This is a genomic window from Mesorhizobium kamtschaticum, assembly GCF_056174585.1.
This window is the reverse complement of the sequence record NZ_CM149691.1, coordinates 2021900-2078150: the sequence shown is the minus strand read 5'-3', so window position 1 is coordinate 2078150 and position 56251 is coordinate 2021900. Positions and strand designations below refer to the sequence as shown.

Here is a 56251-nt window from a genome sequence, read left to right as displayed (position 1 = left end):
TGGACCGGGGCCTCGTTGCGCTGCTGGCCACCTTGATCGGAGGATGACGCAAAGTCGCGCTGGCCGTTCTGGCCGTAGCCGCCATTGGGGCGACGATCACGATGGCGCCCGCCATTGTTGTCGCGGCCGTTGTTGCGCCCACCATTGTCGCGCCCACTATTGTCGCGCCCACTATTGTCACGCCCACTATTGTCACGACTGTCGCGACCGCCTTCCCGGTTCAGGGCGACCTCGGCAGGCATGCCTTCAATGACCGGCTGCGGACCGGCGCCATGGTTGGCCACCGGGGCCTGGGCATCGGAAATAGTGTTGCTGTTGTTGCCGGAATTGTCGAAGTCGTCACGATCCTCGTCGCCGTCATCGTCGAAATCATCGCGATTCTGTTGCGCATTCTGGATCGGCATCTGCGCCTGCGCGGCGGCAATGATGCGATTGTAGTGTTCGGCGTGCTGGAGGTAGTTCTCCGCCATGACCCGATCGCCGGAGCTGTGCGCGTCACGGGCCAGGGTGGCGTATTTTTCGGCGATCTGCTGAGCCGATCCACGGATCTTCACGTCCGGGCCGTTGCTCTCGTAGTTGCGCGTCAGGGGATTCGGTCCCTTGCGGTTGTTGTTGTTATTATTGTTGTTGCCACCGCCGCCGCCACCATTGTTGTTGCGACCGCGCATGCGCCTGTTCTGCTGTTGTGGCCTCATTCGACTCTCTTCATTTTGAAATTTTTGAAAACTCGTCACGAACGGTGGCGCTCATGCAGCCAGCCGTTTGGTTTCTTCACCGGCGTTCGCCCGCATCAATTGCGTTGGCGCCACGTGCCATCCTGTTCCGGTTACATCACTTGCCGGACGATTCCCGCACGAAGCTTGGGCGTCGTTTGCGCAAGAAGGCAGCTATTTCCAAGGAGGACCGAATCGCTAAGAGCACTGCCTGCTTCGTCTCATCCGGTTGCGGCGACCCTAGCCGCATTCCCTGGTATTGCCAAGCGGTTTTTTCGCAGTGCGTCAAGGCTTATCCCCATTGAAAGACAAGAACCCTGTCGTTTCCGCCGAGATCGCGGAAAGCAGCGGCTGATGCATAACCTGCCGCCTTGAATATATCCGTAACCTCGTTGCGTTGCGTGTGGCCGATCTCGACCGCAATCCTGCTTTCGGCTTCAAGAAACCGTGCCGCCTCGGCGGCAATGATCCTGTAGGGGTTCAGCCCATCCACACCGCCATCCAAGGCCAGGCGTGGGTCGAAATCGCGGACCTCGTCCTGCAGATTTCCAATGTCTTGCGATGTTATATAGGGAGGGTTTGCGGCAATTACATGGTATCGGCCGGAAACTTTTTCGAACCAGTCCGACTGCAGTGCCGTGAACCGGTCGCCAAGCCCGAGCTGTCCGGCATTGCGGGCTGCCGTTGCCAGCGCGCCGGCGGAAATGTCGACACCGGTGGCGGTCGCAGCCGGTACCGCACTCAGCAGCGCCAGCGCGATGGCGCCCGTCCCGGTGCCGAGATCGAGGATGCGGCAGGCGCCTTCCCGCGCGGCCATTGCCTTGACGAAAGGCAGCACCGCCTCGACCAGCGTCTCGGTATCCGGCCGCGGCTCCAGCGTTTCCGGCGACAACGACAGACGCAAACCGTAGAATTCGCGGTAGCCGAGGATGCGATGCACCGGTTCGCCGCCGGCTCGCCGTCTCAGGGCGGCGTCGATCGCGGCGATGGCCTTCCTGTCGACCGTGAGTTCAGGGTCGGCAATGGCCTGCGTACGCGTCGTACCGGAAAAATGTTCGACGATCAGCCGCGCGTCGAGCGCCGGATCGTCGACCGCGGCCGCCGCAAGCCTGGCCCGCGCTTCCCGCAGCAGCGGCGCCAGCGCCTCGGGCAGCGGGTCAGCCATCAAGGCCGATATCGGCCAGCAGCTTCGACTGGTGATCGGCGATTAGCGCGTCGATGACTTCGTCGAGCTCGCCCATCATCACCCGGTCGAGCTTGTAGAGCGTCAGGTTGATGCGATGGTCGGTGACGCGGCCTTGCGGAAAATTGTAGGTGCGGATGCGCTCCGAGCGGTCGCCGGAACCGACCTGGGACTTGCGCGATTCCGAGCGCTCCTCGTCCGCCTTGCTGCGCTCGAGATCATAGAGACGGGCGCGCAGGATCTGCATGGCCTTCGCCCGGTTCTGGTGCTGCGACTTTTCCGCCTGCACCACCATGATGCCGGTCGGCAAATGGGTGATGCGCACTGCCGAATCGGTGGTGTTGACGTGCTGACCGCCGGAGCCCGAGGCGCGCATCGTGTCGATGCGGATGTCTTCGGCGCGGATCTCGATGTCGACCTCTTCGGCTTCCGGCAGGACGGCGACGGTCGCGGCGGAGGTGTGGATGCGTCCGCTGGCCTCGGTCGCCGGCACGCGCTGCACGCGGTGCACGCCGGATTCGAATTTCAGATGGGCAAACACCCCCCTGCCGGAAATGGTGGCGATGATTTCCTTGAAACCGCCGGCGTCGCCGTCACTGGCCGATACGGTCTCGAACCGCCAGCCGCGCTCGGCGGCATAGCGCTCATACATGCGAAACAGGTCGCCGGCGAAAAGAGCGGCTTCATCGCCGCCAGTGCCAGCACGGATTTCGAGGATGGCGTTCTTGTCGTCGGCGGCATCCCTGGGCAGCAGAAGGACCTGAATGTCCTTCTGCAGCGCCTCGATGCGCTCCTCCACCGCGGGCAGATCCGCCTCGGCGAGCGCCCGCATCTCGGCGTCGGTGCCCTTGTCGGCGAGCATCGCTTCGAGGTCGGCCTGCTCATGCTCGGCCGAGCGCAGTTCCCTGACCTTGGCCACCATGTCCTGCAGTTCGGCATATTCCGACGCCATTTTCACATAGGCATCCGGCGCCGGTCCGGCCGACATCTGCGCTTCGAGCATCTCGAAACGCTTGACGACTTGATCCATCCGATCGCGGGGCAAATTGACCATGATGAAGTGCCCTACAACGGGATCGAACGATCGTCTGCGAAGGCTTGCAGCAGCGCCCGCATCGGCAACCCTTGCGCCGGCGCCATCAGATTGTCGTCGAAGAACGCCGTCAGCTCATCCAGCGGCAGTTCCGTCAGCATCGCCTTGACCGGGCCGATCGAGGCCGGCGACATCGAGATCGAACGGAAGCCGAGACCGATCAGCGCCATGGCCGAGATCGGCTTGCCGGCCAGTTCGCCGCACAGCGTCACCGGCGTGTGGTTGCGGATGCCGGCATCGGCGATCTGCTTGAGCACACGCAGGAACGGCGCCGACAGCGTGTCGAAGCGGTTGGCCAATTGCGTGTTGCCGCGATCGACCGCCATGACGAACTGGAACAGATCGTTCGAACCGACCGAGACGAAATCGACGGCTTTCATCAATTCGTCGAGCTGGAACAGCAGCGACGGCACTTCCAGCATGGCGCCCAGCTTGAGGCTGGTCGGCAAATGATGGGCAAAGCGCGAGAGATGCCGCACCTCGCGATCGATGATCTCGCGCGCCTGGGCGATCTCGCCAAGCTCGGTCACCATAGGCAGCATCAGCTTGAGCTCACGCCCGCCGCTGGCCTTCAGCAAGGCGCGGATCTGGGTGCGCAGCAAACCGGGCCGGTCAAGTGTCAAGCGGATCGCCCGCCAGCCAAGCGCCGGGTTCTCTTCCTGGATGGCACCCTTGAAATAGGGCAGCACCTTGTCGCCGCCAATATCGATGGTGCGGAAGGTGACCGGCTTGCCGCGCGCCGCCTCGAGCACGTCGCGGTAGAGCTTTTCCTGGGCCTCGGCGCGCGGAAAGGTCGAGGCGACCATGAACTGCAATTCGGTGCGGAACAGGCCGATGCCCGCGGCGCCCGCCTCGGCAAGCTGCGGCAGGTCGACGGCAAGCCCGGCATTCATCAAGAGATCGACCTGCACGCCGTCCCGGGTCGTCGACGGCTTCTTGCGCAGCTCGCGATAGACCTCTTGCCGGCGCGCGCGGAACCGCACCTTCTCGGCATAGGCGGCTTCGAGATCGGACTGAGGCCGCAGATGGATCACGCCCTCTTCGCCATCGACGATGATGGCGTCACCGTTTTCCGCCATGGAAACGGCGCCCTTCATCTGGCCGGCAACGGGAATTCCCATGGCCCGCGCGACGATGACGACGTGGCTGGTGGCTGCGCCATCCTCGAGCACCAGCCCGCGCAATTTGTCGCGGGGATAGTCGAGCAGCTCGGCAGCGCCCATCGAACGGGCCACGATGATGGCGTCCTTCGGCAGCGAGTTGGCGACATCCTCCGGCCCGCGCCCCATCAGCTGGCGCAGCAGCCGGTTGGCGAGGTCGTCGAAATCGCTCATCCGCTCGCGCAGATAGGGGTCTGTCATGTGCAGCATGCGGGCGCGCATGTCGCTCTGCACCTTTTCCACGGCCGCTTCGGCCGTCAGGCCGTTGCGGATCGCCTCTTCCAGGCGCCGCACCCAGCCGCGGTCATTGGCGAACATGCGGTAGGCTTCGAGCACCTGGCGATGTTCGCCCTCGAAGGCGACGTCGCGGCGCTCCAGCATGTCATCGATGGAGAGCCGCAGCGAGCCCAGCGAAGTCTCGAGCCGTCGGACCTCTTCCTCGCTGTCCTCGTTGAAGAGATTGGTGACGACGATGCGCGGCTCGTGCAGCACGACATGGCCAAGCCCGACGCCATCATTGAAGGACAGGCCGGTGAAGCTGACAGGCCGGCGCAGGTCGAGTTCGAGGCCAGGCCGGGTCAGCCGTGCCAGATCGCCGGTGGCGATCATCTCCGCGATGACCATGGCGGTGGTTTCCAGCGCCTCGACCTCGTCATCGCGGTAATGGCGCATGGTCTTGTTCTGCACGACCAGCACGCCCAGCGTGCGCCCTGCCCTGAGCACCGGCACACCAAGGAAGGAATTGTAGATCTCTTCCCCGGTCTCCGGCAGATAGGCGAAGGCCGGATGCTCCTGCGCGTTGGACAGGTTGAGCGGCCGCGCGCTGGCGGCGATCGTGCCGACAAGGCCTTGCCCGAGACGCAGCTGCGCCAGGTGGACGGCGTTCGGGTTCAGACCCTCGGTGGCGTAGAGCTCGAGCACCGAATCGGCGCGCAGCACGTAGAGCGAGCAGACTTCGGCGACCATGTTGGAGGCGATATCGCGCACGATCCGGTCAAGCCGCTCCTGCGGCTCCAGCGGCTCCTGCATGAGCTCGCGGAGCCGTTTCAGCAAAACGCGCGGGCCACTGGCCTGGTCACGCATCGCGGCTTCTTCTCCAATGGGCATATTGCCCGCCGCAGTTTCCACTGCGACCGGCGCACACGCAACAACTCAAATCGTTCTCGCTACTGCTTATCCAGACCGTAGACGGAATGCAAAGTGCGAACCGCAAGTTCAGTGTACGGACCGTCGATCAGTATCGAAATCTTGATCTCGGAGGTGGTGATGGCGCGGATATTGATCGCCTTGTCGGCTAGCGCCTTGAATGCGGTGGCGGCGACGCCGGCATGGCTCCTCATGCCGATGCCGATGACCGAAACCTTCGACATGCCGGCTTCCGACTGCACGACATCGTAGCCGATCTCGGCTTTCAAGCGCTCCAGCACGACAAGTGCCTTGTCGACATCTCCGGAAGGCACCGTGAAGGTCATGTCGGTGAACTTGCCGTCCTCGGAGATGTTCTGGACGATCATGTCGACATTGATGTTGGCCTCGGCCAGCGGCCCGAAAATGCCGGCGGCGACGCCTGGACGGTCGCCGACGCGGCGCAGCGAAATCTGGGCCTCGTCCTTGGCGTAGGCAATTCCGGTGACGACCTGCTGTTCCACGATCTCTTCCTCGTCGCAAATGAGCGTTCCCGGTGGATTGAGCAAATCCCCCATTCCGGGCGCGTCGGGATCGTCGAAGGACGACCGCACGAAGGTACGCACCCTGTGCACCATGGCAAGCTCGACCGAACGCACCTGCAGAACCTTGGCGCCGAGCGAGGCCATTTCAAGCATTTCCTCGAACGAGATCTTGGCCAGCCGCCGCGCCTTGGGCTCGATGCGCGGATCGGTGGTGTAGACCCCGTCGACGTCGGTGTAGATGTCGCAGCGGTCGGCCTTGACCGCCGCGGCGATGGCGACCGCGCTGGTGTCGGAACCGCCACGGCCAAGCGTGGCGATGCGATTGTCCGGTCCGATGCCCTGGAAGCCGGCGATGACGGCCACCTGCCCCTCGCCGAAGCGCTTGATCAGGAAGGCGCCATCTATGTCGAGGATGCGCGCCGCGCCATGCGCGTTGTCGGTCTTGATCGGGATCTGCCAGCCCTGCCAGGAACGCGCATGCACGCCCATGTTCTGCAAGGTTATGGCAAGCAAGCCCGCCGTGACCTGTTCGCCGGAGGCGACGACCGCGTCATATTCGCGTGCGTCGTGCATCGGCGAGGCCTCGCGCGTCCAGCCGACCAGTTCGTTGGTCTTGCCGGCCATCGCCGAGACCACCACCGCCACCTCATGGCCGGCGTCGACCTCGCGTTTGACGTGACGCGCCACATTGCGGATGCGGGCGATGTCGGCGACGGAGGTTCCGCCGAATTTCATCACGATACGCGCCATGGAAGCGAAATGCCTTTGACTGAAGCCGGCCTGGAGCCGAAAACGAAAGAAAGCGCCCGGCTGGCGCCGGCCGCTGAATGCGCGGCCTCCTTAGCCAAATGCTTTCGGTTTCGCAAGGCTGGCGGCGGAATGCCGGCTCAAGAAGACGGCATATTGCCTTCCGGGGCCGTGCCGCTTACCAAATGCTGCCCGCGGGGAATTCCTTTTGGTTCAGCATAACAGATGATTGCTCGTCTTCGACGCGCCATGCGATTGCAATCGCTCCCGCTTGCCGTCGGCTTCGCCGTGCTGGCGCTGATCGTCGGCACCCGCGCTCTGCTGGTTGAAGGCCAGAGGGCCAACCGTGCCGCCGCGCGCGAGACAATCGAATACCAGGAACAGCTTTCAGGGCTGCTTTCATTGGCGCAGGATGCCGAGGCCGGCCAGCGCGGCTACCTGCTGACCGGCGAGAAATCCTACCTCGAACCGTACCAGAAGGCTGTCGATGCGATCCCGGGGCAACTTGCCCGCATCGATGCCATGACCTCATCCAACGATCAGCTTGCCCCGCAGGTCAGCCACATCAAGGACGCGCTAGCGCAAAAGCAGGCTGAACTGGCGGAAACGATCGCTCTCTACGACAAGGGCGACGCGACGGGGGCCTTGCAACTGGTCCGCAGTGGCCAGGGCAAGGCCGCGATGGATGAAATCCGCGCCAGCATGGATACGATCCGGCGCATCGGCGCCGCCGACATCGCCGCGCGCGACCAGCACACCGACCAGGTCGAGGCCTGGCTGCGGATCGGTTCGCTGGCGGCCCTCATCGCGATCTTCCTGCTCGGCGCCTACACGATCCGCCAATCCCGCCGCCGCTTCCGCGAGGTCGTCACCGCCCAGGAAGAGCTGATGCGCAAGAACATCGAGCTCGGCAGCGAGATCCAGACACGTGAAAAGGCCGAATCCCAGATACGCCAGATGCAGAAGATGGAGGCCGTCGGCCAATTGACCGGCGGCATCGCCCACGATTTCAACAACATGCTGGCGGTGATCCTGAGCGCCATGAACCTTGCCCAGCGCAAGCTGAAGCGCGGCGAGAACGATATCGAGAAATTCATCGAGGCCGCGACGGACGCCGCGACCCGCGCGGCCAATCTGACCGGCCGGCTGCTTGCCTTCTCCCGTCAGCAACCGCTGGCGCCGCAGGTGGTCGACACCAACCGTCTGGTGACCGGCATGTCCGACCTTCTGCACCGTGCGCTCGGCGAAGGTGTCCGCATCGAAACGGTGCTGGCGGGCGGCCTGTGGAAAACCCACGCCGACCCCACCCAGATCGAGAACGCAATCCTCAACCTGGCGGTCAACGCGCGTGACGCGATGGGCGAAGAGGGTAAGCTGACCATCGAGACCGCCAACAGCCATCTCGACGACAGCTACGCCGCCACCCATGCCGAGGTGATCGCCGGCCAGTATGTGATGATCGCGGTCAGCGATACCGGTGAGGGCATGTCGGCGGACGTAATGGCCAAGGCTTTCGAGCCTTTTTTCACCACCAAGCCGGTCAACAAGGGCACGGGACTTGGTCTGAGCCAGGTGTTCGGCTTCGTCAAGCAGTCGGGCGGCCACGTCAAGATCTACTCCGAGCCCGGCGAAGGCACGACGATCAGGATCTATCTGCCGCGGTTTTTCGGAGCTGAGGAGCCGGCAGCGCCCGCCGGGCTCGGCAAGAACCCCGCCAAGGTCACCGAAACGATCCTCGTCGTCGAGGACGATGTCCGCGTGCGGGCCGCCACGACAGACGCCATGCGCGAACTCGGCTATACGGTCATCCACGTTGGCAGCGGCCAGGAGGCCCTTCAGAAGCTGGCGGAGACCCCTGGCATCGCCCTGCTTTTCACCGACATCGTCATGCCGGTGATGAACGGCCGCAAGCTCGCCGAGGAAGCGGTCGCGCGCCAACCCGGCCTGAAAGTCGTCTTCACCACCGGTTTCACCAGAAATGCCGTCGTCCACAACGGCGTGCTCGACCATGACGTGCACTTCCTGGCCAAGCCGTTCACCATCGAGCAGCTCGAGGCCAAGCTGCGCGACGTGCTGGACGCGAAACGATAGCTGGCGCCCTCTGGCGGATGTTGCCGTCAGGCAGCCATGACGCCATGCGTGCCATCGATCCCGCCAGCGTCGACATGGGACATGCCGAGCTCCTTGTGTCGAGTTAACCCACGCTTTGGTTGGCAGTGGGGAGGTCCCATTGGGGATCGGCCCTGCCCAATCCGGCAACGACACGGTCGCGACCGTCCGCTTTTGCCTGGTAGAGCGAACGATCCGCGGCGTTGACGATTTCGGCCCATGACGCGCCGAGTTCCGGGAAGGCGGACACGCCGAATGAGGCCGTGATGGTTCCAAGCGTGCGGCCACGATGCGCCAGATGCAGTTGCTTGATCGCCTTGCGCAGCGCCTCTGCGCGCTCGGCGGCATCGGCGAGCGACGTCCCCGGCATCATCAGGGCGAATTCCTCGCCGCCGTAGCGTGACACCACGTCACTTTCCCTGGCGTGGTCGAGCAGCGTGCCGGCGACCTGCTTGAGGACGAGATCGCCGGCTTCATGGCCGAACGTGTCGTTGAACTGCTTGAAATGATCGACATCGAGCATGATCATCGCCAGGGGCTGTTCGGAACGCTCCATGCGTCTCAGTTCGCGACTGCTTGTTTCCTCGAGATAGCGGCGGTTGTAGAGCCCGGTGTTCGGATCACGGATCGATTGTTGCCGCAATGTTTCGCGCAGGCGCAGATTGGCCAGCGCCAAGGCCAGTGTGTCGACGACACCGCGCAGGATCTGTTGCCGCTTGGTCAGCCAGTCCGGCTTGTCAGTGGCGTCTGGTTCGCACAGATGCACGATGCCAAGCGTCTCCCCCTGCGCCGCCAGAGGCATGCAGACATAACCGCGGCCGCCATTCTCGGTGATGTGGTTGCAGCGCGGCGTCAGCATGCCGGGGCCGGCAACATGCTCCTGGCCGCGCCGCAGCGCCCAGCAATCTTCCGGCGCAAACTGGCCAACGCTCGAACGCACAGTGCCCCAATGCGCCATTTCCTCGACCAGATTGCGCGAGGCGCTGGTCAGATGCACGGTTCCGCTCAATCCGCCGAAGAAATCGGGCATGGCCGAGCCGACCACGGAAAATGCCTCCTGGAAGGTGACGCACGCCAGAAGCAGCTCGCCGAGCTTGACCAGCCGGGTCGTTGCCTGGGACGTCTCCTTCAGTTCGCGGTTCAGCGTCGCCAGTTCCTCGGCGCGATCGCTGACCGCCCGCTCGGCGCTGCGCAACTCGCTGATGTCGCTCAGCGTCAGCACGATGCCGCCGTCGGAGCGATTGAGCGGATTGCAGCTCGCAATCACCGGCAGGTACGATCCGTCCGGCTTTGCCAGGCGCACCTCGGCCTGATGCCCCCGGCCCGTGGTCAGCGCCAGTTCGATCGGGGATGTTGCCTGCGACAGCCGGTCTCCCGACAGTCCGCGCATGTCGAGGATCGACGGCCAATCCTGCCCCTCGATCCTGTCGTTGCGCCGTCCGACGATCTCGGCGGCTGCCGGATTGACCGAGACGATGCGGCCACCGCCGTCGATGACGACAATGCCCTCGGCGACGGTGCGGACAATATCCTCGATATAGGCCTTCTGTTCGACGAGTTGCCCGCGCGAGGATTCGAGCTCGGCTGCCATGCTGTCGAAGCCTCGCGCCAACTGGCCGAACTCGTCATTGGAGGTCAAGCCGACACGTGCCCCGGCGTCGCCGCGCGCCAGCGATTCGATACCGCGGTTGAGGCCGGAAAGACCGGCGCCAAAGCCGCGCAGCAACAGGAAAGCCGAGAGCGCGGAAATGAGCACGGCGGCCGCGGTGCACAGACCGACAAGCCAGAGCATGCTGTTGGTGCGCTGTTGGGCGGCGTGCAGCAGCGGCGTGTACTCGAACAGCACCGCGCCGACCGTCTTGCCAGGAGCATCCTTGATCGGCACCGCAACCAGGTTGATCGGCTCAGCTACATCGCCGCTGTCTTCGATGAAGTCGCGTGGCGCGCCATCCTCGATCGTCCGACCGACTTCATTGCCGGGATCGTGGCGGTACGGTGTGCTGATATTTTTTTCTTCGCCTGGGACATCGGCAAGGATGACCTTGTCGTGATTGACGACAACGAGATCGCGTTTCGAGTCGCTGTGCTGCGATTTCACGAATTCGCGCAGCGCGTCTGCCCTTTCGAATAAGGAATGCGGCGCATCGGAAGCCTTGAAGGCAATCGCGTCGGCCAATTGCCGCCCAACGCTTGTCGCCTCGGCCACTGCGGCGGATCTGGTCAGTGACATCTGGGAGACTATGGCAATGCCACCCACCAGGCCGATCAAAGCCGCGGCGCTCAACAAGGTGGCAACAATCTGGGTCTTGATCCGCACCAAGCCATCCCAATCAATGGGAGGGCAATGTATATGCCGAATCCCGATCGTGCTTCAGGAAACCGCCAACCTCGTAAATTTGACGTTAAGGAAACCTGATCAGCCGCCATCTCCAGGAAGACCCTCGGCGCGAGGAATTCAGCACGGCGCTCGTGCCCTGACAGAACGGACCGCCCTGTCAGCACAGGAAAATTGTTGCCTTGACTTTCCGGCTCCCACGCCCGACTTCCTAGCGCTCTGAAGCAATTCCAGGAAAAGTGTGAAACGGTTTTCCGTCCGGAATTGCGACAAATCAAAGAGCTCTAGGAGACCAACCTATGCCTGAGCCCCGACGATCGACGATCGATGCCGGAGAAGTAGAACGCTTTTCCGCCCTTGCCGCCGAATGGTGGAACCCGAACGGCAAGTTTCGTCCGCTGCACAAATTCAATCCGGTCCGGCTTTCCTATATCCGCGACCAGATAGCGGCGCGCTTCGGCCGTGATCCGCGCGCCGCGCGGCCTTTCGAGGGCCTGCGCATCCTCGATATCGGCTGCGGCGGCGGCCTGTTGTGCGAGCCAATGGCGCGGCTTGGCGCAGAGGTGGTCGGAGCGGATGCCTCCGAAACAAACATCGAAGTCGCGAAACTGCATGCGGCCGAAGGCAATGTCAGCGTCGACTACCGCGCCACGACGGCCGAGGACCTTGCCGACGCCGGCGAGACATTCGACGTCATCCTCAACATGGAAGTGGTCGAGCATGTCGCCGATATCGACCTGTTCGTCGCCAAATGCGGGCAGATGGTCCGCCCCGGCGGCATCATGTTCGTGGCCACCATCAACCGCACGCTGAAGGCGCTGGGCCTGGCCATCATCGGTGCTGAATATGTGCTGCGCTGGCTGCCGCGCGGCACCCACCAGTTCGGCAAGCTGGTGCGCCCGGAAGAACTGGAAAAGGCGCTGGGCGGCGCCGGCCTGACGATCATCGACCGCACCGGCGTCACCTACAATCCGCTTGCCGACCGCTGGGCGCGGTCGAAAGACATGGACGTCAACTACATGGTGCTGGCGGAAAAAGGCTCGGTCTGACCGACCGCACTTTCCCTGAATTTGCTCCAGGATGTGCTGAGATCCTGGTCATGCCGAATCGAGCGGCCGGTAGCCGCCGCGCCAGTAGACAAGCGCCTGGCCGGCATCGTGGGTGCGCACCGCTTCGACCGAACCGATGACGATGGAATGCGTGCCGCGATCGATCATCTCGTCGAGGCTGCAGTCGAAGGCGGCCACCGCGTCCGAAAGCAGCGCGGCTCCGGTCTTCAGCGTCACCCATTCGGCGCCCTCATAGCGGTCCTTACCCTTGATGCCGCCAAAGCCGGAGAACCGCTCCGCCACGTGCTGGTGCTGGGGCCCGAGCGAATTGACGCCGAAATGCCGGTAGCGTTCGATCACCGGCCAGGTCGATGACGATCGGTTGACACAAGCGATCACCTTGGGCGGCTCGGCCGACAGCGAGACCACGGAAATGACGACGAGGCCGGAACGGTCGTCACCGACACCGGCGGTGATGACGCTGACATTGCCGACGATGAGCCGCATGGCGGCGCGGAAGTCGGCGACACTGACCGGACCTTCTGTCATGGACCGCCTCTTGCCTTCTTTGCTATGCCGCCGACCGCATCGCGGCCGGCGCGATGCGGATGCCTCTCTGTTCGAGAATGGGTAGCACGGTGTCGCGGAAATAGGGGAATTCCTCGACATAATCGACAAAGGACAGCGTCGAGCCGCGAAAGCCTGCCGCATGCAAGGCGGTGATCCCGTCGGCGACCTGCTCGGGGGTGCCGGTGAGCGGGAAGCCGCCATGGCCCGCCGCCATGCGGTCGCGAATGAGCGCCAGGAGATCATGCGGAAACGACTGCGCATGGGCGAACTGCAGCCGCACCAGATTGTCGACCGCCGCCCAGTCGGCATTGGCGCGGCCGAAATGCTCAAGATAGTCCGTGGCTTCCTTTTCGGTCGGCCGGCAGACGACATGGGCGAAGGTCAGCACGTCGACATCGCTGCCGGCGGCCCTCGCCTGCTCCTTCAGCGCAATGATCTCATCCTTGGAGCGCGCCAGGTCGATTGCCGGCGTGAACAGGAAATCGGCGTTGCGGATCGCGAATTTGCGGCCCTCTTCCGATCCGGCGGCGTTGAGGATCGGCAGCCGCGAGGACGGGCGCGGGTCGCCTAGAACATTCTTCAGCTTGAACCAGGTGCCGTCCCAGTCGAAGGCCTCCGAGCGCTCCCACAACGCCCGGACGATATCGAACCATTCCTGCGCATAACTGTAGCGCGTGACATGGTCATCGGGCAGCGTCAGCCCAAGCGCTTCATATTCCGGCTTGTTCCAGCCGGCGACGATGTTGAGGCCGATGCGGCCGCGGCTGATCTGGTCGATGGTCGCCAGTTGCTTGGCGACGACGACGGGATGGTTGGCCGCGGTATGGGTGGTGGCGAAAACCGTGATGTTGCGGGTGAGCGCCAGAAGCCCGGCCGCCCAGGTGATCGTCTCCAGTACATTGCCGTGGAAATTGGTCTCGCCGCCATAGCCGATCCAGCGCGCGATCGGCAGCATGAAGTCGATGCCGGCCTCGTCGAGCAGATGCGCCAGCCGCACATTGTTGTCCCAGGAACTGACCCAGCGCTCGGGCACTTTGGTGACGGTCATGCCGCCGGAGCAATTGGACGCGAAGGTGCCGAGAAAGAAGGGCTGCACATGAGGCGCAGTCTTGTCGAGCATGCTCATGGGTGACGTTCTCCTCATTTTTGCTTATAATTTATGATAGAAAGTCTATCATAAAACCATGTAGACGCAATCACCGGGATCGGCGCATGCTGATGGCGGGGGACAGGCAGATGAACGATCGGCGCAAATCTCTGGAAACACAGGCCGAGCTGCTGGATCGCGGCTGGCATCTGGCGCGCACGCCGCTGGAAATCGACGTCACCGAAGTCGAGTACGCGCTGATGCGTTCCTACGAGGCGTTCGGCCATTGGCAGGCCGAGTGCCTCGCCACGGTGATCGAGTTTTCCGCCAGCGGACCCGAGAACGCGCTGCTCCACATCATCCGGATGAACGATCGCCCGAAAAGCGTGCGCGATCTTGCCCAGATGACCAACCGTGACGACATTCCCAACATCCAGTACAGCCTGCGCAAACTGCTCAAGGGCGGTTTGATCACCCGCACCGGCAGCGGCAGGGCCGGTGTCACCTATGAAGTGACGCCGCTCGGCCATCGCGTGACCGAGCGCTATGCCGACATCCGCTCCGTCCTGCTCATCGATGCGGTGACGCGCATTCCCGAAATGGCCGACAAGCTGGAGGATGTCGCGCGCACGCTCGAACTGATGACCGGCATCTACGAACAGGCGGCGCGCGCCGCCGCCACGCACCGCCGCCGGCATCCAAGGCCGGAGCCCGGCGGCGACGACGGCGCGGACTGAACCCTGGCGTCCTCAGGCTTTCTGGTTTTGCGCCTTGGTGGTGATGAAGACGCCGACGGTGATGATGACGGCGCCGACCCAGGTCAGCAGCTGATAGTGCTCGCCAAGGAAGATCGTGCCGGCAAACAGCCCGACGGCGGCCGCCACATAGCCGATCTGGCTGAGATAGACCGGGCCGCCGACCGCCTGCAGCCGGAAGAAGAAGGCGAACATCGCCGACGCCGATGCGACCTGCGCGACGACGACCAGCGGCACGCCGCCGAGCGGAACGAAGGCCTTGATGCCAAACAAAGCGAGGATGCCGGCCAGCAGCAGCGTCGCCGACGCCAGATGGCTGCCGACGGCAAGCTCGATCGGGCCGGTGCCTTCCGGCCAGTCGACGGTGCGGTAGATGTTGCCGGCAGCAAGGCTGACCGGGATCAGCAGTCCCATCACCACCCAGAACAGGTCCGCCGGCTGGCCGGCCTCGCCGCGCGTCACCGCCACCATGACGGCGCCGACGAAGCCGACAGCGATGCCGACAATGCCCAGCATGTTGGGACGCCGGACACGCAGCAGGATCGAGAACACCAGCGTGATGACAGGCGAAAGCGTGAACATGATGCCGGTATAGCCGGCGCCAAGGTGCGGAATGGCCGAGAACATCAAGAGATTGGGGGCGGCATAGGACACGGCGGCCGTGACGAAGAAATAGCGCAATTTGTGCGGGGTGAGCCGGATGCGCTCGCCGCGTGCCAAGAGCACGCACAAAAGCACGCCGCCGGCGCCGAGCGAGATGACGAAGGCCCAGACCATGGGCGGCACACCGGCGGCCGTGGCAAGCTTGCCGAAGGGCAGCGTCAGGCCAAGCAGGCCGCCGGTGACGATCAGCAGGCCGAGCGCCGATTCCCAGAGAAATTTCATCGGATTGTCCCGTCACTCACTTGCGAAATGTGGCACTTGCGGCTTGGCCGGTTCTGCGTCTTGAGGTAAGATAACGCAAAGATTCTTAACGTCAAGATATTTAATGGTGAGACAGTGGACAGGGCAGCGCGAGCGATCGAGCAGTGGAAACGGGAGCGGCCGGATCTTGATGTCTCGCCGATGGGCGTGCTCGGGCGACTGAACGAGGCGTCTTCGCTGATTGCTCGCGACCGCCTCGCCCCGCTGTTTGCCCGCTACGGGCTGCAGGCCGGCGAGTTCGACGTGCTGGCGACGCTGCGCCGCTCCGGAGCCCCTTACGCGCTGACACCGACCGCTCTCTACGAGGCGACGATGGTGACATCGGGCGCCATGACCAACCGACTCGACCGACTGGAAAAGGCCGGATTGACCCTGCGCGGCCCACACCCCAACGACCGGCGTGGCATTGTCGTGCAGCTTACCGAGAAAGGTCTGGCACTGATCGACGAGGCCCTGACCGCCCACGTCGCCAACGAGCACGAAATCCTCGCCGGCCTGAGCGACACCGAACGGGAGGCGCTTTCACGTCTGCTTGAGAAACTGATCGGCAGCGTGAGCTGACAGCTCAGTTGCGGTCGTCCGGAAACACCGGGATCGGCATGAACTCGACACCATCCTCAGCGAGGCTCTTGGCCTCGTCGAGTGTCGCCTCGCCATAGATGCCGCGTGCGTCGCTCTCACCGAAATGGATCTTGCGCGCTTCCTCGGCGAATTTGTCGCCGACATAGTCGGCATTCTCGCGCACCTTCTCGGCCATGGCCTTGAGCTGCGCCAACGCCTGCTTCTGCGCCTCGCCCATGGCCAGCGCTATGGTTTCCTGCTTGCGCGCCGTGGAGACAGCGGGCGCCATCAGGGCCTTCTGCACCTTGTGCGAGCCACAGCTCGGACAATCGACGAAGCCACGCTTCTTCTGGGTGTCGAAATCGTCATTGCTGCGAAACCAGCCCTCGAACTCGTGCTCGTGCTCGCAGATCAGGGCAAAGCGGATCAAGAGGCAGCACCCCGGAGACGCGGCGCCTCCACTGCACCGGCATTGATGGTGAAATCCCGGGCATTCTTCAAATTGGGGATCTTCTTGCGCGCCGCGAGCGACTGCGCCGGGTCGATCTCGGCCACGATCACCGCGGGCTCGTCATGCGCGGCTTCGGCGATGATGCGGCCCCAGGGATCGACGATCAGCGAATGGCCAAAAGTCTCGCGGCCGTCCTCGTGCAGGCCGCCTTGCGCGGCGGCGACGACAAAGGCGCCGTTCTCGATGGCACGCGCTCTCAGCAGCACATGCCAGTGCGCCTCGCCGGTCTGGCGGGTGAAGGCGGCGGGCACGGTCAAAACATCGGCGCCGGCCAGCGCCTCGGCGCGGAACAGTTGCGGGAAACGCAGATCATAGCAGACCGCAAAGCCCAGCCTGGCGCCGGCGACCTCGGTTACGACGGCCTCCGTGCCTGGTTCGTAGGCGGCGGATTCGCGCCAGGACTCGCCATTGTCGAGATCGACGTCGAACATGTGGATCTTGTCGTAGGTGGCGAGCACAGCACCATCCGGACCAAACAGCAGCGCCCGGTTGGCGAGCTTGCCGTCGGCGCGCAGGATGGCGGTCGAGCCGATATGCAGGAAGACGCCGAGTTCGCGCGCCAATCTGCGTGCGGTCGCGACGATGATGTCCTTGTCTTCGGAGGTGAACGAGGCTGCACGCGCTTCCTTGTCGCGGATCAGCGCCCCGGTCATTTCCGGCGTCTGGATGTAGTTCGCGCCCTGGGCCGCCGCTTCACGCACCAGCCGTTCGAGATCGACCGCATTGCGCTCCGGGCTCTCGCCTGAACGCATCTGGATTGCAGCCGCCTTGAAAACACCCATCATCATACCCTCAAATCGTCGCGCCGTTGGCGAGCAGTCTGTCCAGCCGGCCTCCGGCCTCCAGCTCGTGGAGGTCGTCGCAGCCGCCGACATGCGTGTCGCCGATGAAAATCTGCGGAAAGGTCGTACGCCCGTGCGCCTTGGAAATCATCTCCTGGCGCAGTTCCGGCGAAAACGAAGCGTCATGCTCGGTGTAAGTGACGCCCTTGCGCTCCAGCAACCGCTTGGCCGCCGTGCAGTAGCCGCACATCATGCGCGTATAGATCGTGACATCGACCATGACGAATTTCCGCTTTCGTTGCCGACTTATATAGTCGCGGACTCGTCCGCCCGGAAGTCCCCCGGCAACACACGCGCAAAGGTCAGCACGTCGACGGCGGCCGCACCTCCCCTTTTCAGCGCCTTGGTGGCCGCGCGCACGGTGGCGCCCGTGGTGTAGACGTCGTCGATCAGAAGCACCCTGCGGCCGGCGATCTCGATTTCCGCCTCGGCCGGCACACGAAAGGCGGCGCGCACATTCTCCTCGCGCTCCTGCCGCTCCAGCCCGACCTGCTGGCGGGTGAGTTTGACACGCCGCATGGCGGAAGGCGCGAAAGACAGCCCGCTGAGCTCGCAAACCCCGCACGCCAATTCCGCCGACTGGTTGAACCGCCGCCGGAAAAACCGCCGCCAGTGCAGCGGCACCGGCACCACCACATCGGCCTCGGCGATGAGATCGGCGCCGGCGCGCACCATCCAGCGTGCCATCCAAGGGGCGAGATCGGTGCGATCCTGGTATTTCAGCCCTTGCACCATCTGGCGGGCAACGCCGGAATAGGCGACGGCTGCCCGCGCCCGCTCGAAGGGCGGCGGATCGGCGATCGCCTCCGCCGACAGAAAGCCCTCGCCCATATGATGGGTGAAGGGCGTGCCCATCACCGGGCACCAGGGACGCTCCAGCAGCCGCAGCTTCGGCCAGCAGGCGCCGCACAGCACGCCGGGCTGCGAGACATGCCGGCGGCAACCGGCACAGACCGGCGGAAACAGGATGCGCGCCGGCCAGCCGAGAGCCGAGCGGGTGAGGTTCCTGATCCCGATGGACTTGATCTCTCGCATCGGATCGGCCACGTGGTTGGTTCTCCGCGCTAGCATACCAACTATATCAGGGCGGGGACAAACAAGGATGCGCCCGTTGCAGCCGATAATGGATACCGATCTCTGGCTGGCGCACAAGCGGCGTGCGCTCACGCATCCGGTCGACGGTGCCGATTTCCTCATGAACCGCGCCGCCGAGGACCTTGCCGACCGGCTGGGCGCCGTCGAGCGCCGGTTCGGCAAAGCGGCGGTGCTGTTTTGCCAGACGCCGGCCGCGGCCGATGTGCTCGCCGCGAGCGGCAAGGTGACGGAGATCGCCCGCGTCGAGACGGACGCGGTTTTCCTCAATGGTGCCGACGGCCTGGTCGCACCGCTGGAAACCGTGCCGTTCGAGCCGCAAAGCCTCGATCTGGCGGTGTCGCTTCTGTCATTACAGGCGATGAACGACATTCCCGGCATGCTGATCCAAATCCGCCGCGCGCTGCGGCCGGATGGGCTCTTCCTCGGCGCCTTTGCCGGCGCCGGCACGCTCACTGAATTGCGCGAGTGCCTGCTTGCGGCCGAGACCGAACTCTATGGCGGCGTCAGCCCGCGCGTCATCCCCTTCACCGACGTGCGCGATGCCGGTGCGCTGCTGCAACGCGCCGGTCTCGCTCTGCCGGTCGCCGACGTCGAGACCGTGACGGTGCGCTATGCCAATCTGTTTGCCCTGATGGCCGACCTGCGCGCCATGGGCGAAACCAGTGCGCTCGCCGATCGCAGCCGGCGGCCGGGCACACGCGGACTGTTTGCCCGTGCCGCGGAAATCTATGCCGAGCGGTTTTCCGACCCCGATGGTCGGATCCGGGCAAGTTTCTCGATGGTCTGGATGTCTGGCTGGGCCCCCGATGCGTCGCAGCAGAAACCGCTGAAGCCGGGTTCAGCCAAGGTCTCGCTAAAGGCTATACTGGAGGGTTCCGACGAACACTGATGCATGTCGCCCAAAAGTGACCTCGGTTTTGGGAAGACGACATGCACAGCGACGCGCTTCAGGCGCCCGTCGCGATTGCGGTCAAGGCGAGGCGAAGGCGTTCGAAAGCCTGCTGGTGTTGTCGCTGAACAGCCATGTGATCGAGTTGAAGACCTGGCCGATGCCGCCGATGATCGTCAGCGACAGCACACAGACGATCAAGGCGTATTCGACGGCCGTGGCGCCGGTCTCGTCCGTCAGAAAACGCAGCAGCATTGTTTTCATAACCTCGATCCCCCTTGCCAGGACCTTACCGCCGATCTGTTAAGAAAGGTTAATGGCAAAGCCTTAACAGGCGGTGAAACCGCCCCCTTCTCGAAAATATCTTAACCATGTCAGCAGTCGCCGCTGGTCCTGCCATCGGAGCCGATGATGCAGACTGAATCGGGCTCCGGCTGCAGTACGCTGCGGCGCACCGTATAGGTGTTGCGATGGCTGATCGAGCCGGTGGCCGTCATGTCGAGACCGCCGGGAAAATCATCGCGCGCCGATTGCGAGCGCGTCTGGCTGTCGAGGAAAGGGGTCGCGATCAGCGCCAGCGCCACCGCGGCCGACCCGAACAGCAGCGTGATGCGCAGGATGCCCATGCCCGCATCGGCGGCACGGAAGCTGCGGTCGGGCCGGATCGAATCCCAATCCCTGTCCAGGCTCATACTATCGCTCCCCAGCGAATTGGCGACGCGGCCGCAAGGACACGGCCATGCATCAATTTTTCATGATCAGATAAATCTTCCATTAACGCTGGCTGATACGGATCGTGGTCCCGATCCCGTCGCCGCCCCTCAGAGCAGGTCGATGAGGAACGGTATCAGCGGCGCGTCGGCCGGCGGCATCGGATACTCGCGCATCTCTCTTGGCCGCACCCATTTCAGCGCTTGGCCTTCCCGGGGTTGGGCGATGCCGCGGAAACGGCGGCAGACAAACAGCGGCATCAACAGATGGAAGTCGTCATAGGAGTGGCTGGCGAAGGTAAGCGGCGCTAGGCACGGTATATCGGTCTCGATGCCGATCTCCTCATGCAATTCGCGGATGATGCATTGTTCAGGCGTCTCGCCGGGCTCGACCTTGCCGCCGGGAAATTCCCACAGGCCTGCGAGTTGCTTGCCCTCGGGCCGCTGCGCCAGGAGCACGCGGCCGTCGGTGTCGACCAGCGCGCAGGCAGCGACCAGCAGCAGCCGCTTGCCGGTATTTGCCAGGTCATTCATCCCCAGCTTCACTCATGACCAGCGGCTGGCGATAGTGGTAGCGATAGACTTCCTCGAAGCCGAGCGAACGATAGAGCGCCAGTGCCGGCACATTGCCGGCCTCGACCTGCAGCCAGGCTTCGCGCGCGCCGCGCAGCCTTGCCCATTTCAGCGCCGACAGGATCAGGTTGCGGCCATGGCCCTTGTTGCGCGCCGCCTTGTCGGTGGCGACCTCGAACAGGCCGGCGAGATCGCCGTCATGCACGCAGATCAGCGTCGCCAGCGCCTCGGCTTCATCCTCGAGCGCGAACAGCCCGGCCTCGGGCTGGATGGCGCCGATGATCTCCGACAGGCCGGGCCGCAGCGAAATGTCCGAGCCGCTGACCTTGAGCAAAGCACCGATGAAGCGGCTGATGTCCTTGAGCGGGATCTGGTCCATAGCGGCATCGAGCTGCGCATCGGCCAGCGGCAGCCGCATGACCAGCGACTCGCCGAACCGGCTCCAGCCCTCCTTGTCGAGATGACCGGCCAGATCGGGACCCGACAGCGGCGACATGCGGAACGTCAGCGGCCTGCCATAGGCATCGAAACGGCGGCTGGCCCGGCCGATGCGGTCGGCGATGTGCTGGATGTCGCCGGGATCGAGCGGATTGACCGAATTCAGCCGCTTGGCCGGATGGCCGGCGGTCAGCCGCACCACCCAGGTCCCGTCATAATGGACGGCGGCTGCGGGCCAGGCGCGAAAGCCCGCCGCCTCGTAGCGGCGCACGATCGCGAGCATGCTTGCCGGATGCCTGGAAGCCAAAACCGTCAGCTCCGATAATCGCCATTGATGGCGACATATTCCTTGGTGAGATCGCACGTCCACACCGTCGCCTTGCCACGGCCGATGCCGATATCGGCGCGGATGCGGATATCGTCGCGCTTCATGTAGGCCGAGGTCTTTTCTTCCGAATAGGCCGGATCGCGCTCGCCCTCATGCGCCAGCCTGTTGTCGCCGAACCAGATCGACAGCCGGTCGCGATCGGCGGGCTCGCCGGCCTTGCCGACCGCCATGACCACGCGGCCCCAATTGGCGTCCTCGCCGGCGACCGCTGTCTTGACCAGCGGCGAATTGGCGATCGACAGCGCGATGCGCTTGGCCGAGCGAGCCGATTTGGCGCCGGTGACGGTGACTTCGACCTGCTTGCGGGCACCCTCGCCGTCACGCACCACCTGCAGTGCCAGCGACTTCAGCACCTTGCCGAGCGCCCGGCGGAACTGGCCAAGGCGGGCATCTTTGGGATCGGTAATTTCGGGAGCACCACGTTTGGCGGCCTTGCCGGTGGCAAAGATCAGCAACGTGTCACTGGTCGAGGTGTCGCTGTCGACAGTCACCGCGTTGAAGGTCTTGGCCGTGCCGCGCGACAGCAGGTCCTGCAGCACCGGGGCTGCGATCGGCGCATCGGTGGCGATGAAGGACAGCATCGTCGCCATATCAGGGGCGATCATGCCGGCTCCCTTGGAAATGCCGTTGATGGTGACATCGGTGTCACCAAGCTTGACGGTCGCCGTCGCCACTTTCGGATAGGTGTCCGTGGTCATGATGGCCTTCGCCGCCTCGGTCCACAGGTCGGGCTTGCCGTCGCTGACCAGTCCGGCGAGCAGATGGCTGAACTTGGTTGTGTCGAGCGGCTCGCCGATGACACCGGTCGAGGCCAGGAAGACCTCACTTGCCGTGCAGCCCGCGGCCTTGGCCGCGGCCTCGCCGGTCAGCGCGGTGGACGCGCGCCCCTTCTGGCCGGTGAAGGCATTGGCGTTGCCGGAATTGACGACCAGCACCCGGGCCTTGCCGGCGCCGAGGTTCTGCCGGCAGAAATCGACCGGCGCCGAGGGGCATTTCGACTTGGTGAACACGCCGGCGACCGTGGTGCCGGCGTCGAAGACCATGGCCAGGAGGTCGGTGCGGTTCTTGTACTTTATCCCCGCTTCGGCGGTGGCGATGCGCACCCCTTCAATGACAGGCATCTTGGGGTATTTCTTCGGCGCGAGCGGCGAAATCGTCGTGGACATGGGGACCTCGGGCGGGAAATTCGCAAGGGAAGGCCGGTTTGCCCGATACGCCGCGCCGGCGCAAGGGCGTTTTCGTCGCGCTTGCCCGCGGCCGTAACCCACCTGGAATTAAGCTTGCATTTCAAATCTGTTGGCATCGCCGGGGCCTGTGGCGCTATGATTGCGTCCCATGGGCAGGCTTGCGATCCTCGCATGGGCATTTCTGGGACTATTGCTGCTGAGCGCCGACGCTGAGCCGGCGCGGCGCGTGGCGCTCGTCATCGGCAATGGCAGCTATGCCGAGGCCGGGACGCTGGCCAATCCGGTCAACGACGCCCTCGACATCGCCGACAAGCTGCGCTCCATCGGTTTCGAGGTCATCGAAGGCAATGATCTCGGCAAGCGCGAGCTCGAACGCAGCATCGGCGAATTCTCCGACGCGCTCGAAGGCGCGGGCGCCGGGCTTTTCTACTATGCCGGCCACGGCCTGCAGGTCGACGGGCGCAACTACATCGTGCCGGTCGACGCCAGGCTCGATATGCCGGTGAAGCTGCAGCTTGAAGCCGTGCCGATCGACGAAGTCCTCGACATCATGGAACAGCAGACCAAGGTCAGCCTGGTGTTTCTCGACGCCTGCCGCAACAACCCGTTTGCCCGCAGTCTGAGCCGCACCGCCACCACGCGCTCGGCGACGGCGCTGGCCGGCCTGGCGCAGTTCGATTCGACGCGCGGCTCCTTCATCGCCTTCTCGACGGCGCCGGGTGCGGTCGCCATGGACGGCAGCGGGCGCAACTCGCCCTTTGCATCAGCTCTTTTGCGGCACATCGCCGAGCCCGGCCAGAGCATCAACGACATGATGATCGCGGTGCGCCGCGACGTGGTTTCGCAAACCCGCGAAGGCCAGCGCCCCTGGGAGCAGGGCTCGCTGCTGGAACGCTTCGAATTCGTCCCGGGTGAAGGGCCTGCCCCCGAGCCCAAACCGGCGGCTGAGCCCGCGCCGGCCTCGCAGGTCGCGGCGCTGGAGCGCTCCGTCGGCGACGACAAAACTTCGATCGAGAAATTCCTGCGCCGGGACTATCTGGCGCCGGACACCAGAACGATGAGCGAAACGGTCAAGCGGATCTACGGCTCGTCGGCGACCATTTTCGGCACACACTACGACGCCGATGCCATCGTCAAGGTGAAGACCGACTGGTTCGCGCAATGGGCCTCGTGGTCGCTTGGGCTGGAGCCTGGCAGCCTGGAGATCACGCCGCATGGCGAGGATCGCACTGAGGCCGCCTTTGCCATGCGCTACGACTATGTGCCGAAGGACAAGTCGGCGGCACGGCTGACCGGCAAGGCGCGCGTCACGCTCGGGCTGGTCAAGGCCGAAGATGGGTGGCGCATCGAGTCCGAGACATCGCAAGCGATGCAATGATGACCCTATCCGGGTGCGAATTCACGCGCTTTCGCGCGACGTGAATTCGGTCACGAAACAGAGCAGTGCCGCAACCGGCAGCGCCAGGCCGATCCAGGACACCAGCGGCCAGCCGCCTTGCGCATAGGCCCAACCGCCGACGCCTGAGCCGATTGCGCCGGCGATGAAGAACGTCGCCATGTAAAGTCCGTTCAGGCGGCTGCGATGTGCGGCGCCGAGTGCGAACAGGTCCCGGTAGCCGAGGACAAGGTTGGTCTGCACACCGAAGTCGAGCACGATGGCGGCGGCGACCAGCAGCGCCAACGAAAGCGTCGAGCCGCTGCGCGCGATGTGGGTGATGAGAAACGCGACAGCGACGCACAGCATGGCAAAGACGGTCGCCGGCCGGCTCCAGCCGCGGTCGGCAACCCTTCCGGCGAGCGGCGCAGCGATTGCGCCGGCGACGCCGGCCAATGCGAACAGGCCGATGCCGCGCTGCGTCAAGCCAAAATCGGGCCCGGCCAGCAGCAGCGGCGTCGTCGTCCAGAACAGGCTGAAAGCCGCGAACAGGAACGCCTGGTAGAGAGCCCGCCGGCGCAGGATCGGCGTCGTGCGCATAATATGCACCATGGACGCCAAAAGCGCGCCGTAGCTCAGACGCGCCGTCGGCACGCGCCTGGGCAGCGCAAACCGCAGCACCACGGTCAGCACGATCATGACAATGCAAGAGGGTGAAGTAGACCACATGCCAGGACGACAGCGCGGTGATGAAGCTGGAAAACGGCCGTGACAGCATTATGCCGAGCAACAATCCCACCGAGACATTGCCGACCACGCGGCCACGCCTGGCTTCCGGCGCCAGGTGCGCCGCATAGGGGATAAGCGTCTGCACCGCGACCGAGCCAAGGCCGACAAACAGCATCGCGGCCAGAAAAGCCGCTGGCTGCGTTGAAATCGCCGCAGCCAGCAAGGCAAGCGTTGCAACGGCGAGAATGCCGAGCACGAGCCTGCGGTTCTCCATGAGGTCACCAAGCGGTACGATAAACAGCAGGCCCACCCCGTAGCCAATCTGGGCCATCGTAACGATCAGGCCCGCCGCATGTGGCGGCAAGCCAAGTTCGGCGCCGATCGGGCCGATCAGTGGTTGTGCATAGTAGATATTGGCAACAATCAGCCCGCAGGCGGCAGCCAGTAAGAAGGTCATCCAACTCGAAATTGTCGTCTCGGCGGGTGCGGAGCCGGATGCGATAATGGTCGTCATGGGGATGTCCATCGGAACGAAACGTTTCGTTGAATAGAACGAACCGTTCCGTTTCGTCAAGCTATGATGTATGAACATCTCGATGTGTGAGCATCTCGATGTGTCAGCATCTCTTGGCATCAGCGCATTTTGCAGCCAAATGGCAATTTGGCGCCCGCACGAACGCTGCAAGGAAAACGAGCGCTTTGCTCGCGGATGGTTCGCATCCGGCCGGCAAAAATGCGGGGCGCGGCAAACAATTGCCAGCGGGTTGTCGTTTCAGCCGAGACGAGAAACCGCTTTGGGAGGAACGGCTAAATGAGCGAAACAGCCGATCCGGCACGCAAATCGATTGGCGCCAGGCGCAATCCCGACAGCGCCGAAGCGATTTTGGAGGCTGCCGAAGCCGTGCTGATCGAGGCCGGCTATGCCGGTTTCTCGATCGAGGCGGTTGCGCGGCGTGCGCGCGCCGGCAAGCCGACCATCTATCGCTGGTGGCCGAGCAAGGCGGCCCTGCTGCTCGAAGTCTACCAGCGCCAGAAACGCGTCGACATTCCCGATACCGGAAATCTGGAGGAGGATCTCGTCGGCTTCCTGATCAATCTGTTCACGCACTGGCGCGAGACATCATCGGGCAGCGTGTTCAGGTCGCTGATCGCCGAGGCGCAGTCGGATGAAACCGCGGCCGCCGCCCTTGCCGGTTATGCCGGAGGGCGCCGCAACCACACCGGCCAGATCATCGAGCGCGCGAAGGCAAGGGGCGAGATCGCTGGCGATGTCGACCCGGGTGTGGTCGCCGACCTCGTCGCTTCCTATGCCTGGCGGCATCTCTTGATCAACCGGCTCGACGAGCCTGAAGCGACGATACGCAAGATGGTCCGCTATCTCCTGCACGGCATAGCGGCATCAGGCAGATAACGGCACGGGCGACACCGGCCAATAAAAAAGGGCGCGGCAACCCTTGGCTGCCGCGCCCTTTGAAAGCGTCGTTCAGGCTTACTTGCCGGCTTCCATCGTGTCGACGGCCTGCTTCAGCTTGGCGTCCGGGATCTCGACCTTGGCGCCGGCGCGCAGCGACTTGACCAGCGCGAAATACTTGTCGCGGATGACCGCCTGCTTGGCCTGGTCCTTGACGTCGTCGAAGGCCGGCGGCTGCTTGGCGCGCTTGTCCTCGAGCTTGATGACATGCCAGCCGAACTGCGACTGCACCGGCTGCTCGGTGTATTTGCCGACTTCCAGCGCGAAGGCCGCCTTGTCGAACTCCGGCACCATCTGGCCAGGTCCGAACCAGCCGAGGTCGCCGCCATTGGACTTGCCCGAGGGATCGCTGGTGTGCTCGTTGGCGAGTTTCTGGAAATCGGCACCGCCGTCGAGCTGCTTGATGATCGCCTCGGCCTCTTCCTTTGTCTTCACGAGGATGTGACGGGCATGCACCTCGTTGACCGGCGGGGTGTTGGCGATTTCCTGGTCGTAGCGGGCGCGAATCTCGGCGTCGGTGACCTTGTCGACGACGCCCTTCTCGACCATCTCGCCATGCAGCGCGCGCTGCTGCAGGAAGGCCATGCGGCGCTGGAAGTCGGGATCCTTGTCGAGGCCGTCGGTAACGGCCTTGGCGGCCATGACGCGGATTTCGATGGCGGCCGAAAGGGCCGCGGCGCGGCGCTGTTCGGGCGGCAGCTGCGCGAATTGCTGCGACAGTTCGCCTTCGGCAAGCACCAGATCGGCTTCAGTCAAGGGCTGGCCGTTGACCGTGGCGACCACGGCGTTCGGATCGACCGGCGCTGCCGCGGGTGCTGCGGCGGCATCGGCGGGAGCAGCAGGGGCGGTCTCCTGCGCCATGACAGGCGACAGGCAAAGGGCCGACAGGCCGAAGGCCAGACCAAGGCTGGCGAGCGACGCACGGCGAAACAACAAGGACATGAAAATGACTCCGGGGAAGGATTGTAAGGAGGGGTGGCTTCCAGATCAGCCAGATTGTGGCGGAATTTGGCGCGACCGGCAGGGCCAGCGCGGCGTTGACATCAGTTGAGCCCCCTCTTATCTGTCCAACGACTTTGCGTCCAGAACCGTTTTCCGGGCGCTTTTTGTGTTTGCCCGTATTCAGGCGGTGCGTTCACGCGGATTTGATGGGGCCGGCCGGTACCCATCTTAAAGATTGAGAATTCTATCGAAAGGACCATTGTATGGTCAGTCTCGGCGGTCTCGCCCGTAAGGTTTTCGGTTCCTCCAACGACCGTCGGGTCAAATCGACCCGGCCTCGTGTCGAGGCGATCAACGCCATGGAAAACGAGATGCGGGCGCTTTCCGACGCCGAACTCGCGGGGCGTACGGAAAAATTCCGCGGGGATATCGCCAACGGCGCCAGCCTTGACGACCTTCTGATCCCGGCCTTCGCCACCGCCCGTGAGGCGGCGCGCCGCGTGCTCGGCATGCGCCCCTTTGACGTCCAGCTGATCGGCGGCATGGTGCTGCACAATGGCGGCATCGCCGAGATGCGCACCGGCGAGGGCAAGACCCTGGTCGCGACGCTGCCGGTCTACCTCAACGCGCTCGCCGGCAAGGGCGTCCACGTCGTCACCGTCAACGACTATCTCGCCACGCGCGACTCCGAATGGATGGGCCGCGTCTACAAATTCCTCGGCCTCTCGGTCGGCGTCATCGTCCATGGCCTGTCTGACGAGGAACGCAGCACCGCCTACGCCGCCGACGTCACCTACGCCACCAACAACGAACTCGGCTTCGACTATCTGCGCGACAACATGAAGTATGAGCGCGCCCAGATGGTGCAGCGCGGCCACAATTACGCGATCGTCGACGAAGTCGATTCCATCCTGGTCGACGAGGCGCGCACGCCGCTGATCATTTCCGGTCCGCTCGAGGACCGTTCGGAAATGTACAACACCATCGACACCTTCATCATCCAGCTGCAGCCGCAGGATTATGAGATCGACGAGAAGCAGAAGACCTCGATCTTCACCGAGGAAGGCACCGAGAAGCTGGAGAACCTGCTGCGCGACGCCGATCTGTTGAAGGGCGAGTCGCTCTACGACGTCGAGAACGTCGCCATCGTCCACCACGTCAACAACGCGCTGAAAGCGCACCGGCTGTTCCAGAAGGACAAGGACTACATCGTTCGCAACGGCGAGATCGTCATCATCGACGAGTTCACTGGCCGCATGATGCCCGGCCGCCGCTACTCGGAAGGCCTGCACCAGGCGCTGGAAGCCAAGGAGCATGTGGCGATCCAGCCGGAGAACCAGACGCTCGCCTCCGTCACATTCCAGAACTACTTCCGCCTCTACAAGAAGCTGTCCGGCATGACCGGCACGGCGCTGACCGAGGCCGAGGAATTCGGCAACATCTACGGCCTCGAAGTCACCGAGATCCCGACCAATTTGCCGGTCATCCGCAAGGACGAGGACGACGAGGTCTACCGGACGGTCGAAGAAAAGTACAAGGCGATCGTCAAGGAGATCCGCGAAGCCAGTGCCAAGGGCCAGCCGACGCTGGTCGGCACGACCTCGATCGAGAAGTCCGAGCAACTGGCGGACCGCCTGCGCAAGGAAGGCTTCAAGGATTTCGAGGTGCTGAACGCCCGCCACCACGAGCGCGAGGCGGCGATCGTCGCCCAGGCCGGCAAGCCCGGCGTCATCACCATCGCCACCAACATGGCCGGCCGCGGCACCGACATCAAGCTCGGCGGCAATGCCGAGATGCGCATCGAGGACGAACTGGGCGACATGCCTGCCGGTCCCGAGCGTGAGGCGCGCGAGAAGGAAATCCACGCCGACGTCGAGCGTCTGAAGGAAAAGGCGCTGGCCGCCGGCGGCCTCTACGTGCTCGCCACCGAGCGCCATGAATCGCGCCGCATCGACAACCAGTTGCGCGGCCGCTCCGGCCGCCAGGGCGACCCCGGCCGCTCGAAATTCTTCCTGTCGCTGCAGGACGATTTGATGCGCATCTTCGGCTCCGAGCGCATGGACGGCATGCTGCAGAAGCTCGGCCTCAAGGAAGACGAGGCGATCATCCATCCCTGGATCAACAAGGCGCTGGAAAAGGCGCAGAAGAAGGTCGAGGCGCGCAACTTCGACATCCGCAAGAACCTGCTGAAGTATGACGACGTCTCCAACGACCAGCGCAAGGTGGTGTTCGAGCAGCGCATCGAGCTGATGGACGGCGAAGGCCTGTCGGAAACCATTGCCGAGATGCGCGAGGGCGTCATCGACGAGATCGTCGCCAAGGCCATTCCCGAGAACGCCTATGCCGAACAGTGGGATGTCGCCGGCCTGAAGGCCGAGGTCGCCGAATTCCTCAATCTCGACCTGCCGATCGAGGACTGGGCCAAGGAAGAGGGCATTGCCGAGGACGACATCCGCGAGCGCATCACCCAGGCCGCCGACGTCGCCGCCAAGGAGCGCTCCGAACGCTTCGGCCCCGAGGTGATGACCTATGTCGAGCGTTCGGTGGTGCTGCAGTCACTCGACCATCTGTGGCGCGAGCACATCGTCAATCTCGACCATCTGCGTTCGGTCGTCGGCTTCCGTGGCTACGCCCAGCGCGATCCGCTGCAGGAATACAAGAGCGAGGCGTTCGAGCTGTTCCAGGCGTTGCTGGGCAATCTGCGCCAGGCAGTCACCGCGCAGCTGATGCGCGTCGAGCTGGTCCGCCAGGCCGCCGAAGCCCCGCCTCCGGAAGCCCCCGACATGTTCGGCACCCATATCGACGGCTCAACCGGCGAGAATGATTTCGAAGGTGGCGAAACGGCCCTCCTGGTGCGCCAGGAAAGCAACGCCATCGTCGCCCCCGAAGACCGCGACCCCAACAACCCTGCAACCTGGGGTAAGGTCGGTCGCAACGAAGCCTGCCCCTGCGGATCGGGGAAGAAGTACAAGCATTGTCATGGGGCGTTTGCGTAAACACACGGATCAACAATTGGCACCTCCCCCTAGCTGAGGGAGATGTTGGCAGACGTGACAATCTCCTGCCACCTCAACGACCGGTTGGTGAAGAGAGCGCAATCGCAGAACAGCGTATGTTTATTCAGTAAGAGCTATTCAGAAACAAATTTCGTCAGTGTGTCTTCTACGAACTGGTTCGGCTTCCAGCCTTTAATTAGCTTATCCAAAAGGAATGTATCCGTGGCGCCTACGCCAACACCCAGGGTTGTTCCTACGCCGGCAGGTAAGAACGCATCCAGCGCGACACCGGCTAAGGTAGGACAAAACGTGCTCCTTTTGTGGGAATTCTGTCGACCCATGTGTCGGTCACGCATGCCTTATAATACTCTGCCAAGGCATTCTTTTCAGGATTGATACCAGCGATCCATTTTCTGAATTTCTTTGATCTATCGAGAACACTTCGATAGTCATCAAATGATTTCTGCCCGCTGTTTATCACATCCCGTATTGACCTCATATCATCAAACAAAAAACTGGAAAAATTGGAAAAATTTACGTCAGATATCCCAACTCTTTCCTCAAAACTTCGGATTCTCATTTTCTGCAACTCGGATGTCAGGTCATTTGATAGTGTCTCAGAATTAAAGTATGCTGAAAGATTCACGTCTGTTACGACTTCCAGAATTTTGTAAAGCACCATAGCTTCACTTAGTTGCATATCTCGATTTTTTATATGTTCATTTATTTTAAAAAACGATACATTTGTCGATATATTGAATGAGTTATCGTTGACGTTGTCATATTTTCTGAATTCAAATTTGGCCGGAATTTCAAATTTTGGAGCGGCCGCCCCAATAATCATTTTTGCAGCGCTTGTACAAAATGCGTCATCCGACAAGCATTCCAAAAGCGACTTTTGAAGCGGCGGCATAACCCCTGAAAATAAATGATCGTAGCTCTCGTATAGAGATACTTTGTCTACGAATTTTCGAGCAAATAGCTTGGCGCCGACCTCTGTATCGAATGCTCTTTTATATGCAGCTACGAAATCGTCATACGCAGTATGCGATGCTCCATGTTCAGCGTTCTTGAAAGCTACAAAATTATGATTCTTAAGTATGCCATTCTCACTCGTATAAATTGCGTCTGAAGCATTTATGTACGATAGATTAGCGAATCCTTCATCGACAATGTAGTCGAGGCCAGATTCACCTATCGACTTGAGAAGCAGTACGAAGCTCCCATAATCGAGGATAAGCCGGGTTTTTCCGTAGAATAACAACGCCTCAGCGATCGTCCCGATATCAATAGCTGCGGCGGGACGCCGAACATTTATCGCTTCAAACATGTAAGGCTTGTCCCAGAAATGCAGATGGCCTGCCGGCTACTCTAGCACTCGGCTATGCCTCTGTATTGTCTGACATCTAAGCAATTGTGCTAACGAGGAAGGTTCGCACAGGCTGGCAGCGCCCTCCACCCCTCGCTCCTTCCTAGTCGTAGAACGGCTCGCACCCAACCGTTTCTTAATGTGTCTCGCATATACCCAACCCTGAAAAAGAGGCGGAAAAATCGGAGACTAATCGGGGTGCGCTTTTCCGCGGCCACGACTGCCGGGCGGTTCTTGCCGCAGCGTTTGGCGCTGCGCGTGGGGCCGTTGCTTGGCCGCATCGACGCCGTGCTGTTCACCGCCGACGAACGCGGCGAGGCCGGCCGCATGTCGGTCATCGCCTTCTCCATCCGCATCGTCAGCGCCGTCATCGCCTTCATCAGCCAGGTGCTGATGGCGCGCTGGATGGGCTCGTTCGAATACGGCATCTTCGTCCTCGTCTGGGTGACGATGGTCATCGTCGGCAATCTCGCCTGCCTCGGCTTCCACACCTCGGTCATCCGCTTCATCCCCGAATACCGCGAGCGCGGAATGATGGACGAGCTGCGCGGCATCGTCGTGGCCAGCCGACTGTTCGTGCTGATCGCCTCCACGATCATCGCCGGGCTCGGCGCGCTCGGCGTCTGGCTGGCGGCACCCTGGCTCGAAAACTACTATGTGATACCCTTCATCCTCGGCGTCATCTGCCTGCCGATGATCGCGGTGTCGGACCTGTTGCAGGGCCAGGCCAGGGCGAACAGCTGGGCGCTTTTCGCCCTGTCGCCGACCTATCTGATACGGCCTGTGCTGATCCTGCTGTTCATGGCGTTGATGCTCTATGCCGGCTACGCCGCCGATGCAAGGACGGCGATCTTCGCCTCGATCGCCGCCACCTACGTCACCACGCTCGCGCAGCTGATCGGCGTCACGCACCGCATGGAAAGGCAGATCCCGGCCGGACCGATGAAGGTGCATTTCGCGCAATGGTTCATCGTCTCGCTGCCGATCTTCCTGGTCGAAAGCTTCTTCTTCCTGCTCACCAATGCCGACGTGCTGATGGTCGGCGCCTATATGAACCCCAATGACGTCGCCGTCTATTTCGCCACGGTCAAGACGCTGGCGCTGGTGCATTTCGTCTATTTTGCCGTCAAGGCCGGCGTTGCCCAGCGCTATGCGCAGTTCACCCATGGCGAGCCGGCTAAGCTTGCCGCCTTCGCCCGCGAAACGGTGTCGTGGACCTTCTGGCCCTCACTCCTGATGGCGCTGCTGGTGCTGGCGCTTGGCGAACCCATGCTGGTGCTGTTCGGTCCCGAATTCACGTCGGGCTATCCGCTGCTGTTCCTGCTCGTCTTCGGCGTCGTGGCGCGCGCCGCCGTCGGCCCCTGCGAAAGCCTGCTCACCATGAGCGGCAATCAGAACATCTGCGCCGCCGTCTATGCCATGACACTGGCCTTCAACATCGGCCTCAACGTGGTGCTGATTCCGCATTTCGGTCTGTGGGGCGCGGCCATGGCCACCGCCTTTGCCATGATCTTCGAGGCCAGTGCACTGTCCTTCACGGTGTGGCGCAAGCTCGGCATCGTCATGGCAATCTTCGTGCCTGCCAAAGGAGCCGCCTGATGGCCGCCATCCCGTTGCTCGAGGAAACCAGCGGCGGTACCGCCGGCGCCATGGTGTCGGGCCTTGCCGGCCTGGCGCGCGACGCCGACCCAGCCCATATCGAAATCCTCGCCAACAACCGGCCCGAGCGCAAGCTTGCCATTTACCCGGCGTCGGCCGGCTTCGATCTGGTCGAGGAACTGGATTATCTCTGCGCCCGCACGATCGAGCCGAACGTCTTCTTCAATCCGCGTTTCCTGGCGCCGGCCATGCCCCGGCTGGAGGATCGCGAGGTCCGGCTGGCGGTGATCCGCGACGGCGACGAATACCGCAACCGGCTGCGCCTTCTGGTGCCGCTCTCGGTGGAACGGCCCGTGGTGCCGCTCGGCGTTCCGGTGATGCGCACCTGGTCGAGCCCGTTCGGTCCGCTCGGCACGCCGCTGATCGACCGCGACGATCCGATCGGCGTCGTCGAGGATTTCTTCTCGATGCTGTCGCGCCCGCACCTCAAGATGCCGAAAGTCCTCGTGCTGCCCGACATGAGGCTCGACGGCCCGGTGGCGAGCGTGCTTGGCGCCGTGGCCGAGACGCGTGGGCTGACGCTGGTCACCACCGGCCAGACGGCGCGCCCCGTGCTGGAGAGTGAACTCGACGGCGACGACTATCTGAAGGCTTCGCTGCGCGCGCACCATTATCGCGAGTTCCGCCGCCTGAAGCGGCGCCTTGCCGACCTCGGCAGTCTGGAACATGTGGTGGCGCGCGGCCCCGAAGAGATCCGCCACGCCATCGAAAGCTTCCTGACACTGGAAGCGTCCGGCTGGAAGGGCCGCGAGCGCACCGCCATGGCGATCGACCGCTTCCGCGCCGCCTTCGCCCGCGAGGCCGTGCACAGGCTCGCCGAACAGGACATGTGCCGCATCCATTCGCTGACGCTCGATGGCCGCACCATCGCCTGCCTGATCGTCTTCGTCGAGGCCGGCGTCGCCTATACCTGGAAGACGGCCTATGACGAGACGCTATCGGCCTATTCGCCCGGCACGCTGCTGATGATCGAGGTCACCAGGCAGCATCTCGACGACCCCAACATCATGATGACCGATTCCTGCGCGGTGCCGGACCATCCGGTGATGAGCAGGCTGTGGAGCGAGCGCAAGCCGATCGGCACGCTGGTGATCGGGCTGACGCCGGACGCCGACCGCCCCGCGCGCCAGGCCGCCTCGCAGCTGCACCTCTACCGCGAGACCCGCAACATGGCGCGCCTGCTGCGCAACCGCATGAAAAGCCTGCTGAGACGGCGCTAGACCCATGATCTCCAACTTCCGCTGCCGCAGGCGCCTTGCCGAGCCCCCTGCCCCTTACATAAAGGCTGGAACGATCGCTCGGTTCGCGGGCATCGTCGTCGGCCTTTGGTTTCTGTCGGGCCTTGCGTCAGTGGCGAACGCCGCCAACGCATCCGTTTTCCTCGAGGACCAGACCTGGACCGAACTGCGCGACCGGATCGCCGCCGGGACGACGACGATCATTGTCCCGATAGGCGGCACTGAGCAAAGCGGCCCCGCCATGGCGCTGGGCAAGCACAATGTGCGGGTCAAGTTCTTGGCCGAGAAGATAGCCGGCCAACTGGGCAACGCGTTGGTCGCGCCCGTGATCTCCTATGTTCCGGAAGGGACCATCGATCCGCCGACCGCCCATATGCGGTTTCCCGGCACGATCACCATCAGCGACAAGACTTTCGAGCAGTTGCTAGAATCCGCGGCCCGCAGCTTCAAGCTGCACGGCTTCAAGACCATCGTGCTGATCGGCGACCACGGCGGCTATCAGGCTAACGAGCGCCATGTCGCCGATCGCCTCAACGCCGAATGGCGCAAAACCCCGGTCCGGGTCTTTGCGGCGCTCGAATACTATCAGATCACCCAGGGCGCCTATGTCGACAAGCTCCTGTCGGCCGGCGCGACACGGCCGGAGATCGGAACCCACGCCGGATTGGCCGACACATCGCTGATGCTCGCCATCGATCCTTCCATGGTGCGCAAGGATCGCCTTGCGTCCGCGCCGAAGCTCGATGCTGGCGACGGCGTCTATGGTGGCGATCCGACACGATCGTCAGCCGCGTTTGGCCAGCTCGGCGTCGACTTGATCGTCAACGGGACGACCGACGCGATCCGCGAATTCGAAAAACAGCAGCCCAAATGATCAAAGCATATCTTCAGTTCACGAGCTTTTCCGCGCTGCTCGTCTTGTTGCTCGCCCTGTCTTCGGCATCGGCTTCGGCCGGCTCATGTCCGGAGGATTGCAGCGAGCCGGCGCCTTCGCGCTCTCCGATCAACATCTACGACCAGACAAGCTCTGATCATTTGAGCCCGGCGACGGCCGGCGCGCTGCCACGTGTCTATGTTCCGAACCGCTCGTCCAACAGCGTATCGGTGATCGACCCCGTGGCCCTCAAGGAAGTCGACCAGTTCCCTGTCGGGCGCAAGCCGCAGCACGTCGTTCCGTCCTGGGATCTGAAGACGCTCTGGGTCGCCAACAACGCCAGCGGCTCCAGCAAGGGCAGCGTAACGCCTATCGACCCCAGGACCGCCAAGCCGGGCCACGAAATTCCGGTCGATGACCCCTACAACATGTACTTCATGCCGGACGGAAGTTCGGCCATCATCGTCGATGAAGCCTACCAGCGGCTCGACCTGCGCGATCCGCAGACCATGGCGCTGAAATCGACGCTCCCGACGCCGACCTGCCCCGGCATCAACCACGCCGATTTTTCCGTCGACAGTTCCTACGCCATCTTCACCTGCGAATATGGCGATGGCGGCGTGCTGAAGGTCGACCTGAAAAATCAGAAAGTGCTTGGCCACCTCGCTCTGTCGAAAATGGGTATGCCGCAGGACGTCAGGCTCTCCCCCGACGGCAAGGTCTTCTATGTCGCCGACATGATGAACGACGGCGTGTTCCTGATCGACGGAGACAGTTTTTCCGAGATCGGCTTCATCGCCACCGGCATCGGTACGCACGGATTTGTCGTCAGCCGGGACGGGACAAAGCTCTACGTGTCGAACCGCGGCTCGCACAAGATGGAGCAAGGCCGTGCGAAGGGGCCGGGCAGCGTGACCGTCATCGATTTCGCCACCCGTTCGGTCGTCGCGCAATGGCCGATACCGGGCGGCGGCAGCCCCGACATGGGCAATGTCAGCGCCGACGGCAAGCAATTGTGGCTGTCCGGCCGCTTCGACAGCGAGGTCTACATGATCGACACGACCTCGGGCGCCGTGACGAAAATCCGGGTCGGCGTCGAGCCTCACGGCCTGACGGTCTGGCCGCAGCCCGGCAGGTACTCGCAGGGCCACACCGGCAACATGCGATAGGCATCTGGCGAGGTCGCAGCCATGCGGCGGCCACGCGCAACATGGCCCGCCTGCCGCGCAACCGCATGAAGAGCTTGTTGAGACGGCGCTAACGCCGGCGGGATGCGGTTCAGACAGAACGGCTTATTTCGCCGCTGGATCTGGATAATCGATAGAGGTGGCCGAGAACTTACTTCGATTTCCTAACAGTCGATGCTGATATTGACGTTTGTTCCATAAAAAACGAGATTTTCCGGCAACAGTTTTCAGTGACAGCCCGCAAAATCTACTCGCAATCTTGTTACTGATCCACGATACTTTAATGATTCGGTAGCGATGAGAGAAAAATGTCGCTGAATCATGAGGCCAACGGCGCCCGGCATATCAGTGCAGAGGAGAGCACAGTTGTCCGAAAGCGCGACGATGACCCGCTCGAAGACCTAATCCGAAGCATCCGAGCCGGCACGCCTTCTGCTTCGCCTTCCTTCGACGAGACGCCCACCAGATTGGTCCAGCCAGACACGCTGGCTGCTTCCCTCAGTTCAATTCAGACAGGATCGAGCCACAGTCAGACCAGGCGCGTTTCCTCCCCCTTATCCGGCCATCAGTCGATTCTGCGCTCCGGTGACGACCTGGCAGTCCATTTGAAAGGCGTGGCGGAAGGGCTGGAATTGTCGCGGCATGCATGGTCCTCCCTGCAGGACTATCTGGTCAGGCTCGATGCGCAAACGCACCATGCCGACGCTCTCGATGCTGAGACATGGGAATTGCAGGAGGCGGCGGCCAAGCTCGAACATCTGCACGATCGCGCGTCGAAAGAGCTTGAGAGAAAATCGCGCGAGCTGTCGATCGCAAGCACGACCATCGCCGAGCTGAAGGTCGAACTCGACAGGACCCGGCAGACCATCGCGGAGGCCGACAGGCACGCCAACCAGCGCGAAGCGAGGTTCCTCAAGGCGAATGTCGAGGTCGAGCGTCTGGGACGGAACCTGGCGCGGATCTCGGAGCAGCTTGCCGATGAGATCGTGGCCAGGCAAGCCGCCGAGCGGGCGCGCGAGGACGCTGCATCGCGGCGCGCCAGCCTGGAACAAGCCGCCATGCTGCTTCATGCCAAGGCTGCGGATTACCAGCTCCTTAATGAGCAGCTGACCGGCAAACTGTCCCGGCAGATGGCGGTGCAGCAAGACCTGCACGCACAGCTGTCCACGGCCGAGCATGAGCGCGGCGTTCTCAGCGATTGCGCCGCCGCCGCGCAGGAGCGGGCTGCGGGGCTCGAGAGGGAATTGCGCTCGCTCCAGCGACGCGCCACCGCCCTGCTTGTCGATCAGGCCGTGGTGCGCGCACCGCCGAGCCACGTCGCGGAAGGTGCCGAGCATTGGCGTCAGGCTTCGCAAGCCGAGATCGTGAAGTTGCGCGAGGAGCGCGACGCGGCGCGCAGGGACTGTGCCGCGGTCAAGGTTCAACTCGCCGATCTGCGCTTGCGCGGCATGACCGAAGAGCTCGCCCACGCCCGTTGCCGCGACGAGAACCGCGAGCTTCACCGCAGGCTCGAAACGCTGGCTCGCCAGAACCAGCGCAACGAACCGCCAGTGGATGCCGATCTCGAACGAGCATTCGACGGGTTGGACCTGCTGGCAACCGGCGAGCTTAGCGCGGCCAACGACGGCGATCCCGCCGTGGCGCGCAAAGCGTCTTGATCACATTGCTGATGTATGTCGGCAGGCAAGATGGCCATGACGTCGAGCCTATTGCCTGTGGGACGGCGGTGAGACCGGCCCGTGACCGGCCACTCCGAAAATCGTCAACTCGACGGCTGGCCCTGCGCGTCGGCGGAAACCGAGGCCCAGGCCTCCCAGGTGGCCATCCGGCTGGCGTAGGCCTGCCTGGCAAGGGTCAGCCCGGCATTGCCGAGGAACAGGCGCAGCGGCGGCTCCGGCGCTTCCACGACGGTGAGGATCGCCTGCGCGGTCGCCTGGGGATTCCCCAGCTGCTGGCCGACGCTTCTGGCTTTCATCCGGTCACGCAGATCGTCGTATTCAGGCATCGGCACGGCACGGGTGGCCGATGACCCGCGCCAGTCAGTGGCATAGCCGCCGGGTTCGATCAGCGTCACCTTGATGCCGAACGTATCGACTTCAGACGCCAGGGTCTCCGTCAGGCCCTCGACCGCCCATTTGGTGGCGTTGTAGACGCCGGCGGTAGGGAAAGTGATGACACCGGCGACGCTCGACGTCACCAGTATGTGTCCGCTGCCCTGCTTGCGCAGCTGCGGCAACACCGCCTGGATCACCCACAGCGTGCCGAAAAAGTTGACGTCGAACTGGGCGCGCGACTGTGCCTCGTCGCTTTCCTCGACCGTGCCGAACAGCGCGTAGCCGGCATTGCTGACCACCACGTCGATGCGGCCGAAATGCGCGACCGTCCGCGCGACGGCGCCGGACACCGCCTCACGGTCGGTCAAATCGACGACCAGCGGCAGAAAGGTCTCGGCATAGACGGCGCTGAGATCCGCCAGATCCTCGGCCTTGCGGGCGGTCGCGGCGATCCTGTCGCCTCGCTTCAGCGCCGCTTCGACCCAGGCACGGCCGAGACCGCGTGTGGCGCCTGTGACAAACCAGATCTTCGACATGGGATTCTCCTATCAATGTGAGACACGAAAGCGCGAGACGATCACCGCGGCCGTCGGGCCGCGGTCGAGCCTCGCTCATGTCGCCAGGGTCGTCCTTGCCGCCGCCACCCGCGCCCGCGGACCGGCCAGAATGTGTCGTGAGATCGCCAGAATCGGCGCGCGCAGCGGCGGGCATGCCCGTCCAGATGGCGGGAACGGCATATTTTCTGGCAGGATCGATCGAGCACACCAGGCGCCGACATTCTAGACAGAAAGGAGCCGGCGATCGGCCAGCACGGATGCGCGGCCGGCGAAATCCGGCTATGCTGGCTGCGATTTATGCCGATCGGGAAAGCGCATTCGATCCAGGGCCTGTTGTGATCAGGGGCCTGTCGCGAGAAGTGGATTGACCTGATGGATAAGCACGACGCCCTGGACACCGTCCCGCGCCCCATCGTCGGTAAGGCGCTTGAGCTTACCGATGTCGACGAGCTGCATCCCCACGCGCACCGCAAGTCGCAGCTGCTCTATGTGGTCGGCGGCGTGATCACGGTGACGGCGGCCTCCGGCATATGGACCGTCCCGCCCTCCTGCGCGATATGGATTCCGGGCGGCTGCATCCACACTGCCCGCGTCGTCGGCACGGCGTCGGTCCGCTGCCTGTATCTGGAGCCTGAGGTTTCCGCCTCGCTGCAGGCCGAATGCGGCATCATCTTTGTCCAACCGCTGCTGCGCGAATTGATCCTGCGCTTCGTTGCCGGACCGCTGCTCTACGACACCGGCGACAGCCGCGAGGCACGGCTGGTCTCGGTGCTGACCGACGAGCTGAACGCCGCGCCCGAGGAACCGCTTTACCTGCCGATGCCGAGCGATCGCCGTCTGCGCCGGATCGTCGAGCTCTGCCTCGACGATCCCACGCTGCGGCTGACGATCGACGAATGGGGCGCGCGTGTCGGCGCCAGCAACCGCACGCTGAGCCGTCTGTTCTGCGAGCAGACCGGCATGCCGTTCGTGAAATGGCGCCAGCAGCTCCATGTCGGTCTTGCCTTGCAGAAACTGGCATCGCGCGAGAGCGTCACCAACATTGCGCTCGACCTCGGCTACGAAAGCACGAGCGCCTTCATCGCCATGTTCAAGCGCACGATGGGAACCACGCCATCGCGCTATTTTGCCGATGATCACTTTGCGGCGGCGGCACAATCGGACAGCGGCGCCGCCAACCGGCAAGGCTCGCCCGTCAACCCGAATGTCATAACCTTCCCGCACGACAGAAAACCCTTGTTGAAATCCGACGGCTCGAAGGGATAACGCCGGGAGCGCTGCGGCCGGATGCCTTGCCAGCATGTGTGAGCCTGCCCTCACCGCCTCGCTTGTGTGGCCAAACTGCATCGCCGATATTTTGCCGAGAGCCGTTTGGACGAAGCGGTCCACACGAATGGCACATCGTCACATAACTGTAATAGCGCGCGCCTAGCTAAATCCTCGCCACATCCCAATGCGCCGCTCCATGCGCCGCCACATCTCGAGGAAAGACCATGCTTTTGCGCACCATCATCGCCCCATTGGGCGTCTGCTTGTCCATGGCCACATCGGTCTTTGCCGCCGACCTGGTCGAAGCCCCGCCGCCGGCAGCGCCGAGCTGGACGATTGCAGTCGAAGGCGACCCGGAATTCTTTGCCATCGACAATGGCAGCAACACCGCCCGGTCGCTTGCCGACGCCTACTTCAAACTCAGCGTTTCGCACAATTTCGACAACAATTTCGTCGGCGGCATCTTCATCCAGCCGACTTTCAAGACCGGTGGAAAGTCGCAGTACTACGCCGAAGCGAGCCTCGGCTACAAAATCAAGATCACCGATGCCTTCACCCTGACCCCGAGCCTCGGGCTCGGCTACACCTGGCACGACACAGGCATCATCAAGGACGACGATGCCAACGCGAATGTTCCCTACTACGCCCTGTACATCGCGGGCGATTGGAAGGTCTCCAAGCAGTGGACCTGGAACGTCTTCAACTTCCGCTATCGCAATGCCTTCAGCACCACCTGGGAAACGCCGAAGCTGGCCACCGGCGTGACCTACAACATCGACTCCACCAACGCTGTCTATGCCAGCGTCGGTTATTCCTGGAAGAAGACCGACACCACTTCAGCCCCCTACAACGATCTCGCCGGCGACAAATGGAACATCGGGATCGGCTACAAGCACTCGCTCTGAGCGGATCGGAGAACGCGCAGGCTGGCACTGTAGCCAGCCTGCGTCCTGAATCCTCTCGGCTGCGTCCCAGCAGTGAAATCCATCCACGGTCTGATCGACCTTGCCGCGACCATGGGAAGGCAAGCGGGAACCAGTTCCCTGAACATGGATAATGCGCTGACAGGGGCTGAATCGAACCTGCAGCAGTCCTCCTCCGCCAAGGCTTCGGAGGACACTCCTTCGTCTAACGAGCTTCGAGTGGCTTGCCACCCGAAGCTCGGAGAGAGCGAAGGGTGGTGCCCCTAGCCGGGATCGAACCAGCACTCCTTGCGGAACTCGATTTTGAGTCGAGCGCGTCTACCAATTCCGCCATAGGGGCTCAGGCCGGGCGGCCTGGATGGGCGCGGACTATACGGTTGGAGGCCTGTTCGTCAACTGGCCAATTCTCGGGATCGCCTGGATGCGACCAATCTTCGCCTTTTGATTTCGTGGCGGTGCTGCCATTGTGCAGCGCGGAAAATCTTTCTAGACAGGCGGCGCATGAAGCGTGGCGTGTCTGAAGGGACCGACGCGCGAGCTTGGGCCCTTGTTTTCATCCCTGCCTTTGCCCCCGGGCATCTGCGCACTTTGGGCGACACGCATTAGGAGAGCCGATGCTTCGCGGACTGTACGACTGGACCCTGTCGCTGGCGGCGCGCAAATCCGCCGAATGGTGGCTGGCCTTCATCGCTTTCGTCGAGAGCTCGGTGTTCTTCATTCCGGCGGACGTACTGTTCCTGCCCATGGCGTTGGCGCGGCCCGAACGCGCCTATCGCTACGCGCTGACCGCCACTGTTGCGTCCGTGCTGGGCGGCATTGCCGGCTGGCTGATTGGCTACTACGCCTACGACACGATAGCCCGGCCGATCCTGGAGCATTTCGGCGGCCTTGCCGCGTTCGAGCAATGGCAGTCGTCCGGCACCGGGCTGATGCTGGTGCTGCTCGTCACGTCCGGCGTTGCGCACCTGCCTCCGATCAAGGTGGTCACTATCCTGGCCGGGGCGCTTCACATCAATCTTGTGGTCTTCATCGTCTCGGCCATCCTGGCGCGAGGCGCTCGTTTCCTGCTGCTGGCCTGGCTGCTGCGCCGCTATGGTGAGTCGATCAAGGAGTTCATCGAGAAGCGCCTGGGATTGATTGTCGGCGCCGGCGCGGCTGCCCTGATTTTGCTCTATATCGTCGTCAAATACGCCTTCTGAGGCGTCTCCCTCAAAAGACGCTTTGAGAGAGATGCAAGCGGTCCTGGCGGGCGGCGAACACAACGGACGAAGACCCATGACAGCGACCATGAATGCCGACACCGGACGCCAGCGGACACGGACCGCCCTGTTTCTCGCCGTCGCCATGGCCGCGACCGTCGGCTCGGCGCTCTGCTTCCAGTACATTGGCGGCTATATCCCCTGCCACCTCTGCTTGGAACAGCGCACCCCCTACTATATCGGCGCGCCGCTGATGGTGCTGGCGGTGATTGCATCGATGCTGCACGCGCCGGCCTGGCTGACGCGCGGCCTGCTGGGCATTGGCGGCCTCTTGATGCTCTACGGCCTCTATCTCGGCGTCTACCACTCCGGTGTCGAGTGGCAGTGGTGGGCCGGCCCGACCGACTGCACGGCGGGCGCCGGCCCGGTCGACACCGGTGGCAAGGGCGTGCTCGACGCGCTCGACAAATTCGTGCCGCCCTCCTGCGACAAAGCCGCACTGCGCATCCTGGGACTGTCGCTGGCCGGCTGGAATGCCATCGCCAGCCTTATCCTGGCCGCCGTCGCCTTTCGCGGCGCGTTTTCCCGCGACTGAACCAATTCGATTTTGCGGCGCGACGCAGAATTCGAGCAAAAATTCGGCAGGCTGAGTCGGATGGCGCGGCTTTCGAGAACCGGAGCGGAGCGTACTTAAGTACGTGAGCTCAGTTCTACTGCGACGCAGTAGAACGGGGAAGCGTAGAAAGCTGCGTCAGGCGGCCAGCATGGCGGATTTGTGCCGAACTCTATGGCTCGAGTTCGACATCCCAGTACAGATAATCCATCCAGCTTTCATGCAGATGGTTGGGCGGGAACAGACGGCCGTTGTTGTGCAGATCATGCACGGTCGGCTGGTAAGGCTTCTGCAGCGGAAACATCTTGGCATGCGCCGGCATCATGCCACCCTTCCTCAAATTGCAGGGCGAACAGGCGGCAACGACATTCTCCCATGTCGTCGCACCACCACGATGGCGAGGGATGACGTGGTCGAAGGTCAGGTCGTCAGGAGTGCCGCAATACTGGCACTGGAAGCGGTCGCGCAGGAAGACGTTGAAGCGGGTGAAGGCCGGGTGCCTGGACGGCTTCACATAGGCCTTCAGGCTGACCACGCTCGGCAGCTTCATCGAGAAGGTCGGCGAGGACACCGCATGCTCGTATTCGGCGACGATGTTCACCCGGTCGAGGAACACCGCCTTGATGGCGTCCTGCCAGGACCAGAGCGACAAGGGGTAATAGCTGAGCGGACGGTAATCCGCATTCAGCACCAGCGCTGGAAGCCCATCCGGAGATACGGCAACCGTCACCTTGTTTACCTCCTTGGTTCTAGACCCGAACGGCGCGGATACTGTAAGCCCGACATGACAGGGATGTGAAGCGGATTGTCGCTCGCGCGAAGTGCCAAAAAAGCATGATTTTTATGCTTTTTTGCGAATTCAGGCCGGGGGTGCTGCGTCCCTGCCCCTGGTTTCGCGATAGTAGGACCAGAAAAGCCGCGATGCGACACCTCGCCACGGGCTCCATGATTCGGCGAGTTGGATCAGTGTTTTCTCCGGCGGACGCGGGTCGATGCCGAGCGCATGGCCGACCGCGCTCTGCAGCGCAACGTCACGCGCGGGGAAGATGTCGGGGTGCCCGGCGGCAAACAGAAGGTACACTTCCGCCGTCCACGGCCCGATGCCGGGCACCGCCGTCATCGCCGTGATCGCCTCCTCGGCCTCAAGCGAACAAAGGTGATTGAGGTCGAGGCCATCGGCCACCGCCTGGGCAACGGCGATCAGCCCGCGCTGCTTGGGCCGCGACAGCCCGGCCTCGCGAAACATGTCCTCGCCGGCGGCCAGGATCGCCTGCGGCGTCAGCGGGTCGACAAGCCTGGTCAGCCGGCCGAAGATCGCGTCGGCGCTCGCCCGGGAGACCTGCTGCGAGACGATGATCGAGGCCAGGCTCCTGAAGCCCGGCTCCGAGAGCCGCAGCGGCACCTCGCCGGCCATGCCGCGCACCTTTTCCAGGCGCGGGTCGATGATGCAAAGCGCATCGAGCCCGCGCGCAATGTCGTCCAGTGTCGCGATGCGTTGCATTGTATCCTTGTCCGCGAATGTGCAGCAAAGTAGCAACCGCCGAAACCACAGCACAACCCGATTGCCGTTTGAGACATGACGCTCCTGACATTCCGCTTCGCGCCCAGCCCCAACGGTGAACTGCATCTCGGCCATGCCTATTCGGCGCTGCTCAACCAGAAGCTGGCAAAGGCCAATGGCGGCCGGCTGCTGCTGCGCATCGAGGATATCGACACGACACGCTGCACGCCGCAATTCGAGGCCGGCGTGCTGGCCGATCTGAAATGGCTGGGCCTTGGCTGGGAAGAGCCGGTGCGCCGCCAGTCCGAGCATTTCGCCGAGTACGAGGCGGTGCTTGACCGGCTGATCCGCGAGGAACTGGTCTATCCCGCCTTCATGAGCCGTGGCGAAATCCGCGCCTTTATCGCCGGCAGCGAGAAGCGCGGACGCGACTGGCCGCGCGATCCCGATGGCGTGCCGCTCTACCCCCCGGCCGACAAAGCGCTGCCGGTCAGGGAACGCAAGCGGCGCATCGCCGATAACAAGCCCTTCGCCTGGCGGCTGGATGTCGACGCCGCCATGACACGTGTCGGCAGGGATCTCGCATGGGCCGAATTCACCGATGAGACGCTTTCCACGACGCGCGCGGTCGCGGCCCGTCCGCAGGATTGGGGCGACGTGATCGTGGCGCGCCGCGACATCCCGACCAGCTACCACCTCGCCGTCGTCATGGACGATGCGCTGCAAACTATCAGCCATGTCGTACGCGGACAGGACCTGTTTTCCGCTACCGGCGTGCAGCGCCTGCTGCAGGAACTGCTCGGGCTGCCGCAGCCGGCCTATTTCCACCATCGGCTCATCCTCGGGTCGGATGGGCGAAAACTGTCGAAGAGCCTTGGCGATACCGGCCTTGCCGAGCTGCGCGGCGCTGGTGCATCGCCTGACAACATCAGGCGAATGGTCGGGCTTTAAAGCCTTTGGAAAACGCGCCGCTTTCGCCACCAATTGAATTCCGGTGATGCATGGATCAACGGTTTCGTTTTGCACGCCGGGTTGAACCGGACTAGAGCATCGCCACGGTCAGTTCTCACCAACTCGGCGATCTCCGGAAAATGCACAGCATCAAGCGGTTCATCCCCGCCACCTTTGTCGTCCTGTGGGCGACCGGCTTCATCGGCGCGCGCTACGCCATGCCGTGGGCGGAGCCGTTCACCTTCCTCGCCGCCCGTTTCGTCATCGCCGCCATCCTGCTGGCTGTCCTGATGCCGGTTCTGGGGTCGAAACGAGCCACCCGCAAGGAGGCGCTGCACGCCACCGGCGCCGGCATCCTGATGCATGGCGTCTATCTCGGCGCCGTCTTCTGGGCCATCCACCGGGGCATGCCGGCCGGGTTCTCGGCCCTGATCGTCGGCCTGCAGCCGCTGATAACGGCGGTGCTTGCCGGCAAGTTTCTCGGCGAGGCCATCCTGCCGCGCCACTGGCTCGGCCTTGGCATCGGCCTGATCGGCATCGTCATCGTGCTGTGGCCAAAGCTCGGCGCGCTCGGCGGCGGCGTGACCGCGGCGACGCTGACCGCCTCGCTGGTCTCGGTGCTCGGCATGAGCGCCGGCACCATCTGGCAGAAGCGCTTTGCGTCCGGCGGCGACCTCGTGGCGGCCACCATGTGGCAATATGTCGGCGGCGCCTCGCTGATGATCCTCGCCGCGCTTGCCTTCGAGACACACACCGTCGTCATCAACGGCGAACTGATCTTCGCCATGGCCTGGCTGGTGCTGGTGCTGTCGCTCGGCGCCATCTTCCTGCTGATGGTAATGATCCGCGACGGCGAAATGTCGAAAGTCGCCTCGCTTTTCTACCTGGTGCCGGCGGTGACGGCGATCATCGCCTGGGCCCTGTTCAACGAGCAGCTCAATGCGCTGCAGATTGTCGGCATGGCCATCACGACGTTCGGCGTCGGCCTGGCAACGGCGCGGCAGGCCAAGGGAAGAATTGAGGAATTGAGGAATTGAGGAATTGAGGAATTGAGGAATTGAGGAATTGAGGAATTGAGGAATTGAGGAATTGAGGAATTGAGGAATTGAGGAATTGAGGAATTGAGGAAGAAGCACACAGCATCAGATATGGCCAATCTTTCTTCAATTCTTCAATTCTCCAGTTCTTCAATTCGGCCGGTCAGCCAACCCGCGCACGCGCCTCCAAATAGCGGCTGATTGCGGCGTTGAGCTCGCCGCCGAGGATGAAGATCGCCGAGACGATGTAGAGGAAAACCACCGCGATCATGATCGAGGCAAGGCCGGCATAGGTCGTCACATAGGACGAGAAATGGTCGAGATAGGTGGCGAACATGGTCGAGCCGATGAGCCATGCGGCCAGTGTGAAGATGATGCCCGGCACCAGCGACACGAAGCGGCGCTTGCCGGCCGGCAGCCAGTAGTGCACCGAAAACAGCCCGCCGATGATGACGGTCGAGGCGATGACGTAGCGCCACAGCGTGATCGTGCCGGTATAGGGTTTGATCCACTCGAAATGGGCTTCGGCCAGCCGCGCCAGCAAGGGCGCGAACACCAGGAGCACGCTGATCGCCAGGAATCCGGCCGTCGCGATCAGCACGAAGAACAGGCTCTGCACGCGGCGATGGATGATGCCGCGCGTTTCCGTGACGCGATAGGCGCGGTTGAGCGACGTGCGCAGCGCCTCGATGCCGTTCGAGGCAAAGTAGGCGGCAAGCAGCACGCCATAGGTCAACAGATCGGTGCGCCGGACGGTCAGCACGTTCAGCACCTCATGCGCGATCGGCTTGGCGATCTGATCCGGCCAGGTGTCGAAAACCAGGTGCACGGCCGTGTCGGCAAACGCCTGGGCGCCGAGGAAGCTGCCCAGCGTCGTGGCGAAGATCAGGAACGGAAACAGCGCCATCAGCGAGGTGATCGCCAGATGGCTGGCCATCGCCCAGCCGTCATCGGTGTTGAAATGACCGAGCGCGTCGTAGAGCACGCGGCGCAGGGCGACAATATTCCGCAGCAAGGACGCGCGCTCCCTTCGATTGTCTCGACGCCGCGAATATGGGAAGTGAATGCGGCAAATGGCAACCCTAAGTCAAACCACGAATTCTCCAACGACCGAGTTGCGCACCATCATCATCACCGGTGCGTCCTCAGGCATAGGCGCCTATTGCGCGCGAGCGCTGAAGGCCGAGGGCTGGCGGGTCTTCGCGACAGCGCGCAAGCCGGAAGACATCGCCGCCCTCGAAGCAGACGGCATCGAGGCTTTCTACCTCGATTACAGTGACCCGGACTCGATCGCCGCCCTGGTGACTTCAGTGCTCGACCGCACGGGCGGAAGGCTCGACGCGCTCTTCAACAATGGCGCCTACGCCCAGGCCGGCGCGGTCGAGGATCTGTCGGTGGCCGCGCTGAAAGGGCAGTTCGAGGTCAATTTCTTCGGTTGGCATGATTTGACCAGCCGTCTCGTCCCGGTGATGCGCCGCCAGGGCCATGGCCGCTTCGTCCATTGCTCATCGATCCTTGGTCTCGTGCCGGTGCGTTTTCGTGGCGCCTATTCGGCCTCTAAACATGCACTCGAGGCGCTGATGCTCTGTCAGCGCCAAGAACTGGAAGGCAGCGGCGTCCATGTTTCGCTGATCGAACCGGGGCCGGTGAAATCGAAGATCGCCAGCAACGGCCTGCCCTGGTTCCTGAAAAACATCGACATCGAGAATTCCGTGCATAGCGTCGACTATGCCGCGCAGCTGGAGCGGCTGCGCGCCGGCGGCAGCCAGTCGGCGCTGAAGCCTGGGCCCGAAGTGGTCCATAAGGTTCTGCGCCATGCACTTCTGTCGCGGCGCCCGCGCCCGCACTATGTGGTAACGGTGCCGGCTAAGATCGGCGCGGCGCTCAAACGCATCCTGCCGGCATCGATACTCTACCGCCTGATGGCCAAACGCGCCTGAACGCCAAAACAACTGGAAACGCAACAATGGCAACCGTCTTCAACATCCTCGCCATTCTGGTCATGGCCGCCGTGGTGATCGTGCTGATCCGCGGCCTCATCAACATGATGCGCGGAGGTTCCGGCGTCACCTCGAACAAGCTGATGCAGGCACGCGTGATGCTGCAGGCCGTGGCGCTGGTGCTGATTCTGCTGGCGGTGTATTTCACCCGCAAGTGAGGATAGCAACCGTTCGGGAGGCGACGTGGTCAAGCTCAACAAGATCTACACCCGCACCGGCGACGATGGCACCACGGGTCTCGGCACCGGAGAGCGGCGGCTGAAATCCGACCTGCGGGTGGACGCCTACGGCACGGTCGACGAAGCCAACGCCTGCATCGGCATGGCACGGGTCCACACAGTAGCCAGCCATCCGGCGATCGATGCCATGCTGTCGCGCATCCAGAACGACCTTTTCGACCTCGGCGCCGATCTTGCGGTGCCCGACGACGGCAAACCGCTTGGCTATGAGCCGCTGCGCATCGTTGCCACGCAGACCGACCGTGTCGAGAAGGACATCGACCTCCTCAACAAGGACCTCCAGCCGCTCAAATCCTTCGTGCTCAATGGCGGCACGCCGGCGGCAGCTGCCTTGCATCTCGCCCGCACGGTGGCGCGGCGGGCCGAACGGCTGATGGTGGCACTCGCCCAGAACCCGGGCGAGCACGTCAACCGCGACGGGCTGAAATACATCAACCGCGTCTCGGATTTCCTGTTTGTCGCCGCCCGGGCGGTCAATGACAACGGAAATGCCGACGTGCTATGGGTTCCCGGCAAGAACCGCTGAACGGACCGAAAGCGGGAGGGGGCCAGGGACGATGTTCATCCCGCTTTACGACACCAACAGGCTGCGCCACATCCGCCTGCAATATGTGACGATCGGCCTGATCGTGGCCAACGCGCTCGTCTATTGCGCCACGGCACTCGGCGGTGAGAATTTCACCAACGCTGCCGTGCTTGGCCTCGGCTTCATCCCGTCGGTCGTTCATGACACAGCCGAGCTCGACCCTCGCTTTGTCATCATCCCCGAAAGCCTGAGCTACCTCACCTATTCCTTCCTGCATGCCGACATCTTCCATCTCGGCGGTAACATGCTGTTCCTGTGGGTGTTCGGCGACAATGTCGAGGACGCGCTCGGCCACATCCGCTACCTGATCTTCTACCTGCTCTGCGCCATCGCCGGCGCCGCCTTCCAGGGCCTCGTCGCCTGGAATTCGCAGGCGCCGCTGATCGGCGCCTCCGGCGCCATCGCCGGCGTGGTCGTCGCCTATTTGATCCTCTATCCCAGGGTGAAGGTCTGGGTTCTGGCCTTCGCCCGCATCCCGCTGCGCATTCCGGCCTTCATCCCGCTCATCCTGTGGGTGCTGTTCCAGGTCTTCATGTTCGCGGCCGGTGGTGAGGACCAGATCTCCTGGGCCTGCCACATCGGCGGCATCATTGCCGGCGCCGTGCTGGTGCTTGTCCTGCGCAGCCGCGGCGTGCCGCTTTTTGCAGGCGCGGACGAGGATACCGTGGTTCCCACATCAGACCCGCCGCCGGTTGCTGCTGAACCAGCGGCGCCCGAACCGCCGGCCACCACGACGCGCTGGGGTCGAGGAAACCCCTCTGGCTCAAACTGAACCGATTTGAGCCGCTTTCAGCGTATTGACGTCAAGGGTTGCCGCAACTACGGAAACGTCTCCGTCTGAGCCCAAGGCGGGCAAAGACCAGAATTTCCATCCGGCCAGAATTCCGTCTGGCCGGAATTCAGTCAGGAATGTCGGCTTTCGACAACTCAGAAGGGGCGCAGGCTGCTATAGCGCGCCCAACTAGCGTGAAGAGGTGACAGGCAAATGAAGATCCTTGTGCCCGTGAAACGGGTTGTGGATGCGAACGTCAAGGTTCGCGTGAAGGCTGATGGTTCGGCGGTTGAACTCGCCAACGTCAAGATGGCGATGAACCCGTTCGACGAGATCGCGGTCGAAGAGGCGATCCGGCTCAAGGAAGCCGGCAAGGCCGAAGAGATCATCGTCGTTTCGATCGGCCCGCAGCAGGCGCAGGAAACCCTGCGCACCGCGCTCGCCATGGGCGCCGACCGCGCCATCCTGGTCAAGACCGACGAGCAGACCGAGCCGCTCGGCGTCGCCAAGGTGCTGAAGGGCGTCGTCGACGCTGAGCAACCCGGCCTCGTCATCCTCGGCAAGCAGGCGATCGACGACGATTCCAACCAGACCGGCCAGATGCTGGCGGCCCTGCTCGGCTGGGCCCAAGGCACCTTCGCCTCCAAGGTCGTGCTTGACGGCGACAAGGCCAAGGTGACGCGCGAAGTCGACGGCGGCCTGCAGACGGTGGAACTGAAGATGCCGGCGATCATCACCGCCGACCTTCGCCTCAACCAGCCGCGCTATGCCTCTTTGCCCAACATCATGAAGGCCAAGAAGAAGCAGCTCGACGAAAAGACCCCGGCCGACTACGGCGCCGACGTCAAGCCGCGCCTCAAGGTCATCAAGACCGAGGAGCCGAGCGGCCGCAAGGCGGGCGTCAAGGTCAAGAGCGTCGCCGAACTGGTCGACAAGCTCAAGAACGAAGCCGGCGTGCTCTGAGATCGGAAGGAACAGATAAAATGACCATTCTCCTCATCGCCGAACACGACAACGCCACCCTTTCCGACCAGACCGCCAAGGCGCTTTCGGCGGCCCTGCAGATCGGCTCCGACGTGCATGTGCTGGTCGCCGGCAAGGGCGCCAAGGGTGCGGCCGACGCCGCCGCCAAGCTCAAGGGCGTGACCAAGGTGCTGCTCGCCGAAGCCGACGAACTCGCCGAGCGTCTCGCCGAGCCGACGGCGGCACTCGTCGTGTCGCTCGCCGGCGGCTACGACACCATCATCGCGCCGGCGACCTCGTCGGGCAAGAACGTCGCGCCGCGCGTTGCCGCCCTGCTCGATGTCGCGCAGGTCTCCGAGATCATCGAAGTGGTGTCGCCGGACACGTTCAAGCGGCCGATCTATGCCGGCAACGCCATCCAGACCGTGCAGTCGACCGACGCCAAGAAGGTCATCACGGTGCGCACCGCCTCCTTCCAGGCAGCCCCCGAGGGCGGCTCGGCCGCGGTCGAGACCGTCAAGGCGGCGGCCAATCCCGGCCTCTCCACCTTCGTCGAGAACAAGCTGTCGGACACTGACCGTCCGGAACTAACCTCGGCCAAGATCATCATTTCGGGTGGCCGTGCTCTCGGCTCCTCGGAGAAGTTCCAGGAAGTCATCCTGCCGGTCGCCGACAAGCTCGGCGCCGCCGTCGGCGCGTCCCGCGCCGCGGTCGATGCCGGCTATGCGCCGAACGACTGGCAGGTCGGCCAGACCGGCAAGGTCGTCGCTCCCGATCTCTACATCGCGGTCGGCATCTCCGGCGCCATCCAGCACCTTGCCGGCATGAAGGATTCGAAGGTCATCGTCGCCATAAACAAGGACGAGGAAGCGCCGATCTTCCAGGTTGCCGACTATGGCCTCGTCGGCGATCTCTTCGTCATTCTGCCGGAGTTGCAGAAGGCGCTTTGACGCTCTCTGACAAAGCGTATTAAATACCTGGGGTGGGGTAGACGAAGTCTCCCCGCCCTTTTAGTTTGCACTGCACAAAAACCAGGCCGCAAAGGCCAAAAGCAATTCCAGCAAAAATGCGCAGCGGTTTTGCGTCCGGAATTGCGGAAAACAAAAGGTGGAGCGCTTTCGCAATTCATGCGGAAGGGCTCAGGACGGGATCGGTGTAATGAGCAAGATCGAGACGATCGGCATCATCGGCGCGGGCCAGATGGGTGGGGGTATCGCCCATGTCTCCGCCCTATCGGGCTACAAGGTGCTGATCTACGATATATCGCCTGATCGCATCGAGAAGGGCATCGCCACCATCAGCGGCAACATGGCCCGTCAGGTGGGGTCCGGCAAGCTTGACGAGAAGCTGCGCAACCAGGCGATGGCGCGCATTGCCTCGGCGCCGACGATGGCAGATCTCGCCGGCGCCGATCTGGTGATCGAGGCGGCGACAGAAGACGAGACCGTCAAGCGCAAGATCTACGCGCAGCTCTGTCCGCAGCTTAATCCCGAAGCCATCCTGGCGACCAACACCTCGTCGATCTCGATCACGCGGCTTGCCGCGCAGACCGACCGGCCGGAGCGCTTCATCGGCATACATTTCATGAACCCGGTGCCGCTGATGAAGCTGGTCGAGCTGGTGCGCGGCATCGCCACCGAGGACCAGACCTTCGAGGCGGCCAAGACCTATGTGAAGCAGCTCGACAAGACGATCACGGTCTCGGAGGATTTCCCGGCCTTCATCGTCAACCGCATCCTGCTGCCGATGATCAACGAGGCGATCTACACGCTTTATGAGGGCGTCGGCTCGGTCGATGCCATCGACACCGCCATGCGGCTTGGCGCCAACCATCCCATGGGGCCGCTGCAGCTTGCCGATTTCATCGGCCTCGACACCTGCCTGTCGATCATGCAGGTGCTGCATGACGGCCTGTCGGATTCGAAGTACCGCCCCTGCCCGCTGCTGGTCAAATATGTCGAGGCCGGCTGGCTCGGCCGCAAGACCGGGCGCGGCTTCTACGACTATCGCGGCGAGCACCCCGTCCCGACGCGCTGACGCGTCGGTTCACGACGCTGCGGCAAGCGGCGCGGGCGGTTCTGACCTGTCGTCGCTGATCCTGTCGTCCGGCGCCACTGAAACGCATCCGCGGCCGGCGGCCTTGGCCGCATAGCAGGCGGCGTCGGCCTTTGCGATGATCTCATCGACCTCACCGCAATTGGCGCAGATCGCCGCCAGCCCGATGCTGGCACCGATCGCGTGCGGCCGGCCGTCCCAGGTGAAGTTGAGGCCGGCTATCGCATCGATGATGGAGCGCGCCGCGATCCTGGCGCCGGCGGTCGAACCCGATTTCAGGATGACCGCGAATTCGTCGCCACCCAGGCGCGCGACAATATCCTCGGGCCCAAGCACGTCGCGCACGGCCTCGGCGACCCGCTTCAGCAAGGCGTCCCCGGCGGCGTGACCACCGGTGTCGTTGACCAGTTTGAAATGATCGAGGTCGATGAACATGAACTGATGGCCGCTCCCGGCCGTCGTGCCGTCCTTGCGCGCCTGATCGACCAATCCCTCCATGGTGCGGATGAAGCTCGAGCGATTGGCAAGGCCGGTCAACGCATCATGCGCGGCGGCGTGAGCGAGTTGGCGCTGCAGGGCACGCGCATCGGTGAAGTCCTGGAAGACGATGACCAGCCCGCAGAATTCGTTGCGCTCGTTCATGATCGGCGACACGACCTGACGGATGCTGCAGCGTGTGTCGTCGCGGCGGATCAGCACGGCACGGCTGTTCTGGTCGGAGGGCGCCTCCGCGCCGATCGCCGGCCGTGTCACGCCGATCCTGTGACCCGTCTCCTCGTCGACCGCCCAATAGACATGGCCGAGCGTCTTGCCGAGGGCCGCCTCGCCGGAAACGCCGGTCAGCTTCTCGGCAACCGGGTTCATGAAGGTGACGCGGTTCGCCGCATCGGTACAGATAACGGCATCGCCGATCGACTGCAGCGTCACCCGGAGCCGCTCCTTCTCGTCGGCCAGCATTGCCGCCGACACGGTCAGGCGCTCTTCGACTTCCTTGCGTCGGGTGATGTCGGTCAGGCTGCCGATGGCCCTGATCAGACGCCCGTCCCCGTCGCGCTCGATGGCCTTGCCGCGGTCGAGGATCCAGACCCAATAGCCGTCCTTGTGACGCATCCTGAACTCGGCCTCGAAAAACTCCGTCTGGCCGTCAAGGTGGGCGCGGTCCGCTTCGGCGACGGTCTCGCGGTCGTCGGGATGGATCATGGTCAGCCAGCGGTCCGGATCGCCGTCGAGTTCGCCATCCGCATAACCCAGCATCTTGACCCAGGTCGAGGAATAGGTCGTGCCGCCTTTGCGGACGTCGAGATCCCAGACGCCCTGGCCGGCGCCGGCCAGAGCGAAATTCCAGCGTGTTTCGGCCTCAGTGATGCGCGCTTCGGCCTGCTTGCGCGCGTCGATGTCTTCGATCTGCGAGACGAGATAGAGCGGGCGCCCGTCTTTCTCGTCACGAATGACGGAGCCGGCGAGATGCGCCCAGACGGGCGTGCCGTCTTTCTTGAGATAGCGCTTCTCGAGTTGGAAGGCGTTGACCGTGCCCGCTTTGATGCCTTCCATGGTCTCCCGCCCGATATGCAGGTCGTCAGGATGGGTGATCTGGAAAAATGTCATCGCCTCGATCTCTTCGCGGCTGTAGCCAAGCATCGAGGCAAACGCCGGATTGGTTTCGAGAATGCACCCGTTCAGCCCGACAATGGCGATGCCGATCGCCGAATCCTGCATGGCCCGGCGAAAGCGCTGCTCGCTTTGCGCGATTTGCCGCCGATCGGCGGAGATTCGAACGACGAACAGCCCGGCGAGGAAAAGCGCGCCGCCCGCAATAGCGACCGATATCTGAAGACAAAGCTTGAGTGCCTCTGCGCCAAGGTCCAGCCTCGACAGCACGGCCGAGGCCGCCGCTACGGCAAGGCCGGCCACAAGCAACGCCGGCGCGGCATGTCTGTGGAGCCCGATGAGTCCTGGTAATCTCACGATCCGTGCCACCCCCGTGGGCAATCGCTTTTTCCCGTTAAAACCTTGAAGGATCGATTTTAAGGAAAGGTTGCGTAGGGGGTACTGGCGACAGCGGTAACCGGCAAACAATTGCCGGCATGATTAAGGATCGGTGTGCACGGGGGTGTGGTCGCAGGTATCCTGCTACCAGCGCACGAAAAACCGCCCGCCGAGCGCGCCAAGCAAGGCAAGCGCCGCAATCGCGATCGTGTACCAGGTGGCAACGAAAAGCGGCGAATCGTCGAAACAATGCGCGGCATAGAAGGTCGCCGCCAGCCCACCGGCGAGCAGGCCCGCGACCGCGCCGGCCAGCACCGGCCGTGTCGGCGCGCCGTAGCGCAGCATCCACAGGAAGATGGCCAGCGGGCCGATGCCGATCAGCGGGATGAAGCCCATGCAGATCATCATGTTGGAGCCGACCATGCGCGTGCCCCACAACGCCTCCGGCACCATGAAGAGTTCCAGAACCACGGCCACGGCCACCAGCAGCGGCGCGGCAAGCATCCCCGCCATCGCCAGACCAGTCGGGGCGCCTGGCGTCGACAAGGCGCGGATAAGGGCGAAGGCGCTGATGGCCAGCACGATGGTGAAGACGAATTTCGACAGGAAGCGCATCGTGTGCGCGGCCACCATGAAGTCGGGGCGCGGGCCGATCGTCAGCAGGAAAACGACCGCGGCGATGACAATGGCCGCACCGGCAGCCAGCCACCAGGCCGAGCGCAATGGCATCGCCTTGCTGCCTGCATCGGCGTCGAGCGCCTTGATGAGATCCTCGGTCCTCATGTCATTCCCGCCCAAATCGCCTGGCTATGGCGGCAAGTCCGCGATGCAGCGACACACGCACCGCCGTCTCGCTGATGCCGAACTTCGCTGCCGTCTCGCCGATCGAGCGGCCTTCCACCGATACGGCCGAAACCACGGAACGCTGTGCCGGTGGCAGCCCGTCCAGGGCTCGATTGATGTCGCGCTCGCTGACGGTTTCGGTCTCCGGCTCGGCGAAGGTCTCGGCGATATCGTCGACATCGATCTCGATGCGTCGACCGCGCCGCCGGAACGCGTCGATCAGCTTGAAGCGGGCGATCGCGTAGATCCACGGCAGCACCGGCGCGTCCTGGCG

Annotated in this window: 53 protein-coding genes, 1 tRNA gene and 1 pseudogene (2 of these 55 cut by a window edge); 26 read left to right on the top strand and 29 right to left on the bottom strand. The window is 63.3% G+C overall.

Annotated features, from left to right (window positions below; genetic code table 11):
• From AC0V7N_RS10245 to AC0V7N_RS10225, 5 genes are all read right to left on the bottom strand, one after another.
• Nucleotides 1–695, bottom strand: the 5' portion of a protein-coding gene (locus AC0V7N_RS10245) for a DUF4167 domain-containing protein (RefSeq protein ID WP_475456983.1). It extends 286 nt beyond the left edge of the window; only the first 695 of its 981 coding nucleotides appear in the window; the start codon lies at nt 693–695; its stop codon lies beyond the left edge, outside the window.
• A gap of 310 nt (nt 696–1005) precedes the next feature.
• Nucleotides 1006–1878 (bottom strand): peptide chain release factor N(5)-glutamine methyltransferase, encoded by an 873-nt coding sequence (gene prmC, locus AC0V7N_RS10240; protein WP_496627822.1) that lies wholly within the window; start codon nt 1876–1878, stop codon nt 1006–1008.
• Nucleotides 1871–2950 (bottom strand): peptide chain release factor 1, encoded by a 1080-nt coding sequence (prfA, locus tag AC0V7N_RS10235; RefSeq protein WP_475456981.1) that lies wholly within the window; start codon nt 2948–2950, stop codon nt 1871–1873. Before prfA ends, prmC begins: the two co-directional genes overlap by 8 nt.
• 11 nt (nt 2951–2961) lie before the next feature.
• Complete coding sequence (gene ptsP / locus AC0V7N_RS10230; RefSeq protein ID WP_475456979.1) at nt 2962–5232, bottom strand: phosphoenolpyruvate--protein phosphotransferase; 2271 nt, start codon at nt 5230–5232, stop codon at nt 2962–2964.
• Nucleotides 5233–5315: 83 nt separating this feature from the next.
• Complete coding sequence (locus AC0V7N_RS10225) at nt 5316–6569, bottom strand: aspartate kinase (protein WP_027041672.1); 1254 nt, start codon at nt 6567–6569, stop codon at nt 5316–5318.
• Nucleotides 6570–6815: 246 nt separating this feature from the next.
• Between AC0V7N_RS10225 and AC0V7N_RS10220 the strand changes: the two genes are divergently transcribed.
• Nucleotides 6816–8657, top strand: coding sequence for a CHASE3 domain-containing protein (locus tag AC0V7N_RS10220; protein WP_475456975.1), 1842 nt, complete (start codon nt 6816–6818; stop codon nt 8655–8657).
• A gap of 103 nt (nt 8658–8760) precedes the next feature.
• Here AC0V7N_RS10220 and AC0V7N_RS10215 read toward each other — a convergent pair whose 3' ends face one another.
• Nucleotides 8761–10992, bottom strand: a complete 2232-nt coding sequence (locus AC0V7N_RS10215) for a diguanylate cyclase (RefSeq protein ID WP_496627821.1) — start codon at nt 10990–10992, stop codon at nt 8761–8763.
• Nucleotides 10993–11309: 317 nt separating this feature from the next.
• Between AC0V7N_RS10215 and ubiG the strand changes: the two genes are divergently transcribed.
• Nucleotides 11310–12059, top strand: a complete 750-nt coding sequence (ubiG, locus tag AC0V7N_RS10210) for a bifunctional 2-polyprenyl-6-hydroxyphenol methylase/3-demethylubiquinol 3-O-methyltransferase UbiG (RefSeq protein ID WP_027031212.1) — start codon at nt 11310–11312, stop codon at nt 12057–12059.
• A gap of 48 nt (nt 12060–12107) precedes the next feature.
• Here ubiG and AC0V7N_RS10205 read toward each other — a convergent pair whose 3' ends face one another.
• Complete coding sequence (locus AC0V7N_RS10205; protein WP_475456967.1) at nt 12108–12608, bottom strand: flavin reductase family protein; 501 nt, start codon at nt 12606–12608, stop codon at nt 12108–12110.
• Between the two features lie 22 nt (nt 12609–12630).
• Nucleotides 12631–13755, bottom strand: coding sequence for an LLM class flavin-dependent oxidoreductase (locus tag AC0V7N_RS10200; RefSeq protein ID WP_475456965.1), 1125 nt, complete (start codon nt 13753–13755; stop codon nt 12631–12633).
• A gap of 110 nt (nt 13756–13865) precedes the next feature.
• Here AC0V7N_RS10200 and AC0V7N_RS10195 point away from each other — a divergent pair, with 110 nt between their 5' ends.
• The gene (locus AC0V7N_RS10195) at nt 13866–14453 is read left to right on the top strand and encodes a winged helix DNA-binding protein (RefSeq protein WP_475456963.1); all 588 of its coding nucleotides are present in this window, start codon (nt 13866–13868) and stop codon (nt 14451–14453) included.
• A 12-nt stretch (nt 14454–14465) separates the two neighbouring features.
• On the opposite strand, the gene AC0V7N_RS10190 is transcribed toward AC0V7N_RS10195, so the two are convergent.
• Nucleotides 14466–15356 (bottom strand): DMT family transporter, encoded by an 891-nt coding sequence (locus AC0V7N_RS10190; protein ID WP_475456961.1) that lies wholly within the window; start codon nt 15354–15356, stop codon nt 14466–14468.
• Nucleotides 15357–15470: 114 nt separating this feature from the next.
• Here AC0V7N_RS10190 and AC0V7N_RS10185 point away from each other — a divergent pair, with 114 nt between their 5' ends.
• Entirely contained in the window at nt 15471–15956 is a 486-nt protein-coding gene (locus tag AC0V7N_RS10185) for a MarR family winged helix-turn-helix transcriptional regulator (protein ID WP_475456959.1), read from the top strand.
• Nucleotides 15957–15960: 4 nt separating this feature from the next.
• Here AC0V7N_RS10185 and AC0V7N_RS10180 read toward each other — a convergent pair whose 3' ends face one another.
• Genes AC0V7N_RS10180 through AC0V7N_RS10165 form a run of 4 tightly spaced genes read right to left on the bottom strand, consistent with a single transcriptional unit; the run spans nt 15961 to nt 18356 of the window.
• Nucleotides 15961–16386, bottom strand: coding sequence for a DUF1178 family protein (locus AC0V7N_RS10180; protein WP_475456957.1), 426 nt, complete (start codon nt 16384–16386; stop codon nt 15961–15963).
• Nucleotides 16383–17249, bottom strand: coding sequence for a nitrilase-related carbon-nitrogen hydrolase (locus AC0V7N_RS10175; RefSeq protein ID WP_496627820.1), 867 nt, complete (start codon nt 17247–17249; stop codon nt 16383–16385). Before AC0V7N_RS10175 ends, AC0V7N_RS10180 begins: the two co-directional genes overlap by 4 nt.
• A gap of 10 nt (nt 17250–17259) precedes the next feature.
• Nucleotides 17260–17529: a glutaredoxin 3 gene (gene grxC, locus AC0V7N_RS10170; RefSeq protein WP_475456955.1), complete on the bottom strand. Its 270-nt coding sequence runs from the start codon at nt 17527–17529 to the stop codon at nt 17260–17262.
• A gap of 26 nt (nt 17530–17555) precedes the next feature.
• Nucleotides 17556–18356: a ComF family protein gene (locus tag AC0V7N_RS10165; protein WP_475456953.1), complete on the bottom strand. Its 801-nt coding sequence runs from the start codon at nt 18354–18356 to the stop codon at nt 17556–17558.
• A 64-nt stretch (nt 18357–18420) separates the two neighbouring features.
• Here AC0V7N_RS10165 and AC0V7N_RS10160 point away from each other — a divergent pair, with 64 nt between their 5' ends.
• A complete protein-coding gene (locus AC0V7N_RS10160; RefSeq protein WP_475456951.1) occupies nt 18421–19293 on the top strand; it encodes a methyltransferase domain-containing protein in 873 nt (290 codons plus the stop codon).
• Nucleotides 19294–19374: 81 nt separating this feature from the next.
• Here AC0V7N_RS10160 and AC0V7N_RS10155 read toward each other — a convergent pair whose 3' ends face one another.
• The 5 genes from AC0V7N_RS10155 to argJ form a co-directional block, all read right to left on the bottom strand.
• The gene (locus AC0V7N_RS10155; RefSeq protein WP_475456949.1) at nt 19375–19557 is read right to left on the bottom strand and encodes a Flp family type IVb pilin; all 183 of its coding nucleotides are present in this window, start codon (nt 19555–19557) and stop codon (nt 19375–19377) included.
• Nucleotides 19558–19667: 110 nt separating this feature from the next.
• The gene (locus AC0V7N_RS10150) at nt 19668–19985 is read right to left on the bottom strand and encodes a hypothetical protein (protein WP_475456947.1); all 318 of its coding nucleotides are present in this window, start codon (nt 19983–19985) and stop codon (nt 19668–19670) included.
• Nucleotides 19986–20114: 129 nt separating this feature from the next.
• Nucleotides 20115–20537 carry an 8-oxo-dGTP diphosphatase MutT gene (mutT, locus tag AC0V7N_RS10145; protein ID WP_475456945.1) on the bottom strand — a complete coding sequence of 141 codons (423 nt, stop codon included), beginning with the start codon at nt 20535–20537 and terminating at the stop codon, nt 20115–20117.
• Nucleotides 20530–21297 (bottom strand): GNAT family N-acetyltransferase, encoded by a 768-nt coding sequence (locus AC0V7N_RS10140; RefSeq protein WP_475456943.1) that lies wholly within the window; start codon nt 21295–21297, stop codon nt 20530–20532. Before AC0V7N_RS10140 ends, mutT begins: the two co-directional genes overlap by 8 nt.
• 29 nt (nt 21298–21326) lie before the next feature.
• Nucleotides 21327–22568, bottom strand: coding sequence for a bifunctional glutamate N-acetyltransferase/amino-acid acetyltransferase ArgJ (argJ, locus tag AC0V7N_RS10135; RefSeq protein WP_475456941.1), 1242 nt, complete (start codon nt 22566–22568; stop codon nt 21327–21329).
• A gap of 169 nt (nt 22569–22737) precedes the next feature.
• Here argJ and AC0V7N_RS10130 point away from each other — a divergent pair, with 169 nt between their 5' ends.
• A complete protein-coding gene (locus tag AC0V7N_RS10130; protein ID WP_475456939.1) occupies nt 22738–23967 on the top strand; it encodes a caspase family protein in 1230 nt (409 codons plus the stop codon).
• 21 nt (nt 23968–23988) lie between these two features.
• On the opposite strand, the pseudogene AC0V7N_RS10125 reads toward AC0V7N_RS10130, so the two are convergent.
• Nucleotides 23989–25207: pseudogene (locus AC0V7N_RS10125) on the bottom strand (MFS transporter).
• A gap of 297 nt (nt 25208–25504) precedes the next feature.
• Here AC0V7N_RS10125 and AC0V7N_RS10120 point away from each other — a divergent pair.
• Nucleotides 25505–26104: a TetR/AcrR family transcriptional regulator gene (locus AC0V7N_RS10120; RefSeq protein ID WP_475456937.1), complete on the top strand. Its 600-nt coding sequence runs from the start codon at nt 25505–25507 to the stop codon at nt 26102–26104.
• A gap of 78 nt (nt 26105–26182) precedes the next feature.
• Here AC0V7N_RS10120 and AC0V7N_RS10115 read toward each other — a convergent pair whose 3' ends face one another.
• Nucleotides 26183–27106: a peptidylprolyl isomerase gene (locus AC0V7N_RS10115; protein ID WP_475456935.1), complete on the bottom strand. Its 924-nt coding sequence runs from the start codon at nt 27104–27106 to the stop codon at nt 26183–26185.
• A gap of 263 nt (nt 27107–27369) precedes the next feature.
• Between AC0V7N_RS10115 and secA the strand changes: the two genes are divergently transcribed.
• Nucleotides 27370–30102 (top strand): preprotein translocase subunit SecA, encoded by a 2733-nt coding sequence (gene secA, locus AC0V7N_RS10110; RefSeq protein ID WP_475456933.1) that lies wholly within the window; start codon nt 27370–27372, stop codon nt 30100–30102.
• Between the two features lie 292 nt (nt 30103–30394).
• Here secA and AC0V7N_RS10105 read toward each other — a convergent pair whose 3' ends face one another.
• Nucleotides 30395–31432 carry a hypothetical protein gene (locus AC0V7N_RS10105; protein WP_475456931.1) on the bottom strand — a complete coding sequence of 346 codons (1038 nt, stop codon included), beginning with the start codon at nt 31430–31432 and terminating at the stop codon, nt 30395–30397.
• A gap of 237 nt (nt 31433–31669) precedes the next feature.
• Here AC0V7N_RS10105 and AC0V7N_RS10100 point away from each other — a divergent pair, with 237 nt between their 5' ends.
• The 5 genes from AC0V7N_RS10100 to AC0V7N_RS10080 all read left to right on the top strand — a co-directional run bounded on the left by AC0V7N_RS10100 (nt 31670) and on the right by AC0V7N_RS10080 (nt 38087).
• Nucleotides 31670–33070 carry an oligosaccharide flippase family protein gene (locus tag AC0V7N_RS10100; RefSeq protein ID WP_475456929.1) on the top strand — a complete coding sequence of 467 codons (1401 nt, stop codon included), beginning with the start codon at nt 31670–31672 and terminating at the stop codon, nt 33068–33070.
• Nucleotides 33070–34350: a GNAT family N-acetyltransferase gene (locus AC0V7N_RS10095; RefSeq protein WP_475456927.1), complete on the top strand. Its 1281-nt coding sequence runs from the start codon at nt 33070–33072 to the stop codon at nt 34348–34350. Before AC0V7N_RS10100 ends, AC0V7N_RS10095 begins: the two co-directional genes overlap by 1 nt.
• A gap of 4 nt (nt 34351–34354) precedes the next feature.
• On the top strand, nt 34355–35242 hold the full coding sequence (locus tag AC0V7N_RS10090; RefSeq protein ID WP_475456925.1) for a creatininase family protein: 888 nt from the start codon (nt 34355–34357) through the stop codon (nt 35240–35242).
• A complete protein-coding gene (locus AC0V7N_RS10085; protein WP_475456923.1) occupies nt 35239–36411 on the top strand; it encodes a YVTN family beta-propeller repeat protein in 1173 nt (390 codons plus the stop codon). The genes AC0V7N_RS10090 and AC0V7N_RS10085 overlap by 4 nt, the downstream gene beginning before the upstream one ends.
• 326 nt (nt 36412–36737) lie before the next feature.
• Entirely contained in the window at nt 36738–38087 is a 1350-nt protein-coding gene (locus tag AC0V7N_RS10080; protein WP_475456921.1) for a coiled-coil domain-containing protein, read from the top strand.
• A gap of 104 nt (nt 38088–38191) precedes the next feature.
• Here the strand turns inward: AC0V7N_RS10080 and AC0V7N_RS10075 are convergent, their stop codons facing one another.
• Nucleotides 38192–39019: an oxidoreductase gene (locus AC0V7N_RS10075; protein ID WP_475456919.1), complete on the bottom strand. Its 828-nt coding sequence runs from the start codon at nt 39017–39019 to the stop codon at nt 38192–38194.
• Nucleotides 39020–39412: 393 nt separating this feature from the next.
• Here AC0V7N_RS10075 and AC0V7N_RS10070 point away from each other — a divergent pair, with 393 nt between their 5' ends.
• Nucleotides 39413–40306: an AraC family transcriptional regulator gene (locus tag AC0V7N_RS10070; RefSeq protein ID WP_475456917.1), complete on the top strand. Its 894-nt coding sequence runs from the start codon at nt 39413–39415 to the stop codon at nt 40304–40306.
• A 227-nt stretch (nt 40307–40533) separates the two neighbouring features.
• Complete coding sequence (locus AC0V7N_RS10065; protein WP_475456915.1) at nt 40534–41214, top strand: TonB-dependent receptor; 681 nt, start codon at nt 40534–40536, stop codon at nt 41212–41214.
• Between the two features lie 273 nt (nt 41215–41487).
• On the opposite strand, the gene AC0V7N_RS10060 is transcribed toward AC0V7N_RS10065, so the two are convergent.
• A tRNA-Leu gene (locus AC0V7N_RS10060) sits at nt 41488–41572 on the bottom strand.
• Nucleotides 41573–41846: 274 nt separating this feature from the next.
• Between AC0V7N_RS10060 and AC0V7N_RS10055 the strand changes: the two genes are divergently transcribed.
• Together AC0V7N_RS10055 and AC0V7N_RS10050 are read left to right on the top strand one after the other, a co-directional pair.
• Nucleotides 41847–42431 carry a YqaA family protein gene (locus AC0V7N_RS10055; protein ID WP_475456913.1) on the top strand — a complete coding sequence of 195 codons (585 nt, stop codon included), beginning with the start codon at nt 41847–41849 and terminating at the stop codon, nt 42429–42431.
• 76 nt (nt 42432–42507) lie between these two features.
• Nucleotides 42508–43026 carry a disulfide bond formation protein B gene (locus AC0V7N_RS10050; RefSeq protein ID WP_475456911.1) on the top strand — a complete coding sequence of 173 codons (519 nt, stop codon included), beginning with the start codon at nt 42508–42510 and terminating at the stop codon, nt 43024–43026.
• A 190-nt stretch (nt 43027–43216) separates the two neighbouring features.
• On the opposite strand, the gene AC0V7N_RS10045 is transcribed toward AC0V7N_RS10050, so the two are convergent.
• Both AC0V7N_RS10045 and AC0V7N_RS10040 read right to left on the bottom strand, forming a co-directional pair.
• Entirely contained in the window at nt 43217–43774 is a 558-nt protein-coding gene (locus AC0V7N_RS10045; protein ID WP_027041701.1) for an HNH endonuclease, read from the bottom strand.
• A gap of 129 nt (nt 43775–43903) precedes the next feature.
• Nucleotides 43904–44545: a DNA-3-methyladenine glycosylase family protein gene (locus AC0V7N_RS10040; protein ID WP_475456908.1), complete on the bottom strand. Its 642-nt coding sequence runs from the start codon at nt 44543–44545 to the stop codon at nt 43904–43906.
• Between the two features lie 75 nt (nt 44546–44620).
• Between AC0V7N_RS10040 and gluQRS the strand changes: the two genes are divergently transcribed.
• Nucleotides 44621–45496 (top strand): tRNA glutamyl-Q(34) synthetase GluQRS, encoded by an 876-nt coding sequence (gene gluQRS / locus AC0V7N_RS10035; protein ID WP_475456906.1) that lies wholly within the window; start codon nt 44621–44623, stop codon nt 45494–45496.
• Between the two features lie 140 nt (nt 45497–45636).
• Entirely contained in the window at nt 45637–46533 is an 897-nt protein-coding gene (locus AC0V7N_RS10030; RefSeq protein ID WP_496627819.1) for an EamA family transporter, read from the top strand.
• Nucleotides 46534–46696: 163 nt separating this feature from the next.
• Here the strand turns inward: AC0V7N_RS10030 and AC0V7N_RS10025 are convergent, their stop codons facing one another.
• Nucleotides 46697–47548 (bottom strand): YihY/virulence factor BrkB family protein, encoded by an 852-nt coding sequence (locus AC0V7N_RS10025; protein ID WP_027061768.1) that lies wholly within the window; start codon nt 47546–47548, stop codon nt 46697–46699.
• 58 nt (nt 47549–47606) lie between these two features.
• On the opposite strand from AC0V7N_RS10025, the gene AC0V7N_RS10020 reads away from it, so the two are divergent.
• The 7 genes from AC0V7N_RS10020 to AC0V7N_RS09990 all read left to right on the top strand — a co-directional run bounded on the left by AC0V7N_RS10020 (nt 47607) and on the right by AC0V7N_RS09990 (nt 53130).
• Nucleotides 47607–48473 carry an SDR family oxidoreductase gene (locus tag AC0V7N_RS10020; RefSeq protein ID WP_475456904.1) on the top strand — a complete coding sequence of 289 codons (867 nt, stop codon included), beginning with the start codon at nt 47607–47609 and terminating at the stop codon, nt 48471–48473.
• A gap of 26 nt (nt 48474–48499) precedes the next feature.
• The gene (locus AC0V7N_RS10015) at nt 48500–48691 is read left to right on the top strand and encodes a twin transmembrane helix small protein (RefSeq protein ID WP_027031242.1); all 192 of its coding nucleotides are present in this window, start codon (nt 48500–48502) and stop codon (nt 48689–48691) included.
• Between the two features lie 25 nt (nt 48692–48716).
• On the top strand, nt 48717–49298 hold the full coding sequence (locus AC0V7N_RS10010; RefSeq protein ID WP_475456902.1) for a cob(I)yrinic acid a,c-diamide adenosyltransferase: 582 nt from the start codon (nt 48717–48719) through the stop codon (nt 49296–49298).
• A gap of 31 nt (nt 49299–49329) precedes the next feature.
• Nucleotides 49330–50130: a rhomboid family intramembrane serine protease gene (locus AC0V7N_RS10005; protein WP_475456900.1), complete on the top strand. Its 801-nt coding sequence runs from the start codon at nt 49330–49332 to the stop codon at nt 50128–50130.
• Nucleotides 50131–50343: 213 nt separating this feature from the next.
• Complete coding sequence (locus AC0V7N_RS10000) at nt 50344–51093, top strand: electron transfer flavoprotein subunit beta/FixA family protein (protein WP_183459547.1); 750 nt, start codon at nt 50344–50346, stop codon at nt 51091–51093.
• A gap of 20 nt (nt 51094–51113) precedes the next feature.
• Entirely contained in the window at nt 51114–52043 is a 930-nt protein-coding gene (locus AC0V7N_RS09995) for an electron transfer flavoprotein subunit alpha/FixB family protein (RefSeq protein ID WP_475456898.1), read from the top strand.
• A gap of 208 nt (nt 52044–52251) precedes the next feature.
• A complete protein-coding gene (locus AC0V7N_RS09990) occupies nt 52252–53130 on the top strand; it encodes a 3-hydroxybutyryl-CoA dehydrogenase (protein WP_015315562.1) in 879 nt (292 codons plus the stop codon).
• A 9-nt stretch (nt 53131–53139) separates the two neighbouring features.
• Here the strand turns inward: AC0V7N_RS09990 and AC0V7N_RS09985 are convergent, their stop codons facing one another.
• The 3 genes from AC0V7N_RS09985 to AC0V7N_RS09975 all read right to left on the bottom strand — a co-directional run.
• Nucleotides 53140–55113 carry a PAS domain S-box protein gene (locus tag AC0V7N_RS09985; RefSeq protein ID WP_496627818.1) on the bottom strand — a complete coding sequence of 658 codons (1974 nt, stop codon included), beginning with the start codon at nt 55111–55113 and terminating at the stop codon, nt 53140–53142.
• Between the two features lie 165 nt (nt 55114–55278).
• The gene (locus AC0V7N_RS09980) at nt 55279–55917 is read right to left on the bottom strand and encodes an NrsF family protein (RefSeq protein ID WP_475456894.1); all 639 of its coding nucleotides are present in this window, start codon (nt 55915–55917) and stop codon (nt 55279–55281) included.
• 1 nt (nt 55918) lies between these two features.
• A protein-coding gene (locus AC0V7N_RS09975) for a sigma-70 family RNA polymerase sigma factor (RefSeq protein WP_496627817.1) crosses the window boundary here: on the bottom strand, nt 55919–56251 show its 3' portion. The gene runs 204 nt beyond the window's last position; the window shows 333 of its 537 coding nt (coding positions 205–537); the start codon falls outside the window, past its right edge — the gene reads right to left on this strand; its stop codon occupies nt 55919–55921.

What these genes read in the sequence shown, in the direction of transcription:
- prmC (WP_496627822.1), bottom strand. Translation starts at nt 1,878, where the DNA reads ATGGCTGACCCGCTGCCCGAGGCGCTGGCGCCGCTGCTGCGGGAAGCG.
- AC0V7N_RS10105 (WP_475456931.1), bottom strand. Translation starts at nt 31,432, where the DNA reads ATGTTTGAAGCGATAAATGTTCGGCGTCCCGCCGCAGCTATTGATATC.
- AC0V7N_RS10130 (WP_475456939.1), top strand. Translation starts at nt 22,738, where the DNA reads ATGGGCAGGCTTGCGATCCTCGCATGGGCATTTCTGGGACTATTGCTG.
- ubiG (WP_027031212.1), top strand. Translation starts at nt 11,310, where the DNA reads ATGCCTGAGCCCCGACGATCGACGATCGATGCCGGAGAAGTAGAACGC.
- AC0V7N_RS10220 (WP_475456975.1), top strand. Translation starts at nt 6,816, where the DNA reads ATGCGATTGCAATCGCTCCCGCTTGCCGTCGGCTTCGCCGTGCTGGCG.
- AC0V7N_RS10075 (WP_475456919.1), bottom strand. Translation starts at nt 39,019, where the DNA reads ATGTCGAAGATCTGGTTTGTCACAGGCGCCACACGCGGTCTCGGCCGT.
- AC0V7N_RS10015 (WP_027031242.1), top strand. Translation starts at nt 48,500, where the DNA reads ATGGCAACCGTCTTCAACATCCTCGCCATTCTGGTCATGGCCGCCGTG.
- AC0V7N_RS10050 (WP_475456911.1), top strand. Translation starts at nt 42,508, where the DNA reads ATGACAGCGACCATGAATGCCGACACCGGACGCCAGCGGACACGGACC.
- AC0V7N_RS10065 (WP_475456915.1), top strand. Translation starts at nt 40,534, where the DNA reads ATGCTTTTGCGCACCATCATCGCCCCATTGGGCGTCTGCTTGTCCATG.
- gluQRS (WP_475456906.1), top strand. Translation starts at nt 44,621, where the DNA reads ATGACGCTCCTGACATTCCGCTTCGCGCCCAGCCCCAACGGTGAACTG.
- AC0V7N_RS10040 (WP_475456908.1), bottom strand. Translation starts at nt 44,545, where the DNA reads ATGCAACGCATCGCGACACTGGACGACATTGCGCGCGGGCTCGATGCG.
- AC0V7N_RS10195 (WP_475456963.1), top strand. Translation starts at nt 13,866, where the DNA reads ATGAACGATCGGCGCAAATCTCTGGAAACACAGGCCGAGCTGCTGGAT.
- AC0V7N_RS10080 (WP_475456921.1), top strand. Translation starts at nt 36,738, where the DNA reads ATGTCGCTGAATCATGAGGCCAACGGCGCCCGGCATATCAGTGCAGAG.
- AC0V7N_RS10055 (WP_475456913.1), top strand. Translation starts at nt 41,847, where the DNA reads ATGCTTCGCGGACTGTACGACTGGACCCTGTCGCTGGCGGCGCGCAAA.
- AC0V7N_RS09980 (WP_475456894.1), bottom strand. Translation starts at nt 55,917, where the DNA reads ATGAGGACCGAGGATCTCATCAAGGCGCTCGACGCCGATGCAGGCAGC.
- prfA (WP_475456981.1), bottom strand. Translation starts at nt 2,950, where the DNA reads ATGGTCAATTTGCCCCGCGATCGGATGGATCAAGTCGTCAAGCGTTTC.
- AC0V7N_RS10020 (WP_475456904.1), top strand. Translation starts at nt 47,607, where the DNA reads ATGGCAACCCTAAGTCAAACCACGAATTCTCCAACGACCGAGTTGCGC.
- AC0V7N_RS10190 (WP_475456961.1), bottom strand. Translation starts at nt 15,356, where the DNA reads ATGAAATTTCTCTGGGAATCGGCGCTCGGCCTGCTGATCGTCACCGGC.
- AC0V7N_RS10005 (WP_475456900.1), top strand. Translation starts at nt 49,330, where the DNA reads ATGTTCATCCCGCTTTACGACACCAACAGGCTGCGCCACATCCGCCTG.
- AC0V7N_RS09995 (WP_475456898.1), top strand. Translation starts at nt 51,114, where the DNA reads ATGACCATTCTCCTCATCGCCGAACACGACAACGCCACCCTTTCCGAC.
- argJ (WP_475456941.1), bottom strand. Translation starts at nt 22,568, where the DNA reads ATGTCCACGACGATTTCGCCGCTCGCGCCGAAGAAATACCCCAAGATG.
- AC0V7N_RS10120 (WP_475456937.1), top strand. Translation starts at nt 25,505, where the DNA reads ATGAGCGAAACAGCCGATCCGGCACGCAAATCGATTGGCGCCAGGCGC.
- AC0V7N_RS10090 (WP_475456925.1), top strand. Translation starts at nt 34,355, where the DNA reads ATGATCTCCAACTTCCGCTGCCGCAGGCGCCTTGCCGAGCCCCCTGCC.
- AC0V7N_RS10155 (WP_475456949.1), bottom strand. Translation starts at nt 19,557, where the DNA reads ATGAAAACAATGCTGCTGCGTTTTCTGACGGACGAGACCGGCGCCACG.
- AC0V7N_RS10085 (WP_475456923.1), top strand. Translation starts at nt 35,239, where the DNA reads ATGATCAAAGCATATCTTCAGTTCACGAGCTTTTCCGCGCTGCTCGTC.
- grxC (WP_475456955.1), bottom strand. Translation starts at nt 17,529, where the DNA reads ATGGTCGATGTCACGATCTATACGCGCATGATGTGCGGCTACTGCACG.
- secA (WP_475456933.1), top strand. Translation starts at nt 27,370, where the DNA reads ATGGTCAGTCTCGGCGGTCTCGCCCGTAAGGTTTTCGGTTCCTCCAAC.
- AC0V7N_RS10000 (WP_183459547.1), top strand. Translation starts at nt 50,344, where the DNA reads ATGAAGATCCTTGTGCCCGTGAAACGGGTTGTGGATGCGAACGTCAAG.
- ptsP (WP_475456979.1), bottom strand. Translation starts at nt 5,232, where the DNA reads ATGCGTGACCAGGCCAGTGGCCCGCGCGTTTTGCTGAAACGGCTCCGC.
- AC0V7N_RS10070 (WP_475456917.1), top strand. Translation starts at nt 39,413, where the DNA reads ATGGATAAGCACGACGCCCTGGACACCGTCCCGCGCCCCATCGTCGGT.
- AC0V7N_RS10140 (WP_475456943.1), bottom strand. Translation starts at nt 21,297, where the DNA reads ATGCTCGCGATCGTGCGCCGCTACGAGGCGGCGGGCTTTCGCGCCTGG.
- AC0V7N_RS10115 (WP_475456935.1), bottom strand. Translation starts at nt 27,106, where the DNA reads ATGTCCTTGTTGTTTCGCCGTGCGTCGCTCGCCAGCCTTGGTCTGGCC.
- mutT (WP_475456945.1), bottom strand. Translation starts at nt 20,537, where the DNA reads ATGAATGACCTGGCAAATACCGGCAAGCGGCTGCTGCTGGTCGCTGCC.
- AC0V7N_RS10095 (WP_475456927.1), top strand. Translation starts at nt 33,070, where the DNA reads ATGGCCGCCATCCCGTTGCTCGAGGAAACCAGCGGCGGTACCGCCGGC.
- AC0V7N_RS10175 (WP_496627820.1), bottom strand. Translation starts at nt 17,249, where the DNA reads ATGGGTGTTTTCAAGGCGGCTGCAATCCAGATGCGTTCAGGCGAGAGC.
- AC0V7N_RS10030 (WP_496627819.1), top strand. Translation starts at nt 45,637, where the DNA reads ATGCACAGCATCAAGCGGTTCATCCCCGCCACCTTTGTCGTCCTGTGG.
- AC0V7N_RS10225 (WP_027041672.1), bottom strand. Translation starts at nt 6,569, where the DNA reads ATGGCGCGTATCGTGATGAAATTCGGCGGAACCTCCGTCGCCGACATC.
- AC0V7N_RS09990 (WP_015315562.1), top strand. Translation starts at nt 52,252, where the DNA reads ATGAGCAAGATCGAGACGATCGGCATCATCGGCGCGGGCCAGATGGGT.
- AC0V7N_RS10150 (WP_475456947.1), bottom strand. Translation starts at nt 19,985, where the DNA reads ATGAGCCTGGACAGGGATTGGGATTCGATCCGGCCCGACCGCAGCTTC.
- AC0V7N_RS10205 (WP_475456967.1), bottom strand. Translation starts at nt 12,608, where the DNA reads ATGACAGAAGGTCCGGTCAGTGTCGCCGACTTCCGCGCCGCCATGCGG.
- AC0V7N_RS10200 (WP_475456965.1), bottom strand. Translation starts at nt 13,755, where the DNA reads ATGAGCATGCTCGACAAGACTGCGCCTCATGTGCAGCCCTTCTTTCTC.